Source organism: Pelomonas nitida (genome assembly GCF_043555975.1).
In the GTDB taxonomy this organism is placed as follows: Bacteria; Pseudomonadota; Gammaproteobacteria; order Burkholderiales; family Burkholderiaceae_C; genus Pelomonas; species Pelomonas nitida.
This window is the reverse complement of sequence record NZ_JBIGIA010000005.1, coordinates 258,105-313,475: the sequence shown is the minus strand read 5'-3', so window position 1 is coordinate 313,475 and position 55,371 is coordinate 258,105. Positions and strand designations below refer to the sequence as shown.

Here is a 55,371-nt window from a genome sequence, read left to right as displayed (position 1 = left end):
GGCGCGGTTACCTGACCAGCGATGCGCCGCTGATCCAGACGATGGGCATCACCGCCGGACAGGCGTCGGTGCTGGTGCTAGCCCTGTACCTCAACAGCGATGCCGTCACCAAGCTCTACCGTCATCCGGAGATCATCTGGGGGGCCGTGCCGGTCATGCTGTTCTGGATCCACTGGATGTGGATGCAGGCCCACCGCGGCCGTATGCACGACGACCCGCTGGTCTTCGCCGTCAAGGATCGGACCTCGCTGGTGGCGGGCGCCTGCGTGGCTGCGGTGCTGGCCTTGGGGGCGCTCGCGTGGTGGTGAAGGTCAGCGGCTGGGGCCGGCTGAGCGACGCGGAACATGAGGTCGTGCCGCTGAGCGACCGCTTCGCCTTGAGGCGCCATATCGCGCATCGCCCGGGCGGAATCGCCCACGGCATGGGCCGCAGCTACGGGGATGTCGCGCTCAATGGAGGCGGACTATTGTGGGCCACGCGCGGCCTGGATCGCTTCATCGACCTCGACGCGGCCAGTGGCCGGCTCACCTGCGAGGCCGGCGTGCTGCTTCGCGACATCCAGCGCCTGTGCGTGCCGCGCGGTTGGATGCTGGCCGCCAGCCCCGGCACTCAGCTCGTCACCGTCGGCGGCGCGATCGCCAACGACGTGCACGGCAAGAACCATCACGCGGTCGGAACGTTCGGCGACCATGTGCGCCGGCTGGTCCTGCAGCGCGTGGATGGCACCCTGATCGAGTGCGGTCCGGACCTGCGCGCTGACTGGTTCGCCGCCACCGTCGGCGGCATCGGCCTGACCGGTCTCATCGTGCAGGCTGAGTTGCAGCTGCGCCCCGTGCCCGGTCCCTGGCTGGTCACGGAGTCGATGCCCTACGGCACGCTGGCGGAATTCTTCGAGCTGAGCCGGCAGTCCGAGGCGGACTGGGAGTACACCGTGTCGTGGATCGATTGCCTGTCGGGCGGTCTGGACAGCGGCCATGCGCGCGGCCTCTTCATGCGCGGCAACCACTCGCCGCTGGCCTGCGGCCCCTCGCCCAAGGTCCGTACCCGCCGCGTGCCTTTCACGCCGCCGATGTCGCTGGTGAATCCGCTGAGCCTGCGCGCATTCAACGCCGCCTATTTCCAAATGGGGTGTTGGCGGGCGGGCGTGGCGACGGCGCATTACGAGCCGTTCTTCTACCCGCTGGACAACCTGCAGGACTGGAACCGCATCTACGGGCCACGCGGCTTCCATCAGTATCAGTGCGTGCTGCCGCCCGAGTACGGTGCTACTGGTGTGCAGGCGATGCTGGCCGAGATCGGCTGTTCGGGCCGCGGGTCCTTCCTCGCGGTACTCAAGACCTTCGGAGATCGTGAGGCGCCTGGCATGCTCAGCTTCCCGCGGCCGGGGGTGACGCTGGCGCTGGACTTTGCCAACACCGGGTCGGAACTGGCACATCTGTTCGAGCGGCTCGATGCCGTCGTGGCTGAGTGCGGCGGGCGTCTGTATCTGGCCAAGGACAGCCGCATGCCGCGCGCCTTGTTCGAGGCTGGGTATCCGCGGCTGTCCGAGTTCCAAGCCTACCGGGACCCTGGCCTGTCGTCCGAAATGTCTCGGCGCCTGATGGGGGCGTGAAAAGGAAACGATGAAACATATCCTGATCGTTGGCGCGACTTCGGCGATGGCCGATCAGTGTGCGCGTCTATGGGCGACACGCGGCGGCGCGCGGCTCGTGTTGGTCGGCCGCGACGAGCGCCGGTTGGAGACCATCGCGCAGGACCTGCGGGTGCGGGGGCAGGGCGTGGAGGCTTCGACTCGCGTCGTGGACTTCGAGGACGCGGCCGCCATCGGTGCGCTGGTGCGTGAGGCGGCGGCCGAGCGGCCTGTCGACATCGCACTGGTCGCGCACGGACATCTGCCCGATCAGCCAGCCTGCGAGGCCGAGCTCACGCTGGCGGCGCGCGAGTTATCCATCAACGGCGTGTCACCGGTACTGTTCGCCGAGGCCATCGCCGGTGAGATGCAACGCGCAGGCCGCGGCGCGCTCGCGGTGATTGGATCGGTGGCCGGGGACCGCGGCCGCAAATCCAACTATGTCTACGGTTCGGCCAAGGGCCTGGTCGAGCGCTACGTCGAGGGATTGCAGCACCGGCTGGCGGCGACGCCGGTCCGCGTCACGCTGGTCAAGCCGGGGCCGACCGATACCCCGATGACGGCCCACCTCAAGCGGGACGGCGCCAAGCTGGCGGACGTGGCGGCGGTGGCGCGAGATATCGTCAGCGCCACCGAGGCGGGTAAGCCTGTGCTGTACACGCCAGGAAAGTGGGTGCTGATCATGGCCGTGATCCGGAACCTGCCGCGCGCGGTTTTCCATCGCATGAACATCTGATCGCCGCAACAGCGGACCGCCGCATCGCGGCACTGCCTCACTGGCGCCTTTGACCTCCAGGGATGACACAACATGGGCCAACACCATGATTACGCCTCGATGCCCGCGACGACGGGCCGATGGTGCCTAGCCGATTGGATTGGCCTGACGCTGATCCTGCTCAGCGTCGACTTCTTTCCCAATCTGCCCGATGCCTCGCTCGATTCCTCATGGATGAGCGGCCTGACTGCGGCGCTGGCGCAGGGTGCCGTGCCCGGCCGCGACCTGCTGTTCACCTACGGGCCGCTGGCCGGCATGTTGACGGCCTATGCGGGTCCGGGTTTCCTGCCCGGCCTGGCAATGGCGCTGGCGATCGCGGCGACCTTTGCCGTCTTGCTGCGTATCGGGACGGGACGCCGCTTCGTCGGGGTTGCCGCGCTTGTGTTCCTGCTCAGCCCGAGCAACGAGGCGCTGTTCTATCTCTTCCTCGGCGCGATCCCGTTGGCGGCCGCGCGCATCGGCGCGGACCCGCGTGCCAGCCCTACTCCGCTGATCGCCGCCGCCGTGCTGGCGCCGGCGCTCACGCTGGCCAAGCTGTCCTTCCTCCCGCTGAGCGCTGTGCTGCTGGTGCTCAGCGGCGCGCACTATTTGGCGAGGCGCCGCCCGCGCGCCGCGATCGTGGGCGCGCTGCTATTCGCCGCCTCGCTCGTGGCGATGTGGCTGATCAGCGGCCAGTCGTTGGGCGACCTGCCGGCCTACCTGCTCGATGGCGAGATCATCAAGGGCTACACCAGCGCGATGGAGTGGGACATCGGCGTCGGCGTCGCCGGCGTGAACCTGCAGTTGATCGAGACGGTGCTGCTGTATGTCACGGCGGCGCTGGTACTGGGTGTGCTCGTTCCCCGCGCGCCGGGTCGCGCCACGCAGGCCTACCTGATGCTGTCGCTGGCCGCGGTGCTGGCCGTGGTGATCAAGGCCGCCGTCGTGCGGCATGGCGGCGTGCACTCGATCTTCCCGTGGGTGCTGCTGTGCGTGCTCCCGCTGTCCGTGCCAGCTGCGCCGCGGCTGCCGGGACTGGCTCGCTTCGGCTTCGCCGCCGCCTTGCTGATGACGCTCGCACTCGCCCCGATTTACAGCGGCGACGGACGCGGCATCCCGAACATGATTGCCGCGGCCCGCGATCACGCGCAGTCGCGCGGGCTGGACTGGCAGACGGTCAAGCGTTCGCCGGGCTACTGGGGCACCTACATCACTGCGGCGACGGGGCAGTTCCTGGGCAGCTTGCCCAGCCCGCTGTCCGGCCTGGCCGAACGGGTCCAGAATGGCATCGGGCTGACGCTGGCCGTGCTGAGCGGCGGCGATTCGACGCGCGAAGCCGTCGCCCAGGTGCATCGCGAAATCCTTGCGGCTTGTCCGCTGACCCGCGTGACCGGCAACGTCGACATCTATCCGACCGACATCAACTGCGTGCTGGTGCACGGCATGACGTGGTCGCCGCGTCCAGTCTTCCAGAGCTACAGCGCCTACACGCCGGGTCTGCAGACGCTCAACCGCGCGCACATCGCTGGTGAGTGGGCGCCAGATCACCTCTTCATCGACGTCAAGGCGCTCGATGGCCGCCTGCCGGTCCTCGAGGAAGGCAATGCCTGGACCTGCCTGGCGCGCCGCTACCGGCCCTCCGGCGCGATGCAGGGCGACTTCCTGCCGCTGACGCGTACGAACGACGACTGCGGAGACACGCGGGAGACAGGCAGCCAGGCCGCGCGACTGGGCGAGCCCGTCACACTGTCATGCGATCGTCCGCAGGCCCTGGCGAGTTTCGATTTCCGTCCTACCGCGACCGGCCGACTGGCCTCGCTGTTCTACAAGACCCGTCGGCTGAACATCGACGTCCGTACCTGCGGCGGCGAGACCCGCAGTTACCGGTTCGTGCCGGGGATGGCGGCGCTGCCGCTGCCCCTGAGTCCGCTGGTCGAGAATGCGCGGGAGCTTCGCCAGTCGTTGTACGACGGCGGGCTCCCGCCAGGGCGCCGCATCGCGCAGTTCGTCATCAGCGAGGGCTTGTCCGAAAGTCCGATCCGCGGCTGGGCTGCCGATTACACCGTGCGCTGGCACGAGGCTCGTGATCCGGGCGCCACCTCCTCGACCACCCCCCCGCCGGCGGCGTCCGCGCCTTCCCCGTTTCCGATGGCCTCCGCGCCCTGATTCCATGCCGCACACCACCTTGTCACCAGACACCAAGATCGTCCTGCCCGGCGGCGCCGGCCTGGTCGGCCAGAACCTCGTCGCCCGCCTGAAGGATGCGGGGTATCGCCACATCGTCGTCATCGACAAGCACCCCAACAACGTCGCCGTGCTCCAGCGCGTGCAGCCCGACATCACCGTCGTGCAGGCCGATGTCTCGCGACCCGGCGATTGGGAACGCCATTTCGAGGGCGCGGGCGCCGTGGTCATGCTGCAGGCGCAGATCGGCGGCAACGACTACCAGGAGTTCGTCCGCAACAACGTGGACTCCACGCGGCTGATTCTTGAACTGCTGCGCCGTCACGGCATCGAGCGTCTGGTGCACATCAGCTCCTCGGTGGTCGAGTCTGTGGCCGACGACTTCTATACCAACACCAAGAAGGACCAGGAGCGGCTCGTCATCGAGAGCGGCATTGTCTGCCCGATCCTGCGCCCCACGCTCATGTTCGGCTGGTTCGACCGCAAGCACCTGGGCTGGTTGTCGCGCTTCATGCAGAAGGTGCCGTTCTTCCCCATCCCCGGACACGGCCGATACATGCGCCAGCCGCTGTACGCCGGCGACTTCTGCAACGTGATCATCAGTTGCATCGAAGGTCGGGTGAAGGACGGGATCCACAACATCTCTGGCCACGAGAAGGTCGATTACATCGACATCATCCGCGAGATCAAACGCGCCACGCGCTCGCGCACGCCCATCGTGCGCATTCCCTATGCGGCCTTCTACGCAGCGCTGTGGACCTGGGGCCTGTTCGACAAGAACCCGCCGTTCACCACGCAGCAACTGGCCGCGCTCAGCGCCAAGGATGAGTTCGAGGTCATCGACTGGCCCGGCATCTTCGGCGTCAAGCGCACGACCTTCCGCGATGCCGTGGAAGAAACCTTCAACGACCCGCGCTACAGCAGCGTGGTGCTCGAGTTCTGAGAGACGACATGACGCAGCAGCAACGCATCGCCGTGCTGGGCGCCGGCCCCATGGGGCTGGCGGTGGCCTATCAATTGGCGCTGGACGGTCATCGGCCGGTCGTGTTCGAGGCCGATGACCGCGTGGGCGGCATGACCGCCACGATGGACTTCGGCGGCCTGGACATCGAGCGCTACTACCATTTCCACTGCACCTCGGACACCGCTTTCCTTCAGATGCTGGACGAGCTCGGCCTCGCCGACCGCATGCGCTGGGTGGCCACGAAGATGGGCTACTGGTACCAGAATCGGTTGCAGCCCTGGGGCACGCCTTTCGCGCTGCTGGCGTTCAAGGGCCTGAGCCTGCCGGCCAAGATCCGCGCCGGCCTGCATGCCTTCCTGTGCATCAAGCGCAACGACTGGAAGCCGCTGGACCCCCTCGAGGCCACCGGCTGGCTGCGGCGCGGCGTGGGCAACGAGGCCTACGAGGTGCTGTGGCGCAAGCTCTTCGAACTCAAGTTCTACGACTACACCGACAAGCTGTCCGCAGCGTGGATCTGGAGTCGCATCCGCCGCATCGGGCGCTCGCGCTACAACCTGTTCAAGGAAAAGCTGGGCTATTTGGAGGGCGGATCCTCGACACTGCTGCAAGGCATGAAGGCGGCGATCGAGGCGCGGGGCGGCGAGTTCCGCCTGAGCACGCCGGTCCAGCAGGTGCTAATCGAGGACGCCCGCGTGCGCGGCGTGCGCCTGGCTAGCGGGGACGAGCACTTCGACAAGGTCATTAGCACCGTACCGCTGCCTTACGTCAGCCGCCTGATGCCAGACCTGCCGGCGGACATCCGCGCGAAATTCGATACCCTGAAGAACATTGCCGTGGTGTGCGTCATCGCCAAGATGCGCAAGCCGGTGACCGACAAGTTCTGGCTCAACACCAACGACCCGGAGATGGACATCCCGGGCGTGGTCGAGTATTCGAACTTGCGTCCGATGAAGGACCACATCGTCTACGTACCGTTCTACATGCCGGGCGAGCATCCGAAGTTCGCCGAGGACAACCAGGTGTTCCTGAACAAGGTCCGGCGTTACTTCAAACGCATCAATCCCGCGCTGACCGACGACGATTTCATCGACATGCGTGCCAGCCGCTATCGCTACGCGCAGCCGATCTGCGATCCGGGCTACCTGGATCGTCTGCCGCCGGCCAAGCTGCCGGTGCAGGGCCTGTGGGTGGCCGACACCTCGTACTACTACCCCGAGGATCGCGGCATTTCCGAGAGCATCGGGTTCGGGCGCAACATGGCACGGGACGCGACGGCGTGATCTCCGCCTTCGGTTCCCGCCAGTTCCTCATCTTTATGCTGACCGGGGGGGTAGCGGCGGGGGGCAACTTCGGCTCGCGCATCCTGTTCAGCCAGTGGATGGGGTATTCCGCCGCGATCGTGCTGGCCTACCTGGTGGGCATGACCATGGCGTTCATCCTCGCCCGGCTGTTCGTGTTCAAGGACGGTAGCCGGTCGCTGCACCAGTCGGCGATGTACTTCGTACTGGTCAACGCCGTGGCGGTGGTGCAGACCTGGGCCGTGAGCGTTGGCCTGGCCCACTTCTTGTTGCCGGCGATGGGTGTGACACGTTTCGTGCACGAGATCGCACATGCGGTCGGCGTCGTGGTGCCCGTGTTCACGAGCTACCTCGGCCACAAGCACCTGTCCTTCCGCTGACGCCGTCACCATGGCCATGAAACGTGCCCTCGCGGGCTTCTTCCTTCTCACCGCGCTGTACGTCGGCGCGCTGGTCTGGATCGACGCGCGGCGGCAGGTTTTCGACGGCTTGATCGCGCTGGCCGGCGTGCTGCCCGTACTGATGGCCGTCTCGCTGGTCACTTACGCCGTACGTTTCGCCCGCTGGCGCTGGCTGCTGGCGCGCGCAGGCCATGTCACGCCGGTCGGCCGCGGATGGCTCGCCTACCTGTCGGGTTTCGCCTTCACGGCCACGCCCGGCAAGGTCGGCGAGCTGATACGGATCCGATACCACCAGCCGATGGGTGTGCCAGCCTCGCGCGTGATCGCGGCCTTCGTGTTCGAACGCGCGTTCGATCTGATCGCCGTGCTGGGCCTGGCCGCGCTGTCCATCCGCGACTCCCGCCTGATGTCGCTGGCGCTGGTTTTCGTGGTGCTTTGTCTGGTGGTGGTGACCTTGCCGGCGCGCTTTCCTTCGTTGATGGACAGGATGCGCGCCTGGCTCGATCGGCGTCATCTGCCGCGTGCCGCGAGCCTGTGCGCCGTCCTGGGCGAGGCCTTCCTCGGCTGCCGGATCTGGTTGACGCCGGTGGACCTGGCGATCAGCGCGGGCCTGGGCCTGGTGGCCTGGGGAGCGACGGCGCTGGCGTTCTCCCACCTGCTGGGCCGGCTCGGCGTGACTGGGCTGACGGGGGGCGACGCGCTGGCGATGTATCCGATGGCGATGCTGGCGGGCGCGGCGTCGATGCTGCCCGGTGGCATCGGGTCGACCGAGGCCGCGCTGGTGGCCTTGCTGACGACCTCTGGCGTCGGACTCGCGGTGGCCGTGCTGGCCGCCGTGGGGATCCGTCTGGCAACGCTGTGGTTCGCGATCGTGTGCGGGCTGATCGCGGCATTCGGCCTGGAGTTGCGTTCGCAGACGACGTTGGCGCGGTCCGCGTCGCCCACAACACGGCGCGAGGACGCCGCATGAGCGCGATCCGCGGTCGGATCGCCAGGGCGATGCTGGCGGTGCTGGCGATGGCGGGCCTGCTCGTGGCCGTCGGGGTGACCGCGGCCTTCTGGCCGACAGCACGCGTGGCGCTGCATCGGCTGGACAGCAACTGGCTGGGTGAGCGGGTGATGGACACGATGACGCGGATTCGCGGCGACGAGGACTGGTCCCGCGCCGCCCCACTGCGGCCTGCTCAGGACTACGGCTGGCTCCGGGCCGCCGGACGGCCGGTGCGCATCGCCCACGCGCTGGGTGCCGCCGGGCGTCCCACCGCCAACACGCTGGGCGCGATGCGGCGTGCCTACGCGGCTGGGTTCCGGCTGCTGGAAGTCGATCTGGTGGACGAGGGGGGCGAACTGCACTGCCAGCACGATCCGGGACCGCAAGGCGACCTCGTCAAGGACGGCTGCACCCTGGATACGCTGCTGGAGGCCGTGCCGCCGGATGCCTGGCTGGTGCTGGACATCAAGACGGATTTCGCGGCGGTGGGCCAGCGCATCGTCGATCGCGTGACCGGCACCGCCGATGCGAAGCGCATCGTGTTCCAGCTTTATCGCCCCGGGGACTTCGCGCTGTTCAATCGCTGGCAGGAGCAGGCGTCGCTGCCAGGGCCGATTCTGACGGCGTATCTCGCGCATCGGCGCATCGATCACGTGGCCACCCAGGCGTCTCGGATCGGCGTGACAGCCTTCACCTTGCCGCTGGACCGGCTGCCGGCGTTGACCGCCTCGCCGATCGGCGCGACCGTGCTGGCCCATCCCGTCCACAATTGCGCGGCCTGGGCGCAGGCGGTGCGTCGCGCCGGGGGCGTCTATACCTTGTCGTCACTGCGCTGCGGCGCTTCTTCCCAACACGCTCCATCGCCATGAGCTCACGTTCAGTCAGAGGGTTGCGGCGGCCGATCGGCGTGACCGGACTGATGGGCGGCCCACTGGGACTGTCGGCCCGCTTCGTCGTTACCGTCGTGGCGCTGCATGCGCCGTCGTGGCTGCTGGCCGCGGTTTTCCAAGGGCCACGGGCCGATGAGCGGCCATGGTTCAACCTGGACCTACTTCTGGCCGGCGTGCTGGCCTGTCTCTCGCCGATCGTCGGAGGGGTGGCGCTGCTGGTGGCGTGGGCGGCCGACGCGATCCGGCTGGCATCCAAGAACTATCACTTCATGTCGGTGATGGACTTCATGGATGCCGCCCGATTCGTCGACATGCTCAACGTGTCGATCTTCGTCACGCCATCGCCCGTAGCGCTGGTCGCCGTTCTGGCCGTCTGCGCCTGGATAGTGCTGCGTCAGTCGCGTGTGCGCCGACTGTGGCTGCCGCTGGTCGGCTTCATGGTGCTGTGCATCGGCCTGGATGCGCTCAACGGCTCGCTGCACCTCTTCGGCATGGAGAAGGACAGCCGCCTGCTCCATACCAATTTCGCCGGTAGCCCGAGCTGGAACGTGTGGCGCGCGCAGCGCCAGGCCGCGGTGGTCGCTGGGGCGCCCGCGCCAATGGTGCCCGCCGTGGCTCATGATGCGCTACGCGCTTGGCACGAGGCTCAGCCCCGCGGCTCCTCGTTACTGGTGCTGGTCGAATCCATGGGCCTGCCGCGCGACCCGGGCCTGCGCGAGTGGCTGGCGGAACGGATCGACACGCGGCGGATGTCGCAGCGCTGGCGCGTGACAGCCGCGCGGGAACCTTTCTCCGGCGCGACTACCTCTGGCGAGCTGCGCACGTTGTGCGGGCTCCAGGCGCATTATTCGCGCCTAGACGCACAGGCCGCCTCGAGATGTTTGCCCCGGCAGCTCGCCGCGAAGGGCGTGCGCAGCATCGGTTTACATGGTTTCGGTCTGCGCATGTTCGATAGGCGCGACTGGTGGCCGAGGATCGGCCTCTTGCCCTGGCAGTGGCCGGAAGATCCGGCAGCGGCCGGGCTGCCGATGAACTGCAATCACGCGTTTCCGGGCATCTGCGACAGGGCCGTCCTGAGCCGGGCGATCGAAGAGGCGCAAGAGCCATCCCGGCTGGTCTATGCCTTGACGCTCGATACTCATCTGCCGCTGGCTGCGCCGCTCGAGCCGATGCCGCCGGAGCTCAAGGCGGCCTGCGCGCGCGCAGCCGCGCCGGCGTCGGCGTGCCAGCTCATGCAACGGCTCGGACAGGTACTCGACGACCTCGAACAGCGCCTGGCCGCGTCGCTGACCACGCCCTTCGTGGTCATTGCCGGCGATCATGCGCCGCCGTTCGGTGAGAAGGACAACCGAGAGGTCTTCGAATCCGACGAGGTTCCCGTGATCCTGATGAAGCCGGAGAATGCGGCGGACCGCGGTCGCGAACGCTGAGGCGGCGCCCTGCGGCGCCGCTCAGCCGGGTTGGCCCAGCACTTGGCGATAGACCGCCAGCGTCTGCTCGACCATGCGGTCCGCGGTGAAGTGGGTCTCGAAGCGGCGCCGCCCGGCGTCCCCGTACTGGCGGGCCAGGACCGGATCGTCCAGCAGTCGGTTGATCGCGTCGGCCAAGGCCCGGGGCTGCAGTATCGGCACGTTCAGGCCGCTCTCACCGTGGGCGTTGACCCACGGCACGCCGGAGCCGGCGATGTCCGTGCTGACGATGGGCAGCCCTGCCACCATCGCCTCGAGCAGTACCATACCGAAGGCTTCGGCGCGGTTGGTCGAGGGCAGGCAGAACATTGTCGCCTCGGCCATGTACGCGGCGACTTCCAGGTCCGACAGGCGGCCGGTGAAGACGATGCGGCCCTCGAGCCCGAGGTGGCGCACCTGCTCGCGATGGCTGTCCAGCAGTTCCCCGCCTCCGCCGACGACGACCAGCGCCCCGCGTCGCAATTCGCGGCTCGCCTCGGTCAGCACGTCGAAGCCCTTGTAGGTGGCCATGCGACCGATCGAGAAGATCAGTGGACGCTCGCCGTGACGCGCGCGCAGCGCGCGGCGGGCGTCGCTGAGCGCCTGCTGCGGATGCAGCAGGCGATCGGCCTGGATGCCGAGCGGCACCACATGCACCTTGTCGCTGTAAGGGCGCAGCCACGGGGAGTGCGCCGCATACGGCGGGGAGGTCGCGATGATCGCGTCGGCGCGCCTGAGCATCCATTGCTGGAGCGGCTCATAGAGCTTGAGCGCGCGGGCCTGGTTGATGATGTCGCTATGCCAGTGCAGCACGATGCGGGCCCTGGGCGGCACGAGTCGCAGCGCCACATTGGCCATGGGGTTGGGCAGGTGGACGTGCACGATGTCGTGCTGTCCGCGCATGCGCGCCAGCTCCGTGATCAGGCCCGGAGCCATCGAGGTCGACAACAGCTTGGCGTACGAGGCTGCCCGCGACACGCGCACCGGGCCGTAGGTGTCACGCACCGCGCGGCGTTCGGTGTTGGCGCACAGGACATCCGTTGGCACGCCGCGTGCGATCAGTCCCTCAGCCAGCTCGTAGGTGGCGGTTTCGATGCCGCCGAAGACCGGCGGATAGAACTTCGTGAATTGGAGCGTCTTCAAGATGGTCAGCGTTCGATGAACCGGAACTCGGCCAGCGCGTCGCGCAGGCGTTCGGCGGCATGGTCCCAGGAAAAAGCATCGGCGCGGGTCAGGCCCCGGGAGACGAGCGCCTGGCGTCGCGCTGGATCGTCCAGCAGGGCCACGATGGCGGCGATCATCGCCGAAGGGTCCAGGGGATCGAAGTAATCGGCGGCGTCGCCGCAGACCTCGGGAATCGACGAGGCCCGCGACGCGACGACCGGGCAGCCGCAGCGCATCGCCTCCAGCGGCGGGATGCCGAAGCCCTCGTACAGCGAGGGGAACACGAACGCCGCCGCCGCCTCGTACAGCGCGCGCAATTGGCCATCTGGCACCGGGCCGGCCCAGCGTACGTTGGGATGGTCCGCTACGGGCCCGTCGGCGCGGAACACGTCCCGGTTGACCGCGCCAACGATCACCAGCGGCAGGCGATCGGCCAGCGCCGAGGTCGCGTAGGCCTTGATCAGCCGGCCGAAGTTTTTGGTCGGATTGAGGCTGCCGACCGCGAGCAGGAAGCCGCGCGGAGACAGCTGCAGCCGCTCCAACACCGACGTGTCGGCCAGTTGGGCGGTGATGTGCTCGGCGGAATTGGGTACCACGCGAAAGGTGGTGCGCGGCAGATGCGGCGCCAGGTCACGTGCCGACGATTCGGAGACCGTCAGGACCAGGGGCGAACGCCTGGCGCGCCGCGCGAACAGCAGTCGGTACCAGGTGACGAAGGGCCGCGAGTAGGCCTGCGGATAGCGGTAGACGGCTGCATCGTGGATGGTGGGCAAGCAGTCGCCCGCGAAGAACGGCGCCGAGCCCGACAGACACAGTAGCGTGCCGCCTCTGGCACGGCGTGGCAGCTCCAGTTGCTCCCACGCGGTGAGCGACCTCCCGGGCATGCCGATCACGCGCTGGCGGATCACTTGCAGGCCCTCAATGGGCGTGGCGGCGGGCGGCAGCAGCAGTTCGACGTCCTGACCGCACGGCGTCGACTGCAGGCTGCGATCCAGGGCGGTGACCACGCCGCGCGCGAAGCGCTGGACACCGGTCGTGCGTTGGGCGAGGAACTTGCCGTTGAGGTGGATCACGGGGAGAAACGTCGGCGCTTCAGGGCACCGAAGAACAGGAGGATCTGGTACAGCACGGCGTTCAGCGCGGTCGTGTAGAGCAGCGCACCGGTGAAGTTGCTGTGCACGCCTTCGTTGAACAAGGCCATCGGGAAGGTGAACATCGAGAGCGCCCACACGCTGGGCACCAGGCGGTCCGCTGCGATGGCGCGTTCGAGCTGCCGCGAGAAGAATCCCACCAGCGCGCCCGACAGGATCACGCCCGCCAGCGCCAGGTTCAGGTAGCCCTCGACGATGATGGACGGGAAGATGTTGACGCCGTCGGCGAAGGCGCCGGGGTGCGTTTGCGAGGTCACCAGCGCGGCGGTCAGCAGCGGCTTGCCTTCCCACAGACTGCGCGGGATCGAGTGCATGAACGCGTACGCATAGGAGCCGCCATGGAGGTCGGGCAGCACGCCTGCCTGATGCAGGTCGAGCGCGATCACCATCTCGGGCAGCATGTCCAGGCGCTGAAGGAACAGGTCGCTGACCAGCGTCGGTTCCTGGGCCAGCGCGGAGGCAGCCTCCACATAGGCGGCTGCGGAGCCGACCTCGATGTTGCGCGCGTATCCGAACATCACGACCACCAGCACCAGCGGCACACCGATGAGCGCGACGCGGCCCAGCGAGATCGGATGACGGTAGCGGTGATACAGGAAGGCGGTCCACAGCACCACCATCACCAGCGACAGCCGACTCGTGGACAGCACGGCCTCGACCAAGTAGGCCGCGAGCGCAAGCGCCATCACGGTCCAGCCGCGGTTGTTCTTGAATGCGTTGAACAGGAGCGCTAGCAGGACCACGTTGCCGACCGCAGGAATCCGGTAGAGGTAGGCCGCGCCGGTGTTCTGCGTCGCCGCTGCGACCTCAAGCGCGTCACCGCCGCCGGCCGAAGCCAGCAGCACGATTCCCAGCAGCTTGAAACCTGCGTAGATGACCAGCAAGGTCCATTCGGCGCCGCGCGGGATCTCCGCCTCGAAGCGCACCAGCGCACGGGCCGGCTCCCGCGCTCGGAGGCTGGCATCGGTCCACGCATAGACGCCGCCATAGGTGATCAGGAACAGCGTGCACAGCCACAGCGCCTTGATCAGGGTGGGCGTCACTGAGTCCTTGCCGGCCATGTCCAAGGCCTTGAGCACAAAATAGAACAGGAAGGTCACCAGCAGCCAGAAGGTCGGCGAGAACAAGAAGCGTTCGGCGCGGCTGTACAGAGCGCGCACCGCGAACATCGTCGAGCAAAGCGCGCCGAGTGCCACCGCCAGGTCCGTGTCGATCGGATCGCCACCCAGGCCGACGATCTGCGTCAGCATCGTCGCCACCAAAAGCACCGACGCCAGCAGCAGAGAGGCGCCGTGCAGAATGACACGGTGCGCGAGTCCGCCGTGGACTGGCAGCCGGGGCGCGTCAGCGGCAGTGTGCTCGAGGTGGGGCATGGCGGCGGTTCTCTTGAGGCTCTTCTGATCCTGAGGGGCTGGACCGGGGCAGTCGTTTCAGACCTGCGCGGCCAGCAAGTGGTCGACGCAGTGGGCAAGCGACGTGAAGGCCCCATCGGCCCCGACCGCCTCCTCGTCCGCGCCGCCGGTGGGAGCCTCCACATTGTTCGACGCCACAAGGTAGGCACGGCCGACGCCGGCGGCTCGCGCCGCCGCAATGTCCGACGGCTTGTCGCCGACCATCATCGATTCGGTGAGGGGCAGCCCATGCTCGCGCGCTGCGCGCAGCAGCAAGCCGGGCGCGGGCTTGCGGCAGTCGCAGTCCAGCGTGAGCGCCGCGACACGGCCCGACGGATGATGTGAGCGGTGATAGACGGCGGCCAGCGGCGCGCCGGGCACGAATTCGGAGTCCTCCCAGCAGTGCACGTACGCACGATCCTGGTTGATCACCCCATCGCGGTCCAGGAACGCGGCGCGCTTCATACGCCGTTCCCCCGGATGCGGCGTACCAGCGAGGTCGTGGAATAGCCGTCGACGAACGGAATGGCCAGCGAGCGGCCGCCCCAGGACCGCACCACGGTGGTTTCCTCGAGCGACTCCATGTCGTAATCACCGCCCTTTACGTAGATGTCGGCACGTACGCGGCGCAGCAGCGAGACCGGCGTGCGCTCGTCAAAGAACACAACCAGCGACACTGACGACAGGCCCGCCAGCACGAACGCGCGGTCCAGTTCCGCGTTCAGCGGCCGGTCCGGTCCCTTGCCAAGTTGGCGAGCTGATGCATCGCTGTTGAGCCCCAGCACCAGCGATCCGCCCAGGTCGCGTGCGGCCTGGAGGTAGCTGACGTGCCCGCGGTGCAGGATGTCGAACACCCCGTTGGTGAACACGATCGGGCCGGGCAGCTCGGCCACGCGGGCCTCGATCGTGGCGTCGTCCAGAACGATCTTGTCCAGCAGCGCCTGGGTCATACGCTCCCCGTCGGGTCCGACTCGCTGGCATGCAGCCAGCGCACGTAGCGGTCCACGCCCGCCGACACGTCGGTGAAGACATGGTCGCAGCCCACCGCGCGCAGCCGGCTCAGGTCGGCCTGTGTGTGGCACTGGTACTTGCCCACGAGGGCCTGGGGGAAGTCGATGTACTCGACCAGACCGTCGCGCACGAGGTCGGCCATCGGACGGGTGGGCTCGCCACGCAGCGACAGCGCTGCATTGACGCTGGCCAGCGCCACGTCGTTGAACGGCTGGGCGCGGCCGGTGCCCAGGTTGAAGATGCCGCGTGCTTCAGGATGCTGCAGGAACCAGAGCTTGACCGCGACTAGGTCGTCAACGAAGACAAAGTCGCGCTCCTGCTGGCCGGGGCCGTAACCGCGGTATTCGCTGAAGAGCCTGACTTGGCCGTTGGCCTTGAACTGCTGGTAGTGGTGGTAAGCCACCGAGGCCATGCGGCCCTTGTGCTGCTCGCGCGGGCCGTAGACATTGAAGTAGCGGAAGCCCGCCACCTGATGCGGGGCGCTCGGCAGCATGCGGCGAACGACGTTGTCGAACAGCAGCTTGGAGTAGCCGTAGACATTCAGCGGCCGCTCGAACTCGGGTTCCTCGCGGAAGGTCTCGCTGGCGCCGTAGGTGGCGGCGGAGGACGCGTACAGCAGCCGGGTGCCCTGCGCCATGCAGGCGTCCAGCAGCGTCTTGGAGCACCGGTAGTTGGTCTCCATCATGAAGCGGCCGTCGTGCTCCATGGTGTCGGAGCAGGCGCCCTCGTGCATGACCGCCTCGACGCGGCCGAACTCGCCGCGCGCGAACCGCTCGTAGAACTCGTTCTTGTCGAAGTAATCGGAGATCCGCGCGCCGAGCAGGTTGCGGTATTTGGGGCCGTCGCTCAGGTCGTCGACGGCGATGACGTCGACGATGCCCAGGGCATTGAGCCCGCGGACGATGTTGGCGCCAATGAAACCGGCGGCGCCGGTGACCACGACTTTCATGCGAACAGCTCCTCGTAACTGACTGTGGCGGTGCCGAACTTGCCCACCACGATGCCCCCGGCGCGATTGGCCACGGGCACCGCCTCGCGCAGCGACATGCCGCAGCCGAGCATGGCGGCGAGCGTGGCGATCACGGTGTCGCCCGCACCGGTGACGTCGAACACCTCGCGGGCCCGGGCCGCCACGTTCAGCGGTTCGGCGGCGCCGTCGAAGAGGCTCATACCCTCTTCGGAACGCGTCAGCAGCAGCGCGTCCAAGCGCAGTTCCTCGCGCAGGCGCGTCGCGCGCTCGATCAGATCGGCCTCGTCGCGCCAGCGCCCGATCACCTGGATCAGCTCGGCGCGGTTGGGCGTGATCACGGTGGCGCCGGCGTAACGCGAATAGTCGCTTCCCTTCGGGTCGACCAGCACCGGCTTGCCGGCCTGGCGGGCCAGTCCGATCATGCGCGGAATATGGGTCAGGCCGCCCTTGCCGTAGTCGCTGAACAGCACCACGTCGCAGCCGGCCAGCGCGACCTCGAAGTCCGACAGCATGCGGGCCAGCACCTCGTGGTCCGGCGTGCTTTCGAAGTCCACGCGCAGCAATTGCTGGGACTGTCCGATCACCCGCAGTTTGACGATTGTCGTCAGTTGGGCATCGCGGCCCAGCAGCGCCGAAATGCCCTCGCGCTCGAGCAGCGATTGCAGCGTGGCGGCCGGCGCGTCGTCGCCGACCACCGTCAGCAGCGTCGACGCAGCGCCCAGACGGCTGACGTTGAGCGCGACGTTGGCGGCGCCGCCCAGGCGGTCTTCCTCGCGACGCACGCTTACCACCGGCACCGGGGCCTCGGGCGAGATGCGGTCGACGGAGCCGAACCAGTAGCGGTCCAGCATCGCGTCGCCGACCACCAGCACGCGGCAGGCGGCGAGTCGCTCGCGGCTCGGCGTCATGCGAAGTCCTCGGGCAGCGGCGCCAGGCCGAGCTGCTGCTCGACGGCGCCGCAGATCGTGTGGCCGATCAGGATGTGCGCCTCCTGGATGCGCGCGGTGACGCGGTCCGGCACGACGATGGCGTGATCGCAGAGCGCGGCCAGCTTTCCGCCGTCGCGACCGAGCAGGCCGATGGTGGTGATCCCGGCGGCGCGGGCCACTTCCACGGCGCGGATGATGTTCCCGGAGTTGCCCGACGTGGAGATGCCGATCAGGCAGTCGCCCGCGCGGCCCAGACCGGCCACCTGGCGCGAGAAGACTTCCGCGAAGCTGTAGTCGTTGCCGATGCAGGTCAGCGCCGAGGTGTCGGTGCTCAGCGCCATCGCGGCCAGCGGCTTGCGGTCCTCGATGAAGCGGCCGGTAAACTCGGCGGCAATGTGCTGGCTGTCGGCGGCCGAGCCGCCGTTGCCGCAGACCATTAGCTTGCCGCCGTGGCGCAAGCTTGCAGTGACGAGGCGCGCGGCGGCCATGACGCTGTCGTCGAGGTCGGCGAGGCGGTTGAACAGGGCCAGATGCTGGGTTAGGTTGTGTTGGAAGAGTGTGTTCATCTTGACACTTGGCGGGGTGAGAGGGCTCGCGTCAATGCGCGATCAGGCCGCCGGAACGGCGGCTGGCGCGGCCAGCAACGCGTCGCACGCGGCCTGGACGGTGGAGGGAGCCAGTTCGCGCAAGCAGGCCATCGTCGAGCAGCCGCCGTTGCGATAGCAGGGAGCGCAGGGAACGGCCTGCATCAACACCACGGCCCGTGGGCTGGCCGGGCGCCACAGGTGCAGGTTTGTCATGCCATGGCCGGTGACCACGGCCGGCGTATCGACCGCCGCGGCGATGTGCGCGGCCACCGAGTCGCTGGCCACCAGCAGGCTGGCATGCGCGATGATTTCGACGAATTCGTTCCATTTGAGGCGATCACACAGGTCCAGGGTGTCGGGCACCTCGCGGCGGAAGCGCTCGATCTTCTCCTTCTCGCGGGTGCCGGTGCCGGTGAGCACCAGTCGCCGGCCCTGCGCTAGGAACTGGCGCGCCAGCATGGCCCAGGACGACTCCGGCCAGTCCTTGAGCGCGGAGCCTGAGCCCAGGTGCAGCACAACATAGTTCCCGGGCCCGATGATTTTCTCAAGGTCCACCGGTGAGCGGGGAATGTTGGGAACGGCCAGTTCGGCACGGGCCGTGCCAATGCCGGGAATCCGGCGGACCAGGTCCAGGTGGAAATCGACGATGGAGCGTCGGCTGGCGGCCATGTCGATATCCAGTGACTCCGTCAGCAGCGGGCCCAGGCCGGCGCTGGTGTATCCGATGCGAGTGGGGATGCCGGCCTGCCACAGCAGCGCGGCCGAGTTCGGGAAGTAGAAGTAGAGATCAAGGGCGACGTCATAGTCGCGCGCCCGGATCTCTCGCAGCGCCTGGCGACGGGTGCGCCACCAGTGCTGGATCTTGGCCCGTGTCGACAGCGCCGCGCGGTTCAGGCGCCAGTGATCCAGGCGATGCACCCAGTCGACCAGCTGATGGTTCTTCACCACCGGTCCGGCCCAGCCGCCCACCAGCATGCCGATGCGGGCGTCCGGGTACGCGGCCTTGATCACGGGAAGGATGGCCGTGGACAGCACGATGTCGCCCAGATGCGCGCCGTTGGCGATCAGGATGCGGCGCACCGGCCGCGGCGAGGGCGCGCAACGCGGAACGAGCGCGCGCAGCAGCGCGTCCACGCTGCGGAAGAGCAGGTTGAAGCCGCGGTGCCGCATGAAGTAGCGGCCGCGCTGCGGCGCGAGGGGCTGGCGATCGTCGCTGGTCATCGAGACGGTGGAGCGGGAAGGGCGGGCCGATGGGAGCGCCGGATCAGCGCGGACGCTGCAGCAGGAAGCGGTGGTTCTCCATGCGGCCCAGGAAGCTGAACAGCTTGACCAGTTGCGCATAGCGGCGGAAGCCCAGCAGCTTCAGCATCCAGCGCATCGCGCGGCTGACGGTGCGGAGCTTGCCGTCCATGTCGGAGACCGTGGCCTTCGAGTAGTTGGCCGCGGCGGCGGCGCTGCGGTCGAGCAGGGCGCCGTCGCGCAGCGCGGCATAGAACACGCCGGCGCTGGAGAAGGGACGCTGCACCGGCGTCGCCTTCACGAACTCGCGGTACAGGCGGCGCTGGGCCTTGGAGACCGGCGTGCCGTCGTCGAAGCGCGCGAAGCCGTAGGGAATCTGGATGAGCGTGTCGTAGCCGTTGGCCTTGACGGCGGCGCGGTAGTCGGCGGCGAAGTCGGTCAGCAGGCCGTCGGTGTAGGCGCCCTGGGCTTCCTTGGGCACGTATTTGTTGAGCGCGGTGCCCTTGAAGTCGAAGCCGGAGAAGTGGAAGAAGATCAGCGCGTTGCGGCCGGCGCGGTACTCGCCGTCCACGCGCGTCAGCGGGCGCTCGATCAGGTTCCAGTGGGAAACGTTCGCGCCGTAGTGTTCGATGATGACGAGGTCGTCGCGGAAATAGACCGGCGCGTAGTCCATCCACTTCTGGTCGGTGTGCAGACCGTCGACATGGTCGGCGTAGCAGTATTCGCGCAGGCGCGCGTCCCACCAATCCAGCACCAGCGGCATCGCCGGCGTGCGGCGGATCGCGCAGTAGCCGAGGTTGAAGATGCCTTCCCACAAGTGATGGAACTCGGGATACGGATTGCCGTCCGCGACGTCGCAGTCGAGCAGGTGCGGCGCCAGGTAGAGCGTCTTGGTCGGTGTGTCCGCGGTGATCGGGTCGAGGCGGCTGTACAGGCGCGTGTCCGGGTCCATATAGTGGACCAGCTCGGTGTCCGCCTCGGTGGCGAAGATGTGCTTGAACGTCGCCGGCTTGAACGAGGTGCAGAACTCGGTTACGTCGTACTTGAACGCCATGTCGTCGAAGGTGCCGGCGGGCAGCGTGTCGCGGGCGTCCAGCAGTCGATGGCCGGGATGCTCGTAGTTCAGCGCGATGCCGTCGATGCCATCGGCCACGCAGACGGTGAACCGCGCCTCGGGATGGTGACGGGCGACCGACTGGCCCAGCGTCAGCGCGAGGCTCAGGTAGTTCTTGGCGGTGATGGTGAAGATGTGGATCATGGCGTGATCGACGGGGCGGGACGCTCGCCGGGGGACAGGGTTTTGAGGTGGCGGGCGGGCACGCCGCCGACGATGGTGTAGGGGGGCACGTCGCGGGTCACGACCGCGTTGGCGCCGACGATGGCGTGGCGGCCGATGCGCACGCCCGGCAGGATGCACACGCCTTCGCCGATCCAGGCACCGTCCTCGATGACGACCGGCCCCTTGGAGAACACTTTGCGCGCGGAGGGCGCGACCTCGATATCGTGATAGTCCGGCGCGCCGTGGCTGTGGTCGGAGATGTAGACCCGGCTGGCCATCAGCACATCGTTGCCGATGCTGATGCGGTCGACGCAGCCGATGTGGCAGTCGTAGTTGATGCTGACCCGGTCGCCGATGGTGATGCGCGGGGTGAAGTGCTTGTCCAGGTGGCGGTCGAAGGCCTCGATGCGCAGGCCGGGGAATGAGTCGAATCCGGCGCCGATGTGGATGTGGCGACCGCCCACGATCACGCGCGGCGCGCGGATGAGCGCCCCCGGCCCGCAGGCGGCGAAGCGGCCCGCATGCCAGCGCGAGGCGGCACGCTCCCAGGACCGGCCCAGGCGCGCGGACACGCGCGACAGGAAGTGGGTCAGCGGATGCATCGTAGACCGTCGCTGGAGGGTCAGGCGAAGACCGAGCGCTTGAAGAGCTTGCCCTTCAGGCGCATCAGCCCTTCCACGACGGTGTTGGGCAGTAGCGCGACAGGCAGTAGGAAGACCCATGCGAGCGGCTCCCACCACGTGAAGCGCAGGAGCGATTGCAGCTCTTGCAGGTTCAGCGCACGGCGCTGGGCGCCGCCGCGCCGGATCATCAGCACCATTGGCGGCAGCGCGCGCCGGATGATGCCGAGCTTGATCCGACGCATCGCGCGTGGGTCCAGCCCCAGGGCCGGCGCATCGCGGGTCAGCAGGCTCAGCAGGCTGTAGCCGAACGCGTGGAAGACCCGGAAGCTGCCGCCGTACTCGCCGCGCGCGGCCAGCAGCTGCTCCGAGGTGATCACGCAGGGGCGGCCACGCTCCGCTGCCAACAGCCGGAACAGGATGTGGGTCAGGTAGATGTCCGAGCCGATGAACGACTCCGGCGCCGGCACGTTCTGCCAGGCCTGACGATCGACGAAGAACGAGGAGATGAATGTCGACCACACGCCGATCGTGGTCAGCAGCTCGTTGGGATCACGCGTCACGAGCGGCTGCGACAGCGGCACCAGCGGCGGCAATTTCGCGCTCGGGTCGTAGGTGCCCTGGAACGAGCCGCCGTTGACGAAGCAGAAGAGCAGGTCGGGCGTGGTCTGCACGAGCTCGCGCAGCCGGGTCAGCGCGCCGGTCAGAAGCAGGTCGTCGTCGGACATCAGCAGGAGGTAGCGGCCCGTGGCCAGGTGCGAGACCGCGTGGATGTTGCCGTCGATGCCTACGTTGCTGGCGTTGCGGCCGAAGCGCACCGCCTTCCCTGTGCGCTCGCTGAAAGCGGCGACGACCTCGGGCGTGTTGTCGGTGGACGCGTTGTCGGAGACGACGACCTCCAACCAGTCCTCGAAGATCTCCGGATGGGTGCTCAGGCGCGCGAGCGTGTCCTCGAGACGGCGCGATCGGTTGTAGGTTGGGATCGCGATCGAGATGATCGGACGGACGGTCGGGGTCGTGTCAGAGGTCATGGCAGCGCGGGAACAGGGCGGGTCTGCTGAAGGAAACGCATGGGCAGGATCCACGCGGCGGTGAGCATGAAAGAGGCGCACAGGCCGAGCATCACCCCGATCGCGCCGAAGCGGTGGCCCAGGAAGATCTGCGCGCCGATGCTGATCGCCGCCTGGAACGGGATGTAGCCATTGAGCAGCGCTAGGCGGCCTGCGCTCATGTGAGCCAGCGCGAAGGTGTCGCACCACACGCGCAGCACCAGGTACAGCGCCCAGGCGCCGAGCAAGGTGCTCGACATGGTGAAGTCATGACGCCCGGTGATCAACGCGAAGATGGGCTCCTTGAGCGCCAGGATTGCGGCTGAGGGCAGCAGCACGACGCCCATGCCCACGATCAGCAGTCGCGCGATCCGCTGACGCACTAGGCGGGGTTCGCCCTGATAGTGGGCGTCTGACAGGCCGGTCCAGGACGTCGCCACCAGGACCGCGTGCACCGACAGCAGCACGGCGAAGACCTTGCCGGCCAAGCTGTACTCGACCACGTCCGGACCAGTGAGCATGCGGGCCATGACGATGTAATCCACCGACAGCGTTGCTGCGGCGAGGAAGGCCAGCAGCAGGAACGAGCGGCTACGGCGCAGCACCTCGAGCAGCAGCGCCAGGTCGACACCCCGAGATGGTCGCGCCTGGGCTACCCGCGCCATCAGCACGAAGGACAGCACTGCGGGCAGCGCGAAGCTCAGCGCGGCCCAATCCAGGCCGCCGCGGCCGGAAGCCTGGAAGATCAGCAGCAGCACCGTCGTGGCCAGCGCCTGGACACCCGGCATCACGTTGGGCCAGAAGCTGCGGTGCAGCGCGAACAGCACCTGGTTGGCCACCATGCCCAGCCCGTTGAGGCTCAGGCCGAAACACATCAGCGCGATGCCTGTCACCGACAGGCCGCCGTAGCCCGACAGCACGGTGTGACGCAGCGCCTCGCCCAGCGGCCAACTGAATACGCCGAAGGCCAGCGCGCCGAGCGCGGCGGCGTTCACCACGTTCTGGCGCAGGACATCGAAGTCCTCACCCTTGGCGCGGCGCTCGGCGATCTCGTTCTGCGCCGTGTTGGGCAGCCCGAGGTTGACTAGGTTCACCCACGGGCCCAGCGAGATGACGATGGCATAGGCTGCGTAGTCGGGCACCGCCATGATGGACAGCAGCAGCCGCGTGTTCAGTAGCCCGCAGGCCACGACCACGAGGCGAGCCAGCCAGCCGGCCAGGACAGCGGTTCTCGAACTCATCAGGCGGCGGCGAGCATGCTGGAGGTCCACGCCAGCATGCGCGAGACGCCCTGCTGTGCGCTGACCTGCGGCTTCCACCCGGTAAGCCGCTCCATCTTGCCGATGTCCGCGACGAACACGCGCTGATCGCTCTCGCGCGGGGGCAGCTTGGTGTACTGCAGCGGCTGGCCGATCTCGGCTTCCAGCAGCCCGAACAACTCCAGCAGGGACAGGCTGTTGGCGATGCCGCCACCGATGTTGAAGGCCTGGCCGGCAGCGGCGTCGGCGTGCTTCAGCGTGCTGAAGTACAGAGAGATCATGTCCTCGCCGTGCAGTACGTCGCGCACTTGCTTGCCGTTGCCGGAGATCGTGAATGGCGCCTGGCGCAGGCCGGCACGCGTTTCCGCGGCCATCTGGCAGAACCAGCCGATCCAGCCCTGGTCCGCAGTCGCGAACTGGCGGCCGCCGTACATCGACGAGTGGCGGAACACCACGGTTTTCAGGCCGAAGATGCGGTGGTAGTCGCGCAGGTACTGATCTGCCGAACCCTTGGAGCAACCGTAGGGCGAGTGGAAGTCCAGCGGCGTCTGTTCGTCGAAGCCATCGGGCTGGTCGACGCAGACGTAGCGGGTGTCTGTCTCGCGGTACTGGTACTGCTCCAGGTCGCCGTAGACCTTGTTGGTCGACGAATAGATCACGACCGCTTCCGGCGCATGCGCGCGCACGGCTTCCAGCAAGTTCAGCGTGCCCAGCGCGTTGACCTCGAAGTCCATGCGCGGATCCGCAATCGATGTGGTCATCGCGACCTGGCCCGCCAGATGGAAGATTGCGTCGGGCTTCACCCGCGCGATCGCACGCTGCACGTCATTGGCATTGCGGACGTCGCCGTGCACGAACTCGAAGTTGCCCTGGTCGCGCAGCCACTGCAGATTGCTTTGCGAGCCGTGGCGATAGAGGCTGTCGAACACGCACAGCTCGATGCCTTGAGACAGGGCGTGGGCCGCCAGGTTTGAGCCCAGGAAGCCGCAGCCGCCGGTGATCAGGAGTTTCATGGGTGAGTTTCGCTCAGTGGATTCGAAGATCGAGGGGCGGGGCGGCTCAGCGCTCCGGATCGGACGCCGCGCCCATGCGCGCCAGGCCGTCGGCGAGCGACACCTTGTGCGACCAGCCCAGGCCGCGTAGTCGCGCCGTTTCGGCCACGCACAGCATGGCCTCGTTGGCGCGATACGGGACCGCGCCGAAGTCCAGCGACGTGGACGCGCCGGTCACCGCCTTGGCGAGCTCGACGAAGGCACGCATCGTGACGGCTTCGCCGGAGCCGACGTCGATCGCGTCACTCGCGGCGAAGTCCTCTCTCCGCTCGAGGATGCGGTCATACGCGCGCACGACATCGTCGATGTGGATGAAGTCGCGGCGCTGCTCGCCGGGTGTCAGCGCCAGCCGCGGCTCGTTGCGCCGGCAGGCCTCGATGACGTGCGTGGTGAACTTGGAGCGGTCGTCGCCGGGACCGTACATCTGCTGCAAGCGCAGGTCGATGAAGCGCAGCCGTTGCGGCGAGGACGCGGCCAGCGCGGCGCCCCAGGCCGAGAACTGGGTCTTGCTCAGCGCGTACAGGCTGACCTCGGGCGCCAGCACCGTGCCGGTGTTCAGCACGCTGACAGGCGTGCCCTCGCGGCTCGTGCCGTCCAGCACGGCCTGCAGCAGGGCGGTGCCCAGCACGAGGTTGGTGCTCATCACGTCCAGCGCGTTCTCCCCCTTGCGGCCGTACGAGCAGGCCGTGTGCACGATGGCCTCCGGCGCCGCCTCGCGGACCGCGGCGGCCACCTCCCCGGGGGTGGTCGCGCGAAGCACGCGGACCGCGGTCCCGTCGAGCAGGCCTTCTAGCCGCTCCAGCCGGGAACTGGGCCGCGCCAGCAGGGTCAGCGCATGGCCGCGTCCGGCCCAGTAACAGGCCAGCGCGCTGCCGAGGAAGCCGCCGGGGCCGGTCAGGAGGATGCGCATCCTGGTCGTGTCCGGATCAGAAGTTCACGCCGAAGAACTCGTCCAGCTTGCCGGCGATGTAGTCCAGTTGCTCCTGGCCCAGCGCCGGGAAGGTGCCCAGCCAGAAGGTCTGGTTCATCACGACGTCGGTGTTGGTGAGATCGCCACTGACGCGGTAGTTGCGACCTGCCATGTAGGGCTGCTTCGTCAGATTGCCGGCGAACAGCAGGCGCGTGGCGATCTTGTTCTCCTCCAGGAAGTCGATCAGGTCCGCGCGCTTTACGCCGGCGCTGTCCTTGACGATCAGCGGGAAGCCGAACCACGAGGGCTCGGAATTGGGCGTCGCTTCCGGCAGGTGCAGGAAATCCGCCACGCCGGCCAGCTTGGCCTTCAGGTAGGCGAAGTTGGCGCGGCGCTTGGCGATGAATTCCTCGACGCGGTCCATCTGCGCCAGCGCGCAGGCAGCCTGCATGTCCGAGATCTTCAGGTTGTAGCCCAGGTGGCTGTACGTGTACTTGTGGTCGTAGCCGTCCGGCAGGTCGCCGCCCAGCTGTTCCTTGGTCCAGCAGAAGCGCTTGTCGCAGGTGTTGTCTTTGCCGGGCGGGCAGTAGCAGTCGCGGCCCCAGTCGCGGAAGGACTCGGCGATCAGCTTCAGCTCGGCGTTGTTGGTGAACACTGCGCCGCCTTCGCCCATGGTGATGTGGTGGGCCGGGTAGAAGCTCAGCGTGCCGATGTCGCCGAAGGTGCCGACCATCTGGCCGTTGTAGGTCGCACCCAGTGCGTCGCAGCAGTCCTCGACCAGCCACAGCTTGTACTTCTTGCACAGCGCCGTCACCACGTCCAGGTTGAACGGATTGCCCAGGCTGTGGGCCAGCATGATGGCCTTGGTCTTGGGCGTGATGGCCGCCTCGATCTTGCTGGCATCGATGTTGTGCGTGGCCAGGTCGACGTCAACAAACACCGGCACGGCACCAAACTGCACGATCGGGTTGACGGTGGTTGGGAAGCCGGCCGCCACGCCGATGACCTCGTCGCCCTCCTTGATCGCGCGCTCGCCCAGCTTGGGGCTGGTCAGCGCCGAGAAGGCCACCAGGTTGGCCGACGAGCCGGAGTTCACCGTGATCAGGTACTTCACGCCCAGGAAGGCAGCCAGGCGCTGTTCAAACATGGCGTTGAATCGGCCGGTGGTGAGCCAGCCGTCCAGCGAGGCGTCGACCATCATCTTCAGTTCACCGGCGCCGATCACCTTGCCCGAGACCGGCACGGCGCTCTGGCCGGGCACGAAGGGCTTGGGGGCGTAGGCGATGTCGGCGTATTGCTGGACCAGCTCGCTGATCTGGCTGCGCAGCTTGTCGAGCTGCGGCTGGAAGTTGACGGTGGAGGTGGTCATACGTCGGATCGGTATTGAGAGATTTGATTCAGGCAGAGGGCGCGCATGTCCTGGCCAGAAAGCCAGGCCTGATGCCAGTCGGTGATGTGCTTGAGCGCTGTATCGAGCGACCAGCGCGGTGCCCATTGCAGACGCTGACGCGCCTTGGAGATGTCCAGCTTCAGGAAGCTGGCTTCGTGGGGATGGTTGCCTGGCTGCAGCGTCCAGGAAGCGCCATCGCCCCAGGACTCGCATAGGTGCTCGACGATCCATTGCACGGGGCGGGCGTCCTCGTCGCGCGGGCCGAAGTTCCAGCCCTCGGCGTCGGCCTGGCCGTGCGTGTACAGGCGCTCGGCCAGCAACAGATAGCCCGACAGCGGCTCCAGCACGTGCTGCCACGGGCGGATCGCGTGCGGGTTGCGGATCAGCACCGGCTGCTTGTCCTGCAGTGCGCGCAGGATGTCCGGCAGCAGCCGGTCCAGCGCCCAGTCGCCGCCGCCGATGACGTTGCCGGCGCGGGCCGTGGCCATCGCGATGCCGGCATCCTTCAGGAAGGACTTGCGGTAGGCCGAACTGACCAGTTCAGCGCAGCCCTTGCTGTTGGAGTAGGGGTCGTGGCCGCCCATGGGCTCGTCTTCGCGGTAGCCCCAGACCCACTCGCGGTTCTCGTAGCACTTGTCCGTCGTGACGTTGACGATGGCCTTGACCGAGCCGGCGTGGCGTGCCGCCTCGAGCACGTGCACGGTGCCCATCACGTTGGTGGCGTAGGTCTCGATTGGCTGGTGATAGGACAGCCGCACCAGCGGCTGGGCCGCCATGTGGATGACTATCTCCGGTTGAAACTCGTCCATCTGCGCGTTCACCGCAGCGAAGTCGCGGATGTCGGCGATGCGGTGCTCCATGCCGTCGGCCACGCAGGCGACGTCGAACAGTGCCGGCTCGGTGGGCGGGGCCAGGGCCACGCCGCGCAGGTTTGCGCCCATGGACTGCAGCCACAAACTCAGCCAGCTGCCCTTGAAGCCGGTGTGGCCAGTCAGCAGGACGCGCTTGCCGCGCCAGAACTCGGGATTGGTCTGCTGCATGGTCGGGTCAGTCCCACTGCTTCCACGGTGCCTTGCCGGATGCCCACAGCTCTTCCAGCAAGTGCTTGTCGCGCAGCGTGTCCATCGGTTGCCAGAAACCTTGATGCTCGCAGGCCATTAGCTGGCCGTCGGCCGCCAGGCCCTGCAGCGGCTCCTGTTCCCAGATGTCCGCGTCGCTGGAGAGATAGTCCAGCACGCGCGGCGAGAGCACAAAGAAGCCGCCGTTGATCATGGCGCCGTCGCCTTTGGGCTTCTCCTTAAAGCTCTTCACCTGACGGTCGTGGATGTCCAGCGCGCCGAAACGGCCCGGCGGATACGTGGCGGTGAGGGTCGCGGCCTTGCCGTGGCTCTTGTGGAAGTCAATCGTCGCGCCGATGTCGATGTCGCCGACGCCGTCGCCGTACGTGAAGCAGAAGGCCTCCTCGTTGCGCACGTAGTCCGCCACGCGGCGCAGGCGGCCGCCGGTCATGGACTCGTCACCGGTGTCCACCAGCGTGACGCTCCATGGCTCGGCGCGCTTGTGATGGACTTCCATGCGATTGCTGCGCATGTCGAAGGTGACGTCGGACATGTGCAGGAAGTAGTTGGCGAAGTACTCCTTGATGACGTAGCCCTTGTAGCCGCAGCAGATCACGAAGTCGTTCACGCCGTGATGCGAGTACATCTTGAGGATGTGCCACAGGATCGGCTTGCCGCCGATCTCGACCATCGGCTTTGGACGGGTGGCCGTCTCTTCGCTCAGTCGGGTGCCGAGGCCGCCGGCCAGGATCACTGCTTTCATGGGGAAGGTCCTATCGGATCGGGATCGTTGGATCGAGAAGATTGACGGTCAGGTCGCGGCCGAGCACACAAAGGCGTCGGAATGGAATTGGCGCTCGGGCAGCCCGGCTGCATGCAGCTTTGCCTGTGCGCCGTGGATCATGGCGTCGGAGCCGCAGGCGTAGACCAGCGTGTCCGCCAGATCGGGGTGCTGGCGCAGCATCACGTCTTGTACATGGCCGCGCTCGCCCGTCCAACCATCCGTAGCGCGTGAAAGCACCGGGACGAAACGGAAGGCGGTGAGCGAGTCAAAACCGCCTGGCTGCCAGTAGAGATCCTCGCGATGACGGCCGCCCCAGTAGACGGTCACGCTACGCGGCTGGGCCTCCGCCGAATGCGTCGCGAGACCTTCGAGGATGGCCTTCACCGGCGCGATACCCGTGCCCGTTGCCAGTAGCACCAGATCCTTGCCCGTCTGGCCGCGCAGGAAGAAGGTGCCCAACGGTCCGCGCAAGCGTAACAGGTCGTTGGCTTCGGCATGTTGGAACCAGTAGCGGCTCATCGCACCGTCCGGCACCTCGCGGATGTGCAGCTCTATGAGTTTGTCTGCGCGCGGCGCATTGGCTACCGAGTAGCTGCGGCGCAGGCCTTCAGCGCCAATGACGTCGATGTACTGACCGGGTAGGAAGTCCAGCGCCGCGGTCGGCGGTAGGCGCAGCGTCACGCGTGCGACGTCGTGGGACAGTCGTTCGATAGACTGGATGCGGCAAGGCAGGGTCTTGGCCTCGGGCAGCACGACGTCGCCGAGATCGCCGATCTCGAGTTCGACGGGCCCGCAGGCTTCGCGCACGCAGGTGAGGATGAAGCCGTTGGCCTTGTCCTCGGCGCTCAGCCCCAGCTCGTCATGCTTGGCGACGGTCTCGCCGGAGCGCACGCGACCCTTGCACGAGCTGCAGCGGCCGGTGCGGCAGCTGTAATCCAGCACCACACCCTGGCGTAGCGCGGCGTCCAGCAGGGCTTCCCCGGCCTTGGCCTCATACGACTTGCCACTGCTGATGGTGACGATGTGCATCCCGGATTCCTACCTATGATTCTTTTTATGTACTTGTCTCAGGCGGCTTGGCCGCCATCGTCATCCGAAACCTCGTGTCGCAGCGCATCGATTTCCCGTTGGAGCTGCTCGAACTCCTGTTCTTTGATCGCCAAGAACTTACGGGCCATGCGCATTTTCGCGGCTGCGCCGCTCGGAGTCAGCAAGTAGGCATACGCCAGCTTGTTGTCCGCACGGCGGAAGTTGTTGACCTTTACCCAACCCCTGTCGATCACGGCTCGCATGCAGAAGTTGACCTTGCCGACGCTGACGCCCAGCCGCTTGGCGAGATCGCGCTGATTGCTGTCGGTTCTGGTTTCGAGCTGCCGCAACAAGGCGTAGTCAAGCTCGTTCTCAGGCTGGGTTGGATCCGTCAAAGGGCATTTGTTCAGGCGGTGAACAGATGCGACTTTAGCACGTCAAACTCGGTGGGCTATGCTGCGATCCCGTTGGCAGCCGGAACTCGACGCCGGCGCAGATCGCGACAGGCAAAAATGACGACCGACAGCAGCCCCGCCAACAGGGCTGAGCTGGCGGCGATCATGGAGCGTTTCGGTTTGCTTTTTCGTTCTGGTGGCACGGCGGGATCCAGAACCTGAACGAGGGTGCCGTCGCGGGCTTCATCCAGTTTTGCCACTTCAAACTGCTTGGCGAAGATGTCGAACAACGCCTCCTGATATTTGAATTCCCGGAACGCAGACACGTAGTCCTGACTCGTGGGCGAATTTGTCGGCTGCTCCAATTGCGCGAGCTGAGTGCGCAAGCTGCCAAGTACGGATGCCTGCTGTTGTACTTCCGGTGCGTTCTCCGTCAAAGTCTTACGCAGCATGGCCATTCGGATTTCAGCGGCTGAGATTTCTGCTTTTGTGCGGGCGTAAGACTCAGCTGCCGCCCTCGGTTCACTCTTAAGCGCGCCGGATGTGAAGCCAGTCTTTTGTACGCGCAGTTGAGCGTTCAGCAGATCTTGCTTGGTCTGCTTCAACTGCTGTTCAAAGAAGCTGCGTCGCTGCTGCGCCTCAGTCAATGCCATGTTGTTGCTCACCCAGCGCAATTCCTCTGCATAGGCGTTGGCAATCTGCGCGGCGCGCTCAGCAGTTTTGTCGTCAACCTCGACGGTGATGAGGCCGTCCTTTTTTCCGGCGCTGATGCGCACATTGCTGCCGAGTGCTTTCAGCGCGTCAACGCGATACTTTGCCTCGTACACGTCCATCAGCTTGAAGCGGTCGATCAGGCGGTTGCTGACGGTCTCGCTTTGCATGATGGCGACATATTGGTCAGCGGGGCTTTTAACGGCGCCGCCGCCAAATCCAGCGAGCGCGCCGAGCGAGGCTAAGGCTGCCGCTGCGGAATTTTGCTGCTGCTGTGGGCTGATGATGGACGTGCGGGCTGTGAACGTCGGCGGAAGCAATAGCGCAACGCCGTAGGCGAGGACGCCCGCTGAAATGGACAGGATGGCCGCCTTCAGCAAGTGTGGGCGAGTCGCCTCGTAGATTTCGCTTAGGCTGATCCCGTCTTGATCGACTTCTGCATAGGTTTGCATGCCCATCTCGGTCGGCTGGATTTCTGGTTGCATGCTTGTGGCTCAGTTCTTGATGGTCTTCAGTGCGGCAGCACCCAGCCCGAACTGATAGAGGATCTGCGTCCAGTCCTTCGCTTCTTGCATGAATGAGGTCTTGTTCATTTCTTCCGGTACGAAGACGGTGTCTCCGGGCAATGCTTTGGCATTGCGCATGGGTGAGCCGAAGCTGAGCCATCCGCCGCCGGTGCTTCGGGCGCTCAGTACCGAGCCATTGGCATGGATCACGAAGATGCTTTCTGTGTCGGCGCCACGTGTCGGGCCGCCGGCCAGTTGCAGGACGTCGTCAACGGAATCTTCGGATTTCAGCAAATAGCTGCCGCCGTTGAACACGCTGCCGAAGATGCCGACGGTGTTGGGGCGAGGCGGAATGTAGAGGCGATCACCATCTTCGATGGGCAGGCTGGGAAGGCTTGAGGCCGACACGCTCATGTCCAGAACGATCCGGCCCGTGGGGCGAATCGAGCGCAGGCGTTCGATGAGGCGGCTGGTGTTGATCTGACTTTGCGTCAGCGCCTGAGCGTTTTCTGCCGTCGTGACCTTTTGCGACGAGGTGTTGCGGGTGAAGTCGGTTTCCAGATCGCGCAGTGCGCGGTCGTATTGGACTTCCTGCACCTTGCGCACGCTTTCACGAGTGAACTCGGTGCCGAACACGAAAGCTTGGCTCGTAAAACCGCCGGCGGCCTGAACGGCGTCGGCAAGGGTGTTCGTTGGCGGCAGCACGTAGTCGCCAGGTCGGGCCACTTCGCCTTCAACGCGAATGCGTTTGTATTGCTTGGCCTGGGGCAGTGCGGCGGTCACGCCGTTGAAGGCGCGCAGCACGTCGCCATTGCCAACTTTCAGGCTGCCGTCTCGCGGCAGCTCGAGTTCAGCAACGCGACGGTCATTCCTGTCGCTCAGGCGTTCGATGGTGAGGCGCGTGGCGTCGGCAACCGTGGACAGCCCGCCGACGTAGGCGAGGGCGTCGTCGATGGAATCCGATGGCTTCAGTTCGACGATGGCCGGCTTGTTCACGCTGCCGATCACGGCCACCTGCGCGCCGACGGGGCCGATGTGGAGCACGTCGTCGGCCTGCAAGGGCAGGTCGCCGGTCTTGTCTCCATTGATCAACAGGTTGTAGAGGTCGAAGCGTCCGACGACGGCGCCGTTGCGGCGAAGTTCAATGTTGCGAAAACTGCCCGCTGCAGAGGGGCCGCCAGATTGGGCCAGGCCGGTCATCACCGTGGCCAGGCTGCTGACGGTGTAAGCCCCGGGCTTGGCGACAAACCCGGTGACGTAAAAGCGAATGCCCCGCAGGCGGCCGAGACCGGCGCTCAGCTGGAAGTTCTTGAACACCTGCCCGATGCGGCGGGTCAGGAGATCGTTCAACTCGGCTTGGCGGACGCCAGCGACCACGACGGGCCCGACGCGAGGGATGGTGATGCGGCCGGACCGGTCAACCGTCAGTCTCAGGTCTGCGTCGACGGAGCCCCACAGCGTCAACTGAATTTCGTCGCCCAAGCCGACGACGTAGTCAGGTGGCACCTGGCGATTGGCCTCGAGGTTGCCCGCGCTGGACGCAGACAGCATCAGGTCGCTGCCGAGCCGCTCGATGGGGGTGCCCGCCAGTTGGCTGGCGTAGGTTTCAAATTCGCTCGCCGTGGGTTTGGGTGGGAGGCCGGAGCGGGTGCGCCCGCTGCTGCTCACCTCGTCTCTGCCGGAGAGGCGCGTCGCCTCGTCTCTGTTGGATGCCCGCGACGGCTCGTCTGAGTTGGTCGCCGATCGCGTGCCGAGCCGGATGGGGCCAGTGCTTGCGGTGCCGCCGTCGTCGTCGAGCGTGTCTCCGGTGGCGTGGGCTTGGGTGAGGCCGCCCAGCAGGGTCGTGGCAATCAGGCCGGAAATTAGAGTCAGACGCAAATCGATCATTCGTAGGTGGTCCGCGTAAGGCTGGGCGGCAGCGACACTGGGCCCCAGGGAAACGGCGGCGAATTCTAGAGGCCAGCCGGTGGTGGCCGGCCCGGCTGATCATTAAACTTCGCCCAATGCTCTATCTACTCGTGTCGTTCTTCATCGCAGCGGCGGTGACCTTGCTGGTCATCCACTCGTCCCGAAGTCACGCGCATTTGTCTGCCGATGCGGACTTGTCCGGTCCGCAAAAGTTCCATGCCACACCGGTTCCTCGTATCGGCGGAGCGGGGATGTTTTCGGGGCTGTTGTGCTGCATCGGCGTGGCGGCCTTGATGAACAAGGCGGACTGGAAATTTGGGGCGCTGCTGCTCTTGTGCGGTTTGCCGGCTTTTGGTGCCGGGCTGGTGGAGGACTTGACCAAGCGGGTTTCCCCGGCCAAGCGCTTGCTGGCGACGGCGGTGTCTGCCGGCCTGGGCATCTGGCTGCTGGATGCCACGATCACGAAGACCGACGTTCCTGGCCTGGACTGGCTGGTGTCGACGGCGCTTGGCGCGTGGATCGCCACCGTCTTCACCGTCGCCGGGGTCGCCAATTCGGTCAACATCATCGATGGCTTCAACGGGCTGTCGTCCATGTGCGTCAGCCTGATGTTGTTGGTGATGGCCTATGTCGCCTACCAGGTGGGCGACATCCCGCTGGCGCTGTGGGCGCTGGCGGGTGTGGGGGCGGCCCTGGGCTTCTTCGTGTGGAACTTTCCAGCTGGCCTGATCTTCCTGGGAGATGGCGGCGCCTACTTCCTCGGGTTCTATCTCGCCGAGATCGGCATCTTGTTGATTGCGCGCAACCCCGAGGTGTCGCCGCTGTTCCCGCTGATGGTCTGCGTCTACCCGGTGTTCGAGACGCTGTTCTCGATGTACCGCCGCAAGGTGATCCGCGCCGTGCCGACCGGGCTACCGGATGGCATTCACCTGCACTCGCTGATCTACCGCCGCCTCATGCGCTGGGCGATTGGTGCCCGGGATGCGCGCGCCATGACGCGGCGCAATTCGATGACGGCGCCGTATCTGTGGATGCTGTGCGTGACCTCCCTGGTGCCAGCGCTGCTGTTTTGGAATTCGACGCCGCTGATGGCGGCCTGCATGGTGTTGTTTGGCGCGATCTATGTGGCGCTGTACCGCCGCATCGTCCGCTTCAGGACGCCCAAGTGGCTGGTCGTGACGCGCTGAAACCACGGTCGTTGCATGGCCGGCGATAATCACTGGCTATGAGTGAAAACGCGTCCCTCCCCGTCGTGCCTGCCACTGCGGACGCCGAACCCGCGCCGCCGGCCCGGTTCGACACCCTTCCCCTGGATCCCAAGCTCCTGCGTGCGGTGGCCGATTCCGGCTATCTCACGATGACGCCCATCCAGGCCAAGGCCATCCCCATCGTGCTGCAGGGGTGCGACGTCATGGGCGCCGCCCAGACCGGCACCGGCAAGACCGCCGCGTTCTCGATCCCGCTGTTGCAGCGCATGCTCAAGCACGAGAACCCGAGCGTGTCGCCGGCCCGCCACCCGGTGCGCGCGCTCGTGCTGGCGCCGACGCGTGAGCTGGCCGACCAAGTTGCCGACAACGTCAAGAAGTACGCCAAGCACACGCAGTTGCGCTCGGTGGTGGTGTTTGGTGGTGTCGATATGAAGCCGCAAACGGCCGCGCTCAAGGCCGGCGTCGAGGTGTTGATCGCGACGCCCGGTCGCCTGCTGGACCACATCGAGGCCAAGAACTGCGTGCTGAACCAGGTCGAGTACGTCGTGCTCGACGAGGCCGACCGCATGCTGGACATCGGCTTCCTGCCCGACCTGCAGCGCATCCTGAGCTTCCTGCCCAAGGCCCGGCAGACGCTGTTGTTCTCGGCGACCTTCTCGCCCGAGATCAAGCGGCTGGCGCAGAGCTATCTGCAGGACCCCATCCTCGTCGAGACTGCGCGGCCCAACCAGACGGCGTCCACCGTCGAGCAGCGCTTCATCAGTGCCACCGACGACGACAAGCGCGCCATCATCAAGCAGATCCTCAAGGAACGCTCGATCCGCCAGGCCATCGTGTTTGGCAACTCCAAGCTGGGTGTCGCCCGTCTCGCCCGCGCCTTCGAGCGCGACGGCCTGCGCACGGCGGCCTTGCATGGCGACAAGTCGCAGGACGAGCGCCTGAAATCGCTGGATGCGTTCAAGCGCGGCGAGGTGGACTTGCTGGTGGCGACCGACGTGGCCGCGCGCGGGCTGGACATTTCCAACCTGCCGGCGGTCTTCAACTTCGACGTGCCGTTCAACGCCGAGGATTACGTTCACCGCATCGGCCGCACGGGGCGCGCGGGAGCCTCGGGCCTTGCCGTCACGCTGGTGACGAAGTCCGACGCCCGCCTCGTGGCGGACATCGAGAAGCTCATCAAGCGCACCATCGATCTCGACGTCTATGAACTCGAGAGCGAGCGTCCTCGTTTCGAGCGTCGCACGCGAGATGACGCCTCAGAGCGTTCGGAGCGTTATGAACGCGCGGATCGGCCGCCGCGCGCGGCCGGCCCGGTGCAGCGCGCGCCGGCGCCGCCGGCCGATCCGTTCTTCAACAAGCCCTACGAGGCCAGCACGCGCGACGAGCCGCCGGCCTGGGAGAAGGCGAAGGCCGCGTCGCCGGTCAAGGGCTTGTCGAGCTACATCAAGCCCAAGCGCCAGGTGGCGGCGCTGTTCGGCGCCAAGAAGCCCGCGCCGGCCGAGGGTTAGGCCAGCAAGGCGAAGACCGCAGGGATGCGGTCGGGCAGGGCGTCGCCGCTGCGCTTCCAGTCGGCCACGGTCGCGGTGCGCGTCCAGCCGCCGGGTAGCGTCAAGCCGACGCTGATCGACAGCCGCGTCGTCGGCTTCAGCGACGCCACAAGCGCCTGGCGCATCGCCTCGTTGCGGTAGGGCGTCTCGATCAGCAGTTGCGTCTGCTGGGTCTTGGCCGACAGGGCCTCCAGCTCGCGCGCGCGCGCCATGCGGGCGCTCGCGTCCACCGGCAAATAGCCAACAAAAGCAAAGCTCTGCCCGTTCAATCCGCTGGCCGCCAGCGCCAGCAGCAACGAGCTGGGGCCGGACAGCGGCACGACCTCGATGCCGGCCTCATGGGCTAGCGCCACCAAGCGCGCCCCGGGGTCGGCCACGGCCGGCAGCCCGGCCTCCGAGATCAGCCCGACGTCATGCCCTGAGAGCGCGGGGGAGAGCAGGGCGCGCCAGGCGGCGCTGTCGTCACCGGCCGGTTTGCCGCCCTTGGGTGGGCGAGGCAACTCGGCGATCTGCACAGCCTGCAGGGGTTGCGCCAGCGGCGTGATGGCGTCCACCCGCTTGAGCAGGGCGCGCGTCGTCTTCGCGTTTTCTGCGGCCCAATGCGTCAGGCGTGCGGCCGTGTCGATGACCCGCTGCGGCAGCACCTCGCGCAGGTCCAGCGAATCGTCCACGCCGAAATCCAGTGTGTTGGGCATCAGGATCAGGCGGCCCTTGTTGGTCGTGCTCATGCCAGCGGCTCCAGGCCAGCACGGCGCAGCAGCGCGCAGGTGCGAATGAGCGGCAGGCCGATCAGCGCCGTTGGGTCATCGGATTCGACGGCGTCCAGCAGCGCGATGCCCAGGCTTTCTACCTTCGCGCTGCCGGCACAGTCGTAGGGCTGGTCGGCCAGCAGATAGGCTTCGATGGCGGCGTCGTTCAGCACGCGCAGTCGCACGCGCACCTCGGCGCGCTCGATGGCGGCGAGCCCCGGCGCGACGATGGCGACCGCCGTCTGGAACACCGCGGCCCGCCCGCTCATGCGGCGCAGTTGCTGAGCGGCGGCGTCGTGCGTGCCGGGCTTGCCGATGGCTTCGCCGTCGAGGTCGGCCACCTGGTCGGAGCCGATGACGACCGCGCCTGGAAAGCGTGCGGCCACGGCCCGTGCCTTGGCCAGCGCCAGGCGTTCGGCCAGCGCGGCGGGCGCTTCGCCGGGCAGGGCGGTTTCATCGACATCGGGAGCGATGGCCTCGAAGGGCAGGCGCAGGCGGGCCAGCAATTCCTGGCGGTAGCGGGACGTCGAGGCAAGGATCAGCGGAGGCATGCGGTCATTTTCACCCGCCTAAAATTCGGTTCATGAAACCGCGTGCCTTTGTTCCCGAGAAGCTTGACCTTGCTGCCTTCATCCATGACGGCGCCGGCCTGGAGGGCGAATGGCCCGCTGCGTCGCTGGCGCGCCTGGCTGATTCCGCTGCGCCCGAAGCGCCTGCCGACGGCTGGCCTGCGGTGCGCTGGAGCCTTCAGGGCGAGACCCGGCAGCCCAAGGGGGGCAAGGCCCAGGCCTGGTTGCAGGTGGCGGCGCACGCGCAGGTGGCGCTGACCTGCCAGCGCTGCCTCAAGCCCGTGCATGAGGCCGTGGAGGTCGATCGGTGGATTCGCTTTGTCGACACCGAGGCCGAGGCTGCGGCGCTGGACGCGGACAGCGATGACGACGTGCTGGCGATGCCGCGCCACCTCGACGCGCGTGAGCTCGTCGAGGACGAACTGCTGCTGGCCCTGCCGCTGGTGCCTCGGCACGAGGCCTGCCCGGAGCCGCTGGTGCAGTCGGCGGATGAGGCTGTCGTCGAGGACGAAGAGGCGGCGCCGCATCCCTTCGCGGCGCTGGCAGCGCTCAAGCGGGGCGGCGGCGCCTGAGGCGAGTCATGCGCGCGGCGCCTTGGCCCGTCGAGCAAGTTGAACTGGCTTGGCGACAAGGGGATTCGCTGCTATACTCATGGGCTTTTCTGCGGCCTGGAGTTCGAGCGTTGTTCTCACTCCCCGGGGTCGCAACCCCAAACCCCGCAGATTTCGGAGAATTTCATGGCCGTTCAGCAAAACAAGAAGTCGCCTTCCAAGCGCGGCATGCACCGTTCCCACAACGCCCTGGTCACCCCGGGCACGGCCATCGAGCCGACGACGGGCGAAGTGCACCTGCGTCACCACATCAGCCCGACCGGCTTCTATCGTGGCCGCAAGGTCCTGAAGAGCAAGGCCGACGCGGCCTGAGCCAGACTGGGCCTTTCCAAGGCCTGGGGCTACCGCGCCGCTTGATGGCGGTGCGTACCGATGAATCTGCCAACCCGGCCTGTGCTTTGCGCAGTGCCGGGTTTGGTCTTTTCTGAATCGCATTCGTTTCGATGACCACCCACGCGCCTTTGCCCGACCCCGTCCGCCTTGCCGTCGACTGCATGGGCGGCGATCACGGTCCCTCGGTCACCTTGCCGGCCTGCCGGGCTTTTCTCGACAAGCATCCAGCCGCCGAGCTCATCCTCGTCGGCAAACCCGAGGCGCTGAGCGCCGCAGCGGCCTGGCCGCGCTGCCGCATCGTGGCCGCCAGCGAGGTCGTGACGATGGACGACCCGATCGAGGTGGCTCTGCGCCGCAAGCGCGATTCGTCCATGCGTGTCGCGATCCAGCAGCTGAAGGAGGGGTCTGACGGTGCGGCTGCGCAGGCCCATGCCTGCGTGTCGGCCGGCAACACCGGCGCGCTGATGGCCGTGGCCAAAGTGCTGCTGAAGACGGTGGCCGGCATCGACAGGCCTGCCATCGCTGCCGTGCTGCCCAACGCCACGGGCCGCTTCACGACGGTGCTCGACCTGGGCGCCAACGTCGATTCGTCGGCCGAGAACCTGCTGCAGTTCGCCGTGCTGGGCAGCGCGCTGGTGTCTGCCGTGGACGGCATCGAGGAGCCCAGCGTGGGCCTGCTCAACATCGGCGAAGAGGCCATCAAGGGCAGCGAGACCATCAAGCAGGCCGGTGAACTGCTGCGCGCCGCAGGGGCCGCCGGTCAGCTGAACTTCTTCGGCAACGTCGAAGGCAACGACATCTTCAAGGGGACCACCGACATCGTGGTCTGCGACGGCTTTGTCGGCAACGTCATGCTCAAGACGTCCGAAGGGTTGGCCAGCATGATGGGCGGCTTCATCAAGGCCGAGTTCGGGCGCAACTGGCTCAGCCTGCTGGGTGGCTTGCTGGCCAAGCCGGTGTTGAATCGCTTCAAGCATCGCGTCGATCACCGGCGCTTCAACGGCGCCGCGCTGCTGGGGCTGCGCGGCCTGGTGTTCAAGAGCCATGGCTCGGCCGACGCCTTCGCGTTCGAGAATGCGCTGGCCCGCGCTTATGATGCCGCCCGCAACCGGCTGCTGGACCGGGTACACGATCGCATCGTCGCCACGCTGCAAGCGGGCGCTGCCGATGCCGGAGACAAGGCGGCGCCCGCCGCCCAGGCCGCATGAGCCCTTCAGGACACCTTTCCCCCCGTTATTCGCGCATCCTCGGCACCGGCAGTCATCTGCCGGCCGACCGCGTGACCAACCAGGCCCTGGCCGATCGACTCGCGGCCGACGGCATCGAGACGTCCGACGACTGGATCGTCGAGCGCACCGGCATCCGGGCTCGCCACTTCGCCGCGCCGGACGAGACGTCCAGCGACCTCGCGTATCCCGCTGCACAAGCGGCGCTGGCGGCGGCCGGTGTGAAGGCCGAGGAGCTCGATCTCATCATCGTCGCCACGTCCACGCCCGACATGGTTTTCCCGTCCACGGCCTGCCTGCTGCAGAAGAAGCTGGGCGCGTTCGGCTGTGCGGCCTTCGACGTGCAGGCGGTTTGCTCCGGCTTCATCTACGCCTTGAGCGTGGCCGACTCGATGATCAAGAGCGGCGCGGCGCGTAAGGCGCTGGTCGTCGGGGCCGAGGTGTTCTCGCGCATCCTGGACTTCCGCGACCGCACGACCTGCGTGCTGTTCGGTGACGGCGCCGGCGCGGTGGTGCTGGGCGCCAGCGACGAGCCAGGCCTTCTCGCCACCGAGCTGCATGCCGACGCCCGCCATACCGACATCCTGTGCACGCCCGGCACGCTGGCCGGCGGTCAGGTGCTCGGTTCGCCCTTCCTGAAGATGGACGGGCAGGCCGTCTTCAAGCTGGCCGTGGGCCTGCTCGACAAGGTGGCCCGCTCGGTGCTCGACAAGGCCGGCCTGACCGATGCCGACATCGACTGGCTCATCCCGCACCAGGCCAACATCCGCATCATGCAGGGCACGGCCAAGAAGCTGCGCATGCCGCTGGACAAGCTCATCGTCACGGTCGACGAGCACGGCAACACGTCGGCGGCGTCGGTGCCGCTGGCGCTCGACGTGGCGGTGCGCAGCGGCCGCGTGCGCCGTGGCGACACCGTCATGCTCGAAGGCGTGGGCGGTGGCTTCACGTGGGGCGCTGCCCTTCTCAAATACTGATCTGCTGAATTTCATGACTGCACCTTTTGCCGTTGTCTTTCCGGGGCAAGGTTCGCAAGCCGTCGGCATGCTCGACGCTTTTGCCGACCATCCCGAAGTCCGTCGCACGCTGGATGAGGCCTCCGCCGCCCTGGGCGAGGACATCGCCGCGCTGATCCACGCCGGCCCCAAGGACCAGCTGGACCTGACGACCAATACCCAGCCCGTCATGCTGACGGCCGGCATCGCCGCCTGGCGTGCCTTCGTCGCCGAAACGGGCGCGACCCCGGTCGCCGCTGCCGGCCACTCGCTGGGTGAATACACCGCGCTGGTCGCGGCCGGCGCGCTGAGCCTGGCCGACGCGCTGCCGCTGGTGCGTTTCCGTGCGCAGGCGATGCAGGAGGCCGTGCCCGTGGGCGCTGGCGCCATGTACGCCATCCTGGGCCTGGACGGTGACGCCGTGCGCGCCGGCTGTGCGCAGGCAGCGGCCGAAACCGGCGAGGCCATCGAGGCCGTCAACTTCAACGACCCCAAGCAGACGGTCATCGCCGGCAGCAAGGCCGGCGCCGATAAGGCCGCCGAGATCCTGAAGGCCGCCGGTGCCAAGCGCGCGCTGCCGCTGCCGGTGTCCGCACCTTTCCACTCCAGCCTGATGAAGCCGGCCGCCGAGCGGCTGAAGGAAAAGCTGGCGTCCGTGCAATTCCAGGCTGCTGCGTTCCCGGTCATCAACAACATCGACGTGGCCGTGACCGACAGCGCCGACGCGCTGCGCGATGCGCTGTATCGCCAGGCTTTCGGCCCGGTGCGCTGGGTGGAGGTGGTGCAGGCGCTCAAGGCGCGTGGCGTCGCCCACATCATCGAGGCCGGCCCCGGCAAGGTGCTGACCGGCATGGCCAAGCGCATCGACGCCGAGCTGCAGGCCGCCTGCGTGTTCGATCCCGCCTCGCTGGCCGAGGCCCGCGCCCTGCTCGGAGCTTGATCCCATGACCGCCTCTGCATCCCCGACGAATCTGGGCACGGCCCTCGTCACCGGCGCCAGTCGCGGCATCGGCCGCGCCATCGCGCTGCATCTGGCCCAGGTCGGCTGGCGCGTCATCGGCACGGCGACGTCCGAGTCCGGCGCCGCCGCCATCACCGAGGCCTTGGCGCCGCACGGCGGCCGCGGCATCGTGCTGAACGTGACCGACGCTGCGGCCTCGCAAGCGGCCGTCGACGACATCGTCGCCAAGGACGGCGGCTTGCATGTCCTGGTCAACAACGCCGGCATCACGCGCGACACGCTGTCCATGCGCATGAAGGACGAGGACTGGGACGCCGTGCTGGACACCAACCTCAAGGCGGTGTTCCGCCTCGCCCGCGCGGCGACCAAGCCCATGATGAAGCAGCGCAGCGGCCGCATCATCAACATCACGTCCGTCGTCGGCGCTTCCGGCAATGCCGGCCAGGCCAATTACGCCGCCGCCAAGGCCGGCGTGGCCGGCCTGACACGTTCGCTGGCCCGCGAACTGGGCAGCCGTGGCATCACCGTCAACTGCGTCGCGCCGGGCTTCATCGCCACCGACATGACCGAGGTGCTGCCCGAGGCCCAGAAGGCCGCGCTGCTGTCGCAGATCCCGCTGGGCCGCCTGGGCGCGCCCGACGAGATCGCTGCGGCCGTGGCCTTCCTGGCCTCGCCCGGCGCGGCCTACATCACCGGCAGCGAGCTGCACGTCAACGGCGGCATGTACATGGCCTGACGGCCTGAACCAGCGCCATCCCACCCGCTTGCTCCCCTGACTTAGGGGTGCAACTCTAGAGCCCGTAGAATGCTGGGCTGTTTTCTGCAAACCCCTCCTGGAGGAGTGTCATGAGCGATATCGAAGCACGAGTCAAAAAGATCATTGCCGAACAACTGGGCGTGGCGGAAGCCGACGTCACCAACGAGAAGGCTTTCGTCGCCGACCTGGGCGCCGACTCGCTGGACACCGTGGAACTGGTGATGGCCCTCGAAGACGAATTCGGCATCGAGATCCCCGACGAAGAAGCCGAGAAGATCACCACCGTGCAGCTGGCGATCGACTACGCCGTCAAGCACCAGAAGGCCTGAGCGCCTTTTGGCGCCTCAGTCCTTTCTCTCGCAACTCTCTGATCCCTGATCCGCACCGCATGACCCGTCGCCGTGTCGTCGTCACCGGTCTTGGCCTCATCAGTCCCGTCGGCAACACCGTTGCCGAAGGTTGGGCCAATATCCTCGCCGGACGTTCCGGCATCGCCACCGTCACCCGCTTTGACGCCAGCAATCTGGCGTGCCACTTCGCGGGTGAGGTCAAGGGCTTCAACATCGAGGACTACATCCCCGCCAAGGAAGCCCGGCACATGGATACCTTCATCCATTACGGGCTGGCGGCGTCCATTCAGGCGGTGCGTGATTCCGGCATTCCCACCGGCGATCAGCTGACCGAAGAACAGGCCGAGCGCATCGGCGTGCTCGTGGGGTCGGGCATCGGCGGCCTGCCGCTGATCGAAGACACGCACACCGAGGTGATGAACCGCGGCCCCCGCCGCATCTCGCCTTTCTTCATTCCGGCCTCGATCATCAACATGATCTCGGGCCACGTCTCCATCAACTTCGGTTTCCAGGGCCCCAACCTGGCGATCGTGACGGCCTGCACGACGGGCCTGCACGCGATCGGCGAAGCCGGCCGCCTCATCGAGTACGGCGATGCCGACGTGATGATCGCGGGCGGTGCCGAATGCGCGGTGTCGCAGCTGGGCATCGGTGGCTTCGCGGCTGCCCGTGCGCTGTCCACGCGCAACGACGACCCGGCCACGGCCTCGCGCCCGTGGGACAAGGACCGCGACGGTTTTGTCCTCGGCGAGGGGGCCGGTGTGCTGGTGCTCGAAGAGTACGAACACGCCAAGAAGCGCGGCGCCAAGATCTATTGCGAACTGGCCGGCTTCGGCATGGGTGCCGACGCGTATCACATGACCGCGCCCAACGTTGACGGCCCCAAGCGCTCCATGCGCGCGGCGCTGCGCAATGCGGGCATCAACGCCGATCAGGTCCAGTACATGAACGCCCACGGCACGTCCACGCCGCTGGGTGACGTGAACGAGACCAATGCGGTCAAGCTGGCCTTCGGCGATCACGCCAAGCGCATGGTCGTGAGCTCCACCAAGTCCATGACGGGCCACCTGCTCGGCGGCGCGGGGGGCATCGAGTCGGTGTTCACGGCGCTGGCCATTCGCGATCAGGTCGCGCCCCCGACGATCAACATCTTCAACCAGGACCCGGCTTGCGACCTGGACTACTGCGCCAACGAGGCGCGGCCCATGAAGATCGACATCGCCGCAAAGAACAACTTCGGTTTCGGCGGCACCAACGGCACGCTGATCTTCAAGCGGGTCTGAACCCCAGGCCATGCGCCGCACGCCGCCGGTCGTCGTGCAACTGCAGCCGCAGCGCGTGCTGCGGGCCGTCGTGACCGGCATCGCCGGCCTCGCTGCGGCGGGGCTGACTGCATGGCTGCTCAGCCACCACGCACCGGCCTGGCCGCTGCTGTTGGCCATTCCCTTCGTTGTCATCCACGCGTGGCGGTCTGCCGAGGTGCTCCCGCGCCGGCTGCGCTGGGATGGCCAATCCTGGTGGCTGGCGGAGCCGGGGCAGTCGGCAGAAGCCGAGGTGCAACTTGACGTGCTGATCGATCTCGACGCCTGGCTGCTGCTGCGAGCGGCCCCTGGGCCTCGCTGGCTGCCGCTGGCGCGCCGCCAGCAGGTGGCGCACTGGGGCGCCTTGCGGGCGACGCTGTTCTCGGCGCCGGCGGCCACGCTGTCTCGATGAGCATGTCCGAGCGTGATGCCGATGCGCTGCTGGTGCGCGAGGCCCAGGCCGGCCGGCGCGCCGCCTTCGACATGCTGGTGCTGAAGTACCAGCGCCGCGTGGAGCGGCTGTTGTCGCGCAGCGTGAGTGACCCCGACGACGTGGCGGACCTTTGCCAGGAGACGTTCCTGGCGGCTTACCACGCGCTGCCGGGCTTTCGTGGCGACAGCGCCTTCTACACCTGGGTCTACCGGATCGCCATCAACACGGCCCAGCGCCATCGCGCGCGGCAACGTCCGGTCACGTCGCTGGACGATGACGAGGGAACTTTCGACGCCGACGCGCATCCAACCGACGATGCGACCCCCGAGGCCTTGCTCGCCAGCCGCCAGCTGGCGGTGGGGCTGAACGAGGCGGTCGAGGGCCTGGCCGACGATCAACGCCGGGCGCTGCTGCTGCGAGAGGTGGATGGTTTGAGCTACGAAGAGATTGCCGACCTGATGGATTGCCCGCCGGGCACGGTGCGTTCGCGCATCTTCCGTGCGCGCGAGGCCCTGGCCGCCCGTCTGCGGCCGCTGCTCGGCGGAGGCTGGCGATGAACGCCCCCGACGATGCGCTGACCCAGGCGCTCTCCGCCGTCATGGACGGGCGGGCAACGCCCTCGCAGTGGGCGCTCGTGAACGCGGCCTGGGCGCACGACGCCGCGTTGCGCGAGCGCTGGGCCGCGTGGCACGCCGCAGCCGACGGCTTGCGCTCGGCCGAGCTGCTGCCGCATCACCGGCCGGCCCAGGCGCTGCTGGACGCGCTGCACGCGCAGATGCCGGCGCCCGTCGAGGACCATCCGCGCCGCCGCGACTGGTTCGCGCCGCTGGGCGTTGCGGCCAGCTTTGTGGCCTTGGCGATCGGGCTGGTCGCGCTGCGGCCGCCGGCCACAGACGACCCGACGTTGGCTGCCGCCTCGTTCCCGGCACCGCGCGCGCAAGGGCTTGGCGGGCTGAGCTTTGCGCAAACGGCGGCGGGCCGTACGCTGCCGGGCTGGGGCGCGTCCCTGGAGTCAGGATTGCCGGCACAAGCCACGCCGGAGATCATCGACTGGGGGCTCCCGCTGCCCGAGCCCGGGGCTTCCGCCCCGGCACCCTGAAATTCCTTCATCCTTCGCTGCCTGTTGACTCTGGAATCTCCTATGCACGCTGAGAACCGTCTTTCCCCCGCGCGCGGGCGCCTGCTGCTGAGCGGCACTGCCCTGGCTCTGGCGCTCGCGCTGGGTCATGCACCTGCCATCGCGCAACCGCGCGAGCTGCCGGACTTCAGCGAACTGGTCGAGCGCGTCGGCCCCGCCGTGGTCAACATCCGCACCGCCGAGAAGGTCAAGCTGGCCGACACCCAGGGCGGCATGGACGAGCAGATGCAGGAGTTCTTCCGCCGCTTCGGCATCCCCGTGCCCAACCAGCGCCGCGGCACGCCGCGCGGCGGCGCGACGCCGGACGACGACGGCCCGACGCGCCGTGGCGTCGGCTCCGGCTTCATCCTCAGCGCCGACGGCTACGTGCTGACGAACGCGCACGTCGTGCAAGGGGCCGACGAGGTCATCGTCACGCTGACCGACAAGCGCGAGCTGAAGGCCAAGATCATCGGCGCCGACCAGCGCTCGGACGTGGCGGTCGTGAAGGTCGAGGCCACGGGCCTGCCGGTCGTCAAGGTCGGCGACAGCAGCAAGGCCAAGGTGGGCGAGTGGGTCATGGCCATCGGCTCGCCGTTCGGCCTCGAGAACACCGTGACGGCCGGCATCATCAGCGCCAAGCAGCGCGACACGGGCGATCTGCTGCCGCTGATCCAGACCGACGTGGCCATCAACCCCGGCAACTCCGGCGGCCCGCTCGTCAACATGCGTGGCGAGGTCATCGGCATCAACTCGCAGATCTACAGCCAGAGCGGCGGCTACATGGGCATCGCGTTCGCGATCCCCATCGCCGACGCCGTGCGTGTGGCCGACGAGCTGCGTGCGGGTGGTCGCGTCGTGCGCGGCTACCTGGGCGTGCTGCCCGACGACATCACCAAGGAAATCGCCGAGGCCATCGGGCTGGGCAAGGCGCAGGGCGCGGTGATCCGCTCGGTGGTGGCCGGCAGCCCGGCCGAGAAGGCCGGTGTGGAAGGTGGCGACGTCGTCACCAAGGTCGACGGCAAGACGGTGGACAAGGCCGCGGACCTGCGTCGCCTCGTGGCTGCCGTGAAGCCTGGCGCCAAGACCACGCTGACCGTGTTCCGCCGGGGCGTGACGAAGGACATCGTCGTCACCATCGGCGAAGACGAGCGCAGCAAGAAGGTCGGCGCCGCCGCAGAGGAGCCTGAGCAGGCGCCGGCGGCCGCGCCGAGCGCGGCCCTGGGCCTGAAGGTGTCGGACCTGACCGATGCCCAGCGCAAGGAGCTCAAGCTCAAGTCGGGCGTCAAGGTCGACAGCGCCACCGGCGCGGCGGCGCGTGCCGGCCTGCGCGAAGGCGATCTGATCCTGTCGCTGGACAACGCCGAGGTCGCGTCCGTCAAGGCGTTCCAGGCGCTGCTGGCCAAGGCCGACAAGAACAAGACGCTGAACCTCGTTGTCCGCCGCGAGGACGTCACTAGCTTCATCTTGTTGAAGCCGACTGCAAAACCCTGAAGAAAGCAGGGCCGGCCGCTCGGGCTTTCCGCGATGCGGCATGCCCGACGTCGGCGGTGGGCTGGGTTGTCCACCGATTCCGGAAGTTGGTGCATGCCAACTTGTCGATCGCGCCGCTGATTGTTCGCGCAGCCCGCTAAAATCGCGCCCAGACGTCACCCCGCTAGGGGTGTTTGGCGATGCAATCGTGGGTTGCCGGCAACGGCCGGATTTGATCCACAGGCGATCCACAAGAACTTGTGGATAAGCTGTGGTTAAAAATCCTTGTTGGAGGCCTGCAACGGCCGGAAAACCAATGCTGGTGCGGCCTCCCGGCCGACCCTTTTGGCTACAATGAAAGCCCAACAAGCAGTTGCCATACCTTTTGTTGGAAGGCACGTCGCCTCTTCGACGTGCCTTTTTTTTGCCTTCCGCCGCGCGGCTTTGCCGCGCTTAACTTCGCTGCGCGAAGTTAGCGTGCGGCGCAGCGGCCGATGCCGCTGTGTCCTGCTCAAGACCAGATGAACCACATCCGCAACTTCTCCATCATTGCCCACATCGACCACGGCAAGAGCACGCTGGCCGATCGCATCATCCAGCGCTGCGGAGGGCTGTCTGATCGCGAGATGGAAGCCCAGGTGCTGGACTCGATGGACCTCGAGCGTGAGCGCGGCATCACGATCAAGGCGCAGACGGCGGCGCTGCAGTACAAGGCCCAGGACGGCCAGGTCTACAACCTCAACCTGATCGACACGCCGGGGCACGTGGACTTCTCTTATGAAGTGAGCCGCTCGCTGTCGGCCTGCGAAGGCGCGCTGCTGGTGGTGGATGCGTCGCAGGGTGTCGAGGCGCAGACGGTGGCCAACTGCTACACCGCGCTGGACCTCGGCGTCGAGGTCGTGCCGGTGCTCAACAAGATGGACCTGCCGTCCGCCGACCCGGACAACGCCAAGGCCGAGATCGAGGACGTCATCGGCATCGACGCCGAAGACGCCATTCCGTGCTCGGCCAAGACCGGCATGGGCATCGACGAGATCCTGGAAGCCGTCATCGCCAGGATGCCGCCGCCCAAGGGCGTCGCCGACGCGCCGCCGCGCGCGATGATCATCGACGCCTGGTTCGACAACTATGTCGGCGTGGTCATGCTGGTGCGCGTGGTCGACGGCGAGCTGCGCAAGGGCGAGCGCATTCGCATGATGGCGACCAACTCGGTCTACCCCATCGAGCATCTGGGCGTGTTCACGCCCAAGAGCGAGAACCGCGAAGGCCTGAAGGCCGGCGAAGTGGGCTTCATCATCTGCGGGATCAAGGAGCTCGCCGCCGCGAAGGTGGGCGACACCGTCACGCTCGAAAAGAAGCTGCCCAACAACGCTGGCCCGGCGACCGAGGCGCTGCCCGGCTTCAAGGAAATCCAGCCGCAGGTGTTCGCAGGGCTCTACCCGACCGAGGCCAGCGAGTACGACCAGCTGCGCGACGCGCTGGAAAAGCTCTGCCTGAACGACGCGTCCATCCGCTACGAGCCGGAAGTCAGCCAGGCGCTGGGCTTCGGGTTCCGCGTCGGCTTCCTGGGCTTGCTGCACATGGAGATCGTGCAGGAGCGGCTGGAGCGTGAGTTCGACCAGGACCTCGTGACGACGGCGCCCAGCGTCATCTACGAAGTGGAGATGAACGACGGCGAGGTCATCCAGGTCGAGAACCCGTCCAAGATGCCCGACATCGGCCGCATCCGCGAGATCCGCGAGCCCATCGTCACCGTGCATCTCTACATGCCGCAGGACTACGTCGGCGTCGTCATGACGCTGGCCAACCAGAAGCGCGGCGTGCAGCTCAACATGGCCTATCACGGCAAGCAGGTCATGCTGACCTACGAGATCCCGCTGGCCGAGATCGTGCTGGACTTCTTCGACAAGCTGAAGTCGGCCTCGCGCGGCTATGCGTCCATGGACTACGAGTTCAAGGAGTACCGCGCGGCCGACGTGGTGAAGGTCGACATCATGATCAACGGCGATCGCGTCGACCCGCTGGCCATGATCGTGCACCGCAGCCAGAGCCAGTACCGCGGCCGTGCGGTGGCGGCCAAGATGCGCGAGCAAATCCCGCGGCAGATGTACGACGTGGCCATCCAGGCGGCCATCGGGGCCAACATCATCGCGCGCGAGAACATCAAGGCGCTGCGCAAGAACGTGCTGGCAAAATGCTATGGCGGTGACATCACCCGCAAGCGCAAGCTGCTGGAAAAGCAAAAGGCCGGCAAGAAGCGCATGAAGCAGATCGGCTCGGTGGAAGTGCCGCAAGAAGCCTTCCTCGCCATCCTGCAAGTCGACGACTGAACCTCCCCACAGCCGGATTCCCCCGCCTTGAAAAACTCCTCGATGAGCGCACTGACCGGTGTTTTGTACGCGGCCCTGGTGGCCTATCTCGGCGGCTGGTACGTCGGTCGGTGGAGCGGCAACTTCGCGTTGCTGCTCTTCGTGTTGACGACCGTCAGCATGCTGTACTGGCTGGCCGAGCGTTTCCATTTCGCGCCGGCGCGCCGTGCCGCTGCGCAGAACCTGCTCGACAACGACGCCAAGCGCCGCGAGACCCTGGCCGCTCAGGGCATCGCCCGCGTGGACGGCGACATCGAGCCTGCTCGCCAGCAGATCCTGCAGCAGCCCTGGTGGCTGGACTGGACGGCTGGGCTGTTCCCGGTGATCCTGGTCGTCTTCCTGTTTCGCAGCTTCCTGCTGGAGCCGTTCAAGATCCCGTCCGGCTCCATGGTGCCGACGCTGCTCGTGGGCGACCTCATCCTGGTCAACAAGTTCCACTACGGCATCCGGCTGCCGGTGCTGAACAAGAAGATCATTCCCATCAACGACGTGAAGCGTGGCGACGTGATGGTGTTCCGTTACCCCGAAGACCCGTCGACCGACTTCATCAAGCGCGTCGTGGGCATCCCGGGCGACGAGATCAGCTATGTGAACCAGAAGCTCTACGTCAACGGTCAGCTGCAGCCGACGCAGTTCGTGGACAACTTCTACGACGACAGCGGTTCGCCGCGCGTGTATCGGCCCCGTTTCACCGAGAAGCTCGGTGACAAGCCGCACCAGATCCTCGTGCAGCCGGACGCGGTGCGCAGTTTCCACCCCGACCGCGCCGACGGCCCGTTCCCGTTCCAGGAAAACTGTCGTTACACAGTCGAGGCCGTGACCTGCAAGGTGCCGGCGGGACATTACTTCATGATGGGCGACAACCGCGACAACTCGCGGGATTCGCGCTACTGGGGTTTCGTGCCGGACGAGAACATCGTCGGCAAGGCCTTCTTGGTCTGGATGAATTTCGGTAACCTCAAGCGCATCGGTACCTTCTTCGACTGACACCCAGAATGAATCGTTGCAGCCGTTTGCCGTTGTCTTCCTCGCGCCGCCAGCGCGGCCTGTCGCTGATCGGCCTCCTGTTTTGGGGCGCCGTCGTTGCCTGCGTGGCCGTGGTGGGCATGAAGGTCTTCCCGACCGTGCTGGAGTTCTACACGGTGCAGCGCGTGGTGGACCGCATCGCGTCCAGCAACCCCGCGACCGTTCCGCAGGTGCGCGAGCAGTTCGATCACGCCACGATTACCGAATACTCCATCGCGAGCATCAAGAGCTCCGACCTGATCGTTACCAAAGACAGCAACGACAAGGTCGTCATCGAGTTCTCGTGGGACAAGGAAATCGACCTTTTCGGCCCGGTCTACCTGCTGATCAAGTACCGGGGCAAGTCACGTTGATTGCGCTGCCCATGGCGCCCGGACGATGAATGCCGCTGCTCTTGATGCCCTGCAACATCGTCTCGGCCATCGCTTCCAACGCCCCGAGCTGCTGGCCCGGGCGCTGACCCACCGCAGCTACGGATCGGACCACAACGAGCGCCTGGAGTTCCTGGGCGACGCCGTGCTGAGCCTGGCGGTCTCCAGCCTGCTGTACGAGCGCTATGCCGGCTCCGACGAGGGCGACCTGACGCGCGTGCGCGCCCACCTGGTGCGTGAAGACAGCCTGCACCGCCTCGGGCTCACGCTGGGCCTGCCGGCGGTGCTGAAGATGTCCGACGGCGAGGCCCGTGGCGGTGGCGCGCATCGCCCCTCCATCCTGGCCGATGCGGTCGAGGCCTTGCTGGGCGCGGCCTACATCGACGCCGGCTACGACGCGGCCTTGGCCATCGTGCGCCGCCTGCTCGCCGAGACCATCGCCACGGCCGCCAGCAGCGGCGACTTCGGCAAGGATGCCAAGACGGCGCTGCAGGAATGGCTGCAGGCCCGGCGCATCGCCGTGCCCAGCTACCGCATCGTCGCCACACGCGGCCAGGCGCATGCGCAGACCTTCGAGGTCGAATGTGCGGTGCCCGCCCTGGAGGCGGCCGAACTCGGCGAAGGCCGTTCGCGCCGCGCCGCCGAGCAGGAGGCCGCACGCCGCCTGCTCGACCGTCTTCAGCACCGACTCACCGCCGAACGAGGCAAGCCATGACCACCGACGCCGTTTCCTCCGCCGCCTCTCCCGCCGATGGCCCCGCCCAGCGCTGCGGCCTCATTGCCATCGTCGGCCGGCCCAATGTCGGCAAGTCCACGCTGCTGAACGCGCTTGTGGGCCAGAAGGTCAGCATCACGTCCGACAAGGCCCAGACGACGCGCCACCGCATCACCGGCGTGCGCACCGTGGATGAGGCGCAGTTCGTGTTCGTCGACACGCCTGGCTTCCAGACCAAGCACAACGCGGCGTTGAACCGCACGCTGAACCGCACCGTGCACGGCGTGCTGGCCGACGTGGACCTGGTGCTGTTCGTCGTCGAGGCCGGCCGTTTCGGCCTGGACGACGCCAAGGTGCTGGGCCTGCTGCCCGAGGACAAGCCCGTCGTGCTGATCGCCAACAAGCTCGACGCCGTGCACCGCCGCGCCGAGCTGGCGCCGTGGCTGAAGGGCATGCAGGAGCGCCGCAACTTCGCCGAGTTCGTGCCGCTGTCGGCCAAGAAAGAGGCGGACGTCACGCGGCTGTTCAAGATCCTCAAGCCCTACCTGCCCGAGCAGGGCTGGTTCTACGACGAGGATGCGCTGACCGACCGCAGCGAGAAGTTCCTCGCCAGCGAGATCATCCGCGAGAAGCTGTTCCGGCTGACGGGCGATGAGCTTCCCTACACGTCCACCGTCATCATCGACAAGTGGGAGGACGAGGGCGAGCTGCGCCGCATCAGCGCCAGCATCGTCGTCGAGCGCGACGCGCACAAGGGCATGATCATCGGCCATGGTGGCGAGCGGCTGAAGCGCATCGGTTCGGAGTCGCGCCAGGAGCTGGAGCACCTCATGGATGGCCGCGTGTTCCTGGAGCTGTGGGTCAAGGTGCGTTCGGGCTGGGCCGACAGCGAAGAGCATCTGCGCAGCTACGGCTATGAATAAGGCCCCCAGTTCGGCGGGTAGGCCTGCGCGCCCCCGAGGGGGCCCACCCGGCTCGGGGCTGCCCGGCGCCGGGTGGTGATCCGATGCGGCTGACGCGCCCGCCGGCTGTCCAGCCTGCCTACGTGCTGCACCAGCATGACTGGAGCGAGACCAGCCTCATCCTCGACCTGTTCACGCGCGAGGCCGGCCGGGTGGCCGTGGCCGCCAAGGGCGCCAAGCGACCCTATTCGCAGCTGCGCGCCGTGCTGCTGCCGCTGCAGCGCATCTCCGTGTCGCTGAGCAAGCCGGGGAAATCGGCATCCGCCGAGGGCGGCGAGGTGCAGACGCTGCGCACGGCCGAGTGGGGCGGTGGCGCCACGCTGCCGGCCGGTGCCGCCCTGTTCTCGGGTTATTACCTCAACGAGCTGCTGCTGAAGCTGCTGGCCCGGCACGACCCGCACCCGGCGCTGTTCGACGCCTATGCCGACACGCTGGCACACCTGAGCGAGGGCGACGAGGTGTTGCGTGCCTTCGAGCTGAAGCTGCTCGCCGAGCTGGGTCTGCTGCCCGACCTCAGCGTCGTCACGCCCACGCAGGCCCATGTCGACCCCGAACGCCGCTACCAGCTGTCGCCCGAGTCCGGTGTCATTCCGCCCACCACCGATGCCAGTCTGCCCGGTGCGCTGCTGGTCCAGCTGCAGGCCGCGCTGCTGCATGGGAGCATGGGTGCGTTGCGCCAGGCCTGTGCCACCGCGTCGCCGGCGCTGAAAACCACGCTGCGCGGCCTGCTTCATTACCATCTCGGGCACCAGCCGCTGCGCACACGCGCACTGATGGTCGACGTGCAACAACTGCTCGACTCCTGACCCATGAACCCCTTCGCCCATGCCGGCGCCCGCTGCGCGCTGTCGGTCAACGTCAACAAGGTCGCGCTGCTGCGCAACACCCGTCACCTCGGCATCCCGAGCGTGCTGCGCGCCGCCGAGCATTGCCTGCTGGCCGGTGCCCAGGGCATCACGGTGCACCCGCGGCCCGATGCCCGCCACATCCGGCCAGGCGATGTCGACGACCTGGCTGCCTTTTTGAAAGGCTGGCCGCAGGCCGAGTTCAACATCGAGGGCAACCCGACGCAGAACCTGATGGACTTCGTGCGCCGGTATCGCCCGCACCAGGTCACCTTCGTGCCCGACGCCGAGGACCAGTTCACCTCCGACCACGGCTGGACGCTGCCGCAGGATGCCGCTCGCCTGAAGCCGCTGATCCAGGAAGCGCAGGACCTGGGCGTGCGCGTCAGCCTGTTCATGGACCCCAACCCCGCCGCGATGGCTGCTGTCGCCGAGCTGGGCGCGGACCGCATTGAGCTCTACACCGAAACGTTCGCCAGCGCCTGCGGTACGGACCGCGAGGCTGGTGTGCTGGCCGCCTTCACGGCCACAGCCGAAGCGGCGCTGCAGGTGGGGCTGGGCATCAACGCCGGGCACGACCTGAACCGCGACAACCTGACGGCTTTCCTGCGCGCCGTGCCGGGCGTGCTGGAGGTGTCCATCGGCCACGCGCTGATCGCCGACGCGCTGGAGCTGGGCTACGCCGAGACGGTGAAGGCCTACCAACGTGCCATCGCCACTGCTTACGCATGACGTTGCGGCGCGCCCGGGCGGCCGATGCGGACCTGCTCGCGTCGCTGGCGCAGTGGGTGTGGCTGGACAGTTATGCGCCCGAGGGCGTCGACCGCAGGGCGTTGCCGTATTTGGCGGCCTCGTTCACGCCAGCCGTCTTCGAGCAACGGGTGACCGATCCGGCGTGTGCGCTGTGGGTGCTGGAGAACGGCGCCGGCGTGTTGTCGGGGTTCGCGCAATTGCGCTGCGGCGTGCTCGCGCCGGTGCCGGGCGCGCAGCCCGACATCGAACTTGAGCGCCTGTACGTCGCGCCGCCCTGCACGGGCCGGGGCCTGGGGCGGGAACTGCTGGCGGCGGCGCGCAACACGTGGGCGGGCCGGCCGATCTGGCTGTCGGTCTGGGTGGGCAATGCTGGCGCCCAGCGCTTTTATCAACGCGAAGGAGCGACGGTCATCGGCCGCACGCAATTCATCCTGGATGGCGAAGCCATCGACAACCTGGTCTTTGCCTTTCCATGATCTACGGCATCGGTACCGACATCTGTGACATCCGCCGGATCGAGGCCACGCTGGCGCGTCGCGGTGAGCGCTTCGCCGAGAAGGTGTTGGGGCCCGACGAACTGCGCGTCTTCCGCGCCCGTCGGGCGCGCTCCGAGACCCGTGGCGTGCGCTACCTCGCGACGCGCTTTTCGGCCAAAGAGGCGTTCAGCAAGGCCGTCGGGCTGGGCCTGCACCTGCCGATGCGGCTGCCGGATTGCCAGATCCTCAACGAGGCCAGTGGCAAGCCGGTGCTGCAGCTCTCCGGCCCGCTGGCGGACTGGTTCGCCGAGCGGGCCCTGAGCGGGCTGGTGACGCTCAGCGATGAGAGCGACTACGCGGTCAGCTTCGTGGTCGTCGAGCGCGGCGCCTAAGCTTTCGGTGCCCGACCGTCAACGGGTGGCGAACATCAGTTTCTCGACGAGCTCACGGCGGGCCGGGGCTTGGCTGGGCAGACGGTCCAGCATGGCGATGACGGGCTCGCAGGGGGCGCCCACGGCGGACGTCTCTGCCGTCTCGGCGGTAGCGCTCCACAGCTGCGCGAGCATGCCTTGGGCGCTCGTGCCCACGGTGCGTTCCAGCACTTCCATTTCCAGCGCCGAGGGCGGTTTGCCCGCCACGCCGCGCGCCGGTGCGCTGCCTGCAGCCTCCAGCAGCCACTGCGTTTCGCGGGCCAGCAAGTCCTCCGGGAGCTGCTGGCGCGCGGCCAGGCGGCCATCGAGCAGGTCCCGGCAGGCCGGGCGCGTGCCGGGTGCGGGGGGCGTTCGCAGCGACTTCAGCTGGTCGCCGACCAATTGAACATAGCGTCGCCGCAGCGCGGGCTCGGCGGCGTTGATGATCGTCGGCATCTGGGCGGCCAGCGGCAGCAGCGCCGTGGCCTGCACGTCGTCGTCGCTGGCGCCGGCCTGGCGCGCGGTGAGCATGCCCTGGGCCACGGTGGCGATGGTGCCGCTCTGTCGCTGCTCTAGCGCCTCCCACACGGGATGCATGCGCAGCGCGTCGTCGAAGTCCGCCAGCGGCGCGTCGGCGGCGGGCAGGTTGATCGCCATCGTGCGCGGGGCGGCGGCGATGAGCGCATACGACTGCAGCTCTTCACGCGGGGCAAACCAGATGCTGCTCGACGCCGTGCGCAAGGTCTTGTCGATCATGGGTTGGGGCAGGCCCAGCTCGCGGTAGATGCTGGCCAGATGCTGATTGGCCAGCTCCTCGAAGACGGGGTTGTAGGTGCCGGTGGACGCGCGGTGAAAGCCCAGC

58 protein-coding genes (2 of these 58 running past the window's edge) are annotated in these 55,371 nt (G+C 67.2%); 33 read left to right on the top strand and 25 right to left on the bottom strand.

From position 1 onward, the window contains the following. From ACG00X_RS08840 to ACG00X_RS08795, 10 genes are all read left to right on the top strand, one after another. Positions 1-308, top strand: the 3' end of a protein-coding gene (locus tag ACG00X_RS08840; RefSeq protein ID WP_394487746.1) for a UbiA family prenyltransferase. It extends 1,174 nt beyond the left edge of the window; the window shows 308 of its 1,482 coding nt (coding positions 1,175-1,482); the start codon falls outside the window, past its left edge; it ends in the stop codon at positions 306-308. Further along, positions 299-1,612, top strand: coding sequence for an FAD-binding oxidoreductase (locus tag ACG00X_RS08835; RefSeq protein WP_394487745.1), 1,314 nt, complete (start codon positions 299-301; stop codon positions 1,610-1,612). The genes ACG00X_RS08840 and ACG00X_RS08835 overlap by 10 nt, the downstream gene beginning before the upstream one ends. Positions 1,613-1,622: 10 nt before the next feature. Next, positions 1,623-2,366, top strand: a complete 744-nt coding sequence (locus ACG00X_RS08830) for an SDR family NAD(P)-dependent oxidoreductase (RefSeq protein ID WP_394487744.1) — start codon at positions 1,623-1,625, stop codon at positions 2,364-2,366. A 72-nt stretch (positions 2,367-2,438) separates the two neighbouring features. Continuing rightward, entirely contained in the window at positions 2,439-4,550 is a 2,112-nt protein-coding gene (locus ACG00X_RS08825) for a DUF2339 domain-containing protein (RefSeq protein WP_394487743.1), read from the top strand. Positions 4,551-4,554: 4 nt separating this feature from the next. Next, complete coding sequence (locus ACG00X_RS08820) at positions 4,555-5,511, top strand: NAD-dependent epimerase/dehydratase family protein (protein ID WP_394487742.1); 957 nt, start codon at positions 4,555-4,557, stop codon at positions 5,509-5,511. A gap of 8 nt (positions 5,512-5,519) precedes the next feature. Continuing rightward, complete coding sequence (locus ACG00X_RS08815; protein WP_394487741.1) at positions 5,520-6,812, top strand: NAD(P)/FAD-dependent oxidoreductase; 1,293 nt, start codon at positions 5,520-5,522, stop codon at positions 6,810-6,812. Then, complete coding sequence (locus tag ACG00X_RS08810) at positions 6,809-7,210, top strand: GtrA family protein (protein ID WP_394487740.1); 402 nt, start codon at positions 6,809-6,811, stop codon at positions 7,208-7,210. Before ACG00X_RS08815 ends, ACG00X_RS08810 begins: the two co-directional genes overlap by 4 nt. A 16-nt stretch (positions 7,211-7,226) precedes the next feature. Next, positions 7,227-8,201 (top strand): lysylphosphatidylglycerol synthase transmembrane domain-containing protein, encoded by a 975-nt coding sequence (locus ACG00X_RS08805; protein ID WP_394487739.1) that lies wholly within the window; start codon positions 7,227-7,229, stop codon positions 8,199-8,201. Continuing rightward, positions 8,198-9,091 carry a hypothetical protein gene (locus tag ACG00X_RS08800; RefSeq protein ID WP_394487737.1) on the top strand — a complete coding sequence of 298 codons (894 nt, stop codon included), beginning with the start codon at positions 8,198-8,200 and terminating at the stop codon, positions 9,089-9,091. The genes ACG00X_RS08805 and ACG00X_RS08800 overlap by 4 nt, the downstream gene beginning before the upstream one ends. Next, positions 9,088-10,542 carry an alkaline phosphatase family protein gene (locus ACG00X_RS08795; RefSeq protein WP_394487736.1) on the top strand — a complete coding sequence of 485 codons (1,455 nt, stop codon included), beginning with the start codon at positions 9,088-9,090 and terminating at the stop codon, positions 10,540-10,542. The genes ACG00X_RS08800 and ACG00X_RS08795 overlap by 4 nt, the downstream gene beginning before the upstream one ends. 21 nt (positions 10,543-10,563) lie before the next feature. Here the strand turns inward: ACG00X_RS08795 and ACG00X_RS08790 are convergent, their stop codons facing one another. From ACG00X_RS08790 to ACG00X_RS08685, 22 genes are all read right to left on the bottom strand, one after another. After that, positions 10,564-11,703: a glycosyltransferase gene (locus ACG00X_RS08790; protein WP_394487735.1), complete on the bottom strand. Its 1,140-nt coding sequence runs from the start codon at positions 11,701-11,703 to the stop codon at positions 10,564-10,566. A 5-nt stretch (positions 11,704-11,708) separates the two neighbouring features. Then, positions 11,709-12,797: a glycosyltransferase family 4 protein gene (locus ACG00X_RS08785; RefSeq protein WP_394487734.1), complete on the bottom strand. Its 1,089-nt coding sequence runs from the start codon at positions 12,795-12,797 to the stop codon at positions 11,709-11,711. Continuing rightward, on the bottom strand, positions 12,794-14,248 hold the full coding sequence (locus ACG00X_RS08780) for an O-antigen polymerase (RefSeq protein WP_394487733.1): 1,455 nt from the start codon (positions 14,246-14,248) through the stop codon (positions 12,794-12,796). The genes ACG00X_RS08785 and ACG00X_RS08780 overlap by 4 nt, the downstream gene beginning before the upstream one ends. Positions 14,249-14,305: 57 nt before the next feature. Then, entirely contained in the window at positions 14,306-14,731 is a 426-nt protein-coding gene (locus tag ACG00X_RS08775; RefSeq protein WP_394487732.1) for an HAD hydrolase-like protein, read from the bottom strand. Next, positions 14,728-15,216, bottom strand: coding sequence for an adenylyltransferase/cytidyltransferase family protein (locus ACG00X_RS08770; protein ID WP_394487731.1), 489 nt, complete (start codon positions 15,214-15,216; stop codon positions 14,728-14,730). The genes ACG00X_RS08775 and ACG00X_RS08770 overlap by 4 nt, the downstream gene beginning before the upstream one ends. Next, positions 15,213-16,226: an ADP-glyceromanno-heptose 6-epimerase gene (gene rfaD / locus ACG00X_RS08765; protein ID WP_394487729.1), complete on the bottom strand. Its 1,014-nt coding sequence runs from the start codon at positions 16,224-16,226 to the stop codon at positions 15,213-15,215. The genes ACG00X_RS08770 and rfaD overlap by 4 nt, the downstream gene beginning before the upstream one ends. Next, positions 16,223-17,155 (bottom strand): D-glycero-beta-D-manno-heptose-7-phosphate kinase, encoded by a 933-nt coding sequence (gene rfaE1, locus ACG00X_RS08760; protein ID WP_394487727.1) that lies wholly within the window; start codon positions 17,153-17,155, stop codon positions 16,223-16,225. Before rfaE1 ends, rfaD begins: the two co-directional genes overlap by 4 nt. Next, positions 17,152-17,742, bottom strand: a complete 591-nt coding sequence (locus ACG00X_RS08755; protein ID WP_394487726.1) for a D-sedoheptulose-7-phosphate isomerase — start codon at positions 17,740-17,742, stop codon at positions 17,152-17,154. Before ACG00X_RS08755 ends, rfaE1 begins: the two co-directional genes overlap by 4 nt. 42 nt (positions 17,743-17,784) lie before the next feature. Next, positions 17,785-18,984 carry a glycosyltransferase family 9 protein gene (locus tag ACG00X_RS08750; protein WP_394487724.1) on the bottom strand — a complete coding sequence of 400 codons (1,200 nt, stop codon included), beginning with the start codon at positions 18,982-18,984 and terminating at the stop codon, positions 17,785-17,787. Between the two features lie 43 nt (positions 18,985-19,027). Continuing rightward, positions 19,028-20,260 carry a hypothetical protein gene (locus tag ACG00X_RS08745; protein ID WP_394487723.1) on the bottom strand — a complete coding sequence of 411 codons (1,233 nt, stop codon included), beginning with the start codon at positions 20,258-20,260 and terminating at the stop codon, positions 19,028-19,030. Next, entirely contained in the window at positions 20,257-20,559 is a 303-nt protein-coding gene (locus ACG00X_RS08740) for an acyltransferase (protein ID WP_394487781.1), read from the bottom strand. Before ACG00X_RS08740 ends, ACG00X_RS08745 begins: the two co-directional genes overlap by 4 nt. A gap of 344 nt (positions 20,560-20,903) precedes the next feature. Next, positions 20,904-21,932, bottom strand: coding sequence for a glycosyltransferase family 2 protein (locus ACG00X_RS08735; protein ID WP_394487722.1), 1,029 nt, complete (start codon positions 21,930-21,932; stop codon positions 20,904-20,906). Further along, positions 21,929-23,191 (bottom strand): lipopolysaccharide biosynthesis protein, encoded by a 1,263-nt coding sequence (locus tag ACG00X_RS08730; protein WP_394487721.1) that lies wholly within the window; start codon positions 23,189-23,191, stop codon positions 21,929-21,931. The genes ACG00X_RS08735 and ACG00X_RS08730 overlap by 4 nt, the downstream gene beginning before the upstream one ends. Further along, positions 23,191-24,222, bottom strand: a complete 1,032-nt coding sequence (locus ACG00X_RS08725; RefSeq protein ID WP_394487720.1) for a GDP-mannose 4,6-dehydratase — start codon at positions 24,220-24,222, stop codon at positions 23,191-23,193. Before ACG00X_RS08725 ends, ACG00X_RS08730 begins: the two co-directional genes overlap by 1 nt. A 46-nt stretch (positions 24,223-24,268) precedes the next feature. Next, positions 24,269-25,171 carry an NAD-dependent epimerase/dehydratase family protein gene (locus tag ACG00X_RS08720; RefSeq protein WP_394487719.1) on the bottom strand — a complete coding sequence of 301 codons (903 nt, stop codon included), beginning with the start codon at positions 25,169-25,171 and terminating at the stop codon, positions 24,269-24,271. 16 nt (positions 25,172-25,187) lie between these two features. Continuing rightward, entirely contained in the window at positions 25,188-26,540 is a 1,353-nt protein-coding gene (rfbH, locus tag ACG00X_RS08715) for a lipopolysaccharide biosynthesis protein RfbH (RefSeq protein WP_394487718.1), read from the bottom strand. Next, complete coding sequence (rfbG, locus tag ACG00X_RS08710; protein WP_394487717.1) at positions 26,537-27,601, bottom strand: CDP-glucose 4,6-dehydratase; 1,065 nt, start codon at positions 27,599-27,601, stop codon at positions 26,537-26,539. Before rfbG ends, rfbH begins: the two co-directional genes overlap by 4 nt. Positions 27,602-27,608: 7 nt before the next feature. Beyond that, positions 27,609-28,382, bottom strand: a complete 774-nt coding sequence (gene rfbF, locus ACG00X_RS08705; RefSeq protein ID WP_394487716.1) for a glucose-1-phosphate cytidylyltransferase — start codon at positions 28,380-28,382, stop codon at positions 27,609-27,611. A 48-nt stretch (positions 28,383-28,430) separates the two neighbouring features. Next, entirely contained in the window at positions 28,431-29,432 is a 1,002-nt protein-coding gene (locus ACG00X_RS08700; RefSeq protein WP_394487714.1) for an FAD-binding oxidoreductase, read from the bottom strand. A 38-nt stretch (positions 29,433-29,470) separates the two neighbouring features. Beyond that, positions 29,471-29,827 (bottom strand): MarR family EPS-associated transcriptional regulator, encoded by a 357-nt coding sequence (locus tag ACG00X_RS08695; protein WP_394487713.1) that lies wholly within the window; start codon positions 29,825-29,827, stop codon positions 29,471-29,473. 56 nt (positions 29,828-29,883) lie between these two features. Further along, the gene (locus ACG00X_RS08690; RefSeq protein ID WP_394487712.1) at positions 29,884-31,023 is read right to left on the bottom strand and encodes a GumC family protein; all 1,140 of its coding nucleotides are present in this window, start codon (positions 31,021-31,023) and stop codon (positions 29,884-29,886) included. Positions 31,024-31,032: 9 nt separating this feature from the next. After that, positions 31,033-32,931 (bottom strand): SLBB domain-containing protein, encoded by a 1,899-nt coding sequence (locus ACG00X_RS08685; protein ID WP_394487711.1) that lies wholly within the window; start codon positions 32,929-32,931, stop codon positions 31,033-31,035. A gap of 131 nt (positions 32,932-33,062) precedes the next feature. On the opposite strand from ACG00X_RS08685, the gene ACG00X_RS08680 reads away from it, so the two are divergent. After that, positions 33,063-34,139 (top strand): MraY family glycosyltransferase, encoded by a 1,077-nt coding sequence (locus ACG00X_RS08680; RefSeq protein WP_394487710.1) that lies wholly within the window; start codon positions 33,063-33,065, stop codon positions 34,137-34,139. A 38-nt stretch (positions 34,140-34,177) separates the two neighbouring features. Then, positions 34,178-35,668: a DEAD/DEAH box helicase gene (locus ACG00X_RS08675; protein WP_394487709.1), complete on the top strand. Its 1,491-nt coding sequence runs from the start codon at positions 34,178-34,180 to the stop codon at positions 35,666-35,668. On the opposite strand, the gene ACG00X_RS08670 is transcribed toward ACG00X_RS08675, so the two are convergent. Then, positions 35,665-36,435 carry an SAM-dependent methyltransferase gene (locus tag ACG00X_RS08670; RefSeq protein WP_394487708.1) on the bottom strand — a complete coding sequence of 257 codons (771 nt, stop codon included), beginning with the start codon at positions 36,433-36,435 and terminating at the stop codon, positions 35,665-35,667. The genes ACG00X_RS08675 and ACG00X_RS08670 overlap by 4 nt on opposite strands. Then, entirely contained in the window at positions 36,432-37,007 is a 576-nt protein-coding gene (locus tag ACG00X_RS08665) for a Maf family nucleotide pyrophosphatase (RefSeq protein WP_394487707.1), read from the bottom strand. Before ACG00X_RS08665 ends, ACG00X_RS08670 begins: the two co-directional genes overlap by 4 nt. Before the next feature lie 32 nt (positions 37,008-37,039). Between ACG00X_RS08665 and ACG00X_RS08660 the strand changes: the two genes are divergently transcribed. The 21 genes from ACG00X_RS08660 to acpS all read left to right on the top strand — a co-directional run bounded on the left by ACG00X_RS08660 (position 37,040) and on the right by acpS (position 54,491). Beyond that, a complete protein-coding gene (locus tag ACG00X_RS08660) occupies positions 37,040-37,597 on the top strand; it encodes a YceD family protein (RefSeq protein WP_394487706.1) in 558 nt (185 codons plus the stop codon). 165 nt (positions 37,598-37,762) lie between these two features. Then, entirely contained in the window at positions 37,763-37,948 is a 186-nt protein-coding gene (gene rpmF, locus ACG00X_RS08655) for a 50S ribosomal protein L32 (protein ID WP_056876082.1), read from the top strand. A 131-nt stretch (positions 37,949-38,079) separates the two neighbouring features. Then, complete coding sequence (plsX, locus tag ACG00X_RS08650; RefSeq protein WP_394487705.1) at positions 38,080-39,177, top strand: phosphate acyltransferase PlsX; 1,098 nt, start codon at positions 38,080-38,082, stop codon at positions 39,175-39,177. Beyond that, entirely contained in the window at positions 39,174-40,172 is a 999-nt protein-coding gene (locus ACG00X_RS08645; protein ID WP_394487704.1) for a beta-ketoacyl-ACP synthase III, read from the top strand. Before plsX ends, ACG00X_RS08645 begins: the two co-directional genes overlap by 4 nt. Positions 40,173-40,185: 13 nt before the next feature. Beyond that, on the top strand, positions 40,186-41,130 hold the full coding sequence (gene fabD / locus ACG00X_RS08640) for an ACP S-malonyltransferase (RefSeq protein ID WP_394487703.1): 945 nt from the start codon (positions 40,186-40,188) through the stop codon (positions 41,128-41,130). A 4-nt stretch (positions 41,131-41,134) separates the two neighbouring features. Next, positions 41,135-41,887 carry a 3-oxoacyl-ACP reductase FabG gene (gene fabG, locus ACG00X_RS08635; protein WP_394487702.1) on the top strand — a complete coding sequence of 251 codons (753 nt, stop codon included), beginning with the start codon at positions 41,135-41,137 and terminating at the stop codon, positions 41,885-41,887. Between the two features lie 110 nt (positions 41,888-41,997). Further along, on the top strand, positions 41,998-42,237 hold the full coding sequence (acpP, locus tag ACG00X_RS08630) for an acyl carrier protein (protein ID WP_056204266.1): 240 nt from the start codon (positions 41,998-42,000) through the stop codon (positions 42,235-42,237). Between the two features lie 59 nt (positions 42,238-42,296). After that, the gene (gene fabF / locus ACG00X_RS08625) at positions 42,297-43,541 is read left to right on the top strand and encodes a beta-ketoacyl-ACP synthase II (RefSeq protein WP_394487700.1); all 1,245 of its coding nucleotides are present in this window, start codon (positions 42,297-42,299) and stop codon (positions 43,539-43,541) included. 10 nt (positions 43,542-43,551) lie between these two features. After that, positions 43,552-43,971, top strand: a complete 420-nt coding sequence (locus tag ACG00X_RS08620; RefSeq protein WP_394487698.1) for a hypothetical protein — start codon at positions 43,552-43,554, stop codon at positions 43,969-43,971. Between the two features lie 2 nt (positions 43,972-43,973). Continuing rightward, a complete protein-coding gene (locus tag ACG00X_RS08615; protein ID WP_394487780.1) occupies positions 43,974-44,549 on the top strand; it encodes a sigma-70 family RNA polymerase sigma factor in 576 nt (191 codons plus the stop codon). Beyond that, positions 44,546-45,091 (top strand): RseA family anti-sigma factor, encoded by a 546-nt coding sequence (locus ACG00X_RS08610; protein ID WP_394487696.1) that lies wholly within the window; start codon positions 44,546-44,548, stop codon positions 45,089-45,091. The genes ACG00X_RS08615 and ACG00X_RS08610 overlap by 4 nt, the downstream gene beginning before the upstream one ends. Positions 45,092-45,133: 42 nt before the next feature. Further along, positions 45,134-46,603 (top strand): DegQ family serine endoprotease, encoded by a 1,470-nt coding sequence (locus tag ACG00X_RS08605; protein ID WP_394487694.1) that lies wholly within the window; start codon positions 45,134-45,136, stop codon positions 46,601-46,603. A 500-nt stretch (positions 46,604-47,103) separates the two neighbouring features. Beyond that, positions 47,104-48,912, top strand: coding sequence for a translation elongation factor 4 (gene lepA / locus ACG00X_RS08600; protein WP_394487692.1), 1,809 nt, complete (start codon positions 47,104-47,106; stop codon positions 48,910-48,912). A 42-nt stretch (positions 48,913-48,954) separates the two neighbouring features. Further along, positions 48,955-49,938, top strand: a complete 984-nt coding sequence (lepB, locus tag ACG00X_RS08595) for a signal peptidase I (RefSeq protein WP_394487691.1) — start codon at positions 48,955-48,957, stop codon at positions 49,936-49,938. A gap of 8 nt (positions 49,939-49,946) precedes the next feature. Then, on the top strand, positions 49,947-50,330 hold the full coding sequence (locus ACG00X_RS08590) for a DUF4845 domain-containing protein (protein WP_394487689.1): 384 nt from the start codon (positions 49,947-49,949) through the stop codon (positions 50,328-50,330). Positions 50,331-50,355: 25 nt separating this feature from the next. Next, positions 50,356-51,063 (top strand): ribonuclease III, encoded by a 708-nt coding sequence (gene rnc, locus ACG00X_RS08585; RefSeq protein WP_394487688.1) that lies wholly within the window; start codon positions 50,356-50,358, stop codon positions 51,061-51,063. After that, positions 51,060-51,986 carry a GTPase Era gene (gene era, locus ACG00X_RS08580; protein ID WP_394487687.1) on the top strand — a complete coding sequence of 309 codons (927 nt, stop codon included), beginning with the start codon at positions 51,060-51,062 and terminating at the stop codon, positions 51,984-51,986. Before rnc ends, era begins: the two co-directional genes overlap by 4 nt. An 83-nt stretch (positions 51,987-52,069) precedes the next feature. Then, positions 52,070-52,831, top strand: coding sequence for a DNA repair protein RecO (gene recO / locus ACG00X_RS08575; RefSeq protein WP_394487685.1), 762 nt, complete (start codon positions 52,070-52,072; stop codon positions 52,829-52,831). Positions 52,832-52,834: 3 nt separating this feature from the next. Beyond that, the gene (locus ACG00X_RS08570) at positions 52,835-53,602 is read left to right on the top strand and encodes a pyridoxine 5'-phosphate synthase (protein ID WP_394487683.1); all 768 of its coding nucleotides are present in this window, start codon (positions 52,835-52,837) and stop codon (positions 53,600-53,602) included. Positions 53,603-53,604: 2 nt separating this feature from the next. Further along, positions 53,605-54,099 (top strand): GNAT family N-acetyltransferase, encoded by a 495-nt coding sequence (locus tag ACG00X_RS08565; RefSeq protein WP_394487681.1) that lies wholly within the window; start codon positions 53,605-53,607, stop codon positions 54,097-54,099. Then, positions 54,096-54,491 carry a holo-ACP synthase gene (acpS, locus tag ACG00X_RS08560; RefSeq protein ID WP_394487679.1) on the top strand — a complete coding sequence of 132 codons (396 nt, stop codon included), beginning with the start codon at positions 54,096-54,098 and terminating at the stop codon, positions 54,489-54,491. The genes ACG00X_RS08565 and acpS overlap by 4 nt, the downstream gene beginning before the upstream one ends. Positions 54,492-54,509: 18 nt before the next feature. Here acpS and ACG00X_RS08555 read toward each other — a convergent pair whose 3' ends face one another. Then, positions 54,510-55,371, bottom strand: the 3' portion of a protein-coding gene (locus ACG00X_RS08555; protein ID WP_394487677.1) for a COG3904 family protein. The gene runs 836 nt beyond the window's last position; only the last 862 of its 1,698 coding nucleotides appear in the window; its start codon lies off the right edge, out of view; it ends in the stop codon at positions 54,510-54,512.

Excerpts from the sequence above, each read along its gene's own strand:
- ACG00X_RS08825 (WP_394487743.1), top strand. The coding sequence starts at position 2,439 with ATGGGCCAACACCATGATTACGCCTCGATGCCCGCGACGACGGGCCGA.
- acpP (WP_056204266.1), top strand. The coding sequence starts at position 41,998 with ATGAGCGATATCGAAGCACGAGTCAAAAAGATCATTGCCGAACAACTG.
- ACG00X_RS08610 (WP_394487696.1), top strand. The coding sequence starts at position 44,546 with ATGAACGCCCCCGACGATGCGCTGACCCAGGCGCTCTCCGCCGTCATG.
- lepA (WP_394487692.1), top strand. The coding sequence starts at position 47,104 with ATGAACCACATCCGCAACTTCTCCATCATTGCCCACATCGACCACGGC.
- ACG00X_RS08570 (WP_394487683.1), top strand. The coding sequence starts at position 52,835 with ATGAACCCCTTCGCCCATGCCGGCGCCCGCTGCGCGCTGTCGGTCAAC.
- acpS (WP_394487679.1), top strand. The coding sequence starts at position 54,096 with ATGATCTACGGCATCGGTACCGACATCTGTGACATCCGCCGGATCGAG.
- ACG00X_RS08800 (WP_394487737.1), top strand. The coding sequence starts at position 8,198 with ATGAGCGCGATCCGCGGTCGGATCGCCAGGGCGATGCTGGCGGTGCTG.
- ACG00X_RS08690 (WP_394487712.1), bottom strand. The coding sequence starts at position 31,023 with ATGCAACCAGAAATCCAGCCGACCGAGATGGGCATGCAAACCTATGCA.
- ACG00X_RS08590 (WP_394487689.1), top strand. The coding sequence starts at position 49,947 with ATGAATCGTTGCAGCCGTTTGCCGTTGTCTTCCTCGCGCCGCCAGCGC.
- fabF (WP_394487700.1), top strand. The coding sequence starts at position 42,297 with ATGACCCGTCGCCGTGTCGTCGTCACCGGTCTTGGCCTCATCAGTCCC.
- ACG00X_RS08805 (WP_394487739.1), top strand. The coding sequence starts at position 7,227 with ATGAAACGTGCCCTCGCGGGCTTCTTCCTTCTCACCGCGCTGTACGTC.
- ACG00X_RS08605 (WP_394487694.1), top strand. The coding sequence starts at position 45,134 with ATGCACGCTGAGAACCGTCTTTCCCCCGCGCGCGGGCGCCTGCTGCTG.
- ACG00X_RS08660 (WP_394487706.1), top strand. The coding sequence starts at position 37,040 with ATGAAACCGCGTGCCTTTGTTCCCGAGAAGCTTGACCTTGCTGCCTTC.
- era (WP_394487687.1), top strand. The coding sequence starts at position 51,060 with ATGACCACCGACGCCGTTTCCTCCGCCGCCTCTCCCGCCGATGGCCCC.
- rnc (WP_394487688.1), top strand. The coding sequence starts at position 50,356 with ATGAATGCCGCTGCTCTTGATGCCCTGCAACATCGTCTCGGCCATCGC.
- ACG00X_RS08795 (WP_394487736.1), top strand. The coding sequence starts at position 9,088 with ATGAGCTCACGTTCAGTCAGAGGGTTGCGGCGGCCGATCGGCGTGACC.
- ACG00X_RS08645 (WP_394487704.1), top strand. The coding sequence starts at position 39,174 with ATGAGCCCTTCAGGACACCTTTCCCCCCGTTATTCGCGCATCCTCGGC.
- ACG00X_RS08820 (WP_394487742.1), top strand. The coding sequence starts at position 4,555 with ATGCCGCACACCACCTTGTCACCAGACACCAAGATCGTCCTGCCCGGC.
- plsX (WP_394487705.1), top strand. The coding sequence starts at position 38,080 with ATGACCACCCACGCGCCTTTGCCCGACCCCGTCCGCCTTGCCGTCGAC.
- ACG00X_RS08685 (WP_394487711.1), bottom strand. The coding sequence starts at position 32,931 with ATGATCGATTTGCGTCTGACTCTAATTTCCGGCCTGATTGCCACGACC.
- rfbG (WP_394487717.1), bottom strand. The coding sequence starts at position 27,601 with ATGCAGCAGACCAATCCCGAGTTCTGGCGCGGCAAGCGCGTCCTGCTG.
- ACG00X_RS08830 (WP_394487744.1), top strand. The coding sequence starts at position 1,623 with ATGAAACATATCCTGATCGTTGGCGCGACTTCGGCGATGGCCGATCAG.
- ACG00X_RS08780 (WP_394487733.1), bottom strand. The coding sequence starts at position 14,248 with ATGCCCCACCTCGAGCACACTGCCGCTGACGCGCCCCGGCTGCCAGTC.
- ACG00X_RS08725 (WP_394487720.1), bottom strand. The coding sequence starts at position 24,222 with ATGAAACTCCTGATCACCGGCGGCTGCGGCTTCCTGGGCTCAAACCTG.
- rfbF (WP_394487716.1), bottom strand. The coding sequence starts at position 28,382 with ATGAAAGCAGTGATCCTGGCCGGCGGCCTCGGCACCCGACTGAGCGAA.
- rfbH (WP_394487718.1), bottom strand. The coding sequence starts at position 26,540 with ATGACCACCTCCACCGTCAACTTCCAGCCGCAGCTCGACAAGCTGCGC.
- ACG00X_RS08675 (WP_394487709.1), top strand. The coding sequence starts at position 34,178 with ATGAGTGAAAACGCGTCCCTCCCCGTCGTGCCTGCCACTGCGGACGCC.
- ACG00X_RS08730 (WP_394487721.1), bottom strand. The coding sequence starts at position 23,191 with ATGAGTTCGAGAACCGCTGTCCTGGCCGGCTGGCTGGCTCGCCTCGTG.
- ACG00X_RS08615 (WP_394487780.1), top strand. The coding sequence starts at position 43,974 with ATGTCCGAGCGTGATGCCGATGCGCTGCTGGTGCGCGAGGCCCAGGCC.
- rfaD (WP_394487729.1), bottom strand. The coding sequence starts at position 16,226 with ATGAAAGTCGTGGTCACCGGCGCCGCCGGTTTCATTGGCGCCAACATC.
- ACG00X_RS08700 (WP_394487714.1), bottom strand. The coding sequence starts at position 29,432 with ATGCACATCGTCACCATCAGCAGTGGCAAGTCGTATGAGGCCAAGGCC.
- ACG00X_RS08735 (WP_394487722.1), bottom strand. The coding sequence starts at position 21,932 with ATGACCTCTGACACGACCCCGACCGTCCGTCCGATCATCTCGATCGCG.
- rpmF (WP_056876082.1), top strand. The coding sequence starts at position 37,763 with ATGGCCGTTCAGCAAAACAAGAAGTCGCCTTCCAAGCGCGGCATGCAC.
- ACG00X_RS08720 (WP_394487719.1), bottom strand. The coding sequence starts at position 25,171 with ATGCGCATCCTCCTGACCGGCCCCGGCGGCTTCCTCGGCAGCGCGCTG.
- lepB (WP_394487691.1), top strand. The coding sequence starts at position 48,955 with ATGAGCGCACTGACCGGTGTTTTGTACGCGGCCCTGGTGGCCTATCTC.
- ACG00X_RS08670 (WP_394487708.1), bottom strand. The coding sequence starts at position 36,435 with ATGAGCACGACCAACAAGGGCCGCCTGATCCTGATGCCCAACACACTG.
- fabD (WP_394487703.1), top strand. The coding sequence starts at position 40,186 with ATGACTGCACCTTTTGCCGTTGTCTTTCCGGGGCAAGGTTCGCAAGCC.
- ACG00X_RS08740 (WP_394487781.1), bottom strand. The coding sequence starts at position 20,559 with ATGGCCAGCCGGGTCTACATCTCCGACCACAGCCACGGCGCGCCGGAC.
- ACG00X_RS08770 (WP_394487731.1), bottom strand. The coding sequence starts at position 15,216 with ATGACCCAGGCGCTGCTGGACAAGATCGTTCTGGACGACGCCACGATC.
- recO (WP_394487685.1), top strand. The coding sequence starts at position 52,070 with ATGCGGCTGACGCGCCCGCCGGCTGTCCAGCCTGCCTACGTGCTGCAC.
- rfaE1 (WP_394487727.1), bottom strand. The coding sequence starts at position 17,155 with ATGACGCCGAGCCGCGAGCGACTCGCCGCCTGCCGCGTGCTGGTGGTC.
- ACG00X_RS08665 (WP_394487707.1), bottom strand. The coding sequence starts at position 37,007 with ATGCCTCCGCTGATCCTTGCCTCGACGTCCCGCTACCGCCAGGAATTG.
- ACG00X_RS08755 (WP_394487726.1), bottom strand. The coding sequence starts at position 17,742 with ATGAACACACTCTTCCAACACAACCTAACCCAGCATCTGGCCCTGTTC.
- ACG00X_RS08775 (WP_394487732.1), bottom strand. The coding sequence starts at position 14,731 with ATGAAGCGCGCCGCGTTCCTGGACCGCGATGGGGTGATCAACCAGGAT.
- ACG00X_RS08745 (WP_394487723.1), bottom strand. The coding sequence starts at position 20,260 with ATGATCCACATCTTCACCATCACCGCCAAGAACTACCTGAGCCTCGCG.
- ACG00X_RS08815 (WP_394487741.1), top strand. The coding sequence starts at position 5,520 with ATGACGCAGCAGCAACGCATCGCCGTGCTGGGCGCCGGCCCCATGGGG.
- ACG00X_RS08620 (WP_394487698.1), top strand. The coding sequence starts at position 43,552 with ATGCGCCGCACGCCGCCGGTCGTCGTGCAACTGCAGCCGCAGCGCGTG.
- fabG (WP_394487702.1), top strand. The coding sequence starts at position 41,135 with ATGACCGCCTCTGCATCCCCGACGAATCTGGGCACGGCCCTCGTCACC.
- ACG00X_RS08750 (WP_394487724.1), bottom strand. The coding sequence starts at position 18,984 with ATGACCAGCGACGATCGCCAGCCCCTCGCGCCGCAGCGCGGCCGCTAC.